This window comes from Actinoplanes sp. NPDC051513, from assembly GCF_044454685.1.
GTDB lineage: Bacteria > Actinomycetota > Actinomycetes > Mycobacteriales > Micromonosporaceae > Actinoplanes.
The window spans coordinates 769,033-825,085 of sequence record NZ_JBITDW010000002.1 but is presented as its reverse complement, the minus strand read 5'-3'; the positions used below and the strand labels follow the sequence as shown (position 1 = coordinate 825,085).

Below are 56,053 nucleotides of genomic sequence, written 5' to 3'. Positions count from 1 at the left end.
AGGTCCATGCCGGTTAGATTACTCATATCATCTAAGCCGGGCAAGGCAATAGATGACACACACCATCTATACTTGGCGGCATGGGACGGGTTTCGCAGGCGCAGGCGCAGGAGAACCGGAAAAGGATCATCGAAACCGCGGCCCGGCTGTTTCGCGAACGGGGCGTGGCCGGGGTCAGCGTGGCCGACGTGATGGCCGAGGTGGGGCTGACGCACGGCGGCTTCTATAAGCAGTTCGCCTCGAAGGAGGCCCTCGTGGCCGAGGCCGTCGGGCAGGCGTTCGGAGAGCTGACCGACCGGCTCGGCACCGTCGACCGCGAAAATTTCGTGCGGACCTACCTGTCGGCGGAGCATCGTGACCGGCCGGGCGACGGGTGCCCGGCGGCCGGATTCGGGGGCGATCTCTCGCACGAGCAGCCGGGGGCCGCCGTCGACGCGTACGCGAAAGGCCTTGATCTTTATGCCCGCGAGCTGGGCAGTCTCGCGGACGTCGCCACGCTCGTCGGCGCGATGGTGCTCGCCCGCGCGACCGCGGGGACGGAAGTTTCCGGCCGGGTCCTGCAAGCGGCGCGGGAGCGGCTGCTCAGCGAAGCCTGAACTGTTCCTCGAGGATGCCCAGCGCCGCCTCGACCTCGGCGAGATTGCTCGGCTCGAAGCCGCCGCCGTCGCGCCCGCCCGGGGGCGCGACGGCCAGCACCACGCCGACCATCGCCCCCGCGATCACCCGGTACGTGACGTCGTCGTGCGGCTTGCCGTCCCGGTCGGCGAGCGCGGCGGCCAGCATGTCGATCGCGAGCACCGTCTGGTTCATCGCCCGGACGCGCAGCTCGGGGACGGACTGGTAGATGGCCTGGCGGCGCATCTCGCTCGACCACTCCTCGGGGCTGAGGTTGAGGAAGACCTCACGCATCCCGTTGAGCAGGGCCCGGACCGGCGAGGTGCCCGGCGGCTGCGCCTTGATCGCATCGACGATCGCCGGGTCGTAGTCGTCGGTGAGGATCACGTCTTCCTTGGTCGGAAAGTATCGGAAGAACGTGCTCTGCGAGACCTCGGCCGCCTCCGCGATCTGGTCCACGGTGGTCGCCGCGTACCCCTGCTCCTCGAACAGACGCAACGCGTGATTGCGGATGGCGGCCCGGGTTCTCGCTTTCTTGCGTTCCCGTAACCCGGCCGGCAGGGACGAGGTCATAGGCCCGATTCTGCCAGCACGAGACGTTCGGGTTCCACCGGCGCGACGGGCGTGCGGCGCGGAAGCATCAGCAGCGCGAGGATCGCGCCGGCCGCCGCGACCGCGGCCGCGACCAGCAGCGACACGTCCATGCCGTGGGTGAAGGCATCGCGTACGGCGTCGAGCAGGCTCGCATCGTGCGCCTGGGTGGCCACCGCGACGCCGGAGGAGGCGCTCTCCCGCACCGGGCCCGACGAAACCGGCAGGCCGGAACGGTAGGCGCTGTTGAGCACCGTACCGAGCACCGCGACCCCGATCGCGCCGCCGACCTGCCGCATCGCCTGGAGCAGGCCGTTGCCGACGCCGCTGCGCTCGGCGGTGAGCGCCCCGAGCGCGGCGTCCATCGACGGCGGGAGCGTGAAGCCGAGCCCGATGCCGGCCGCGGTGATCCACGCGGCGACGAAACCGTAGCCGCTGGTCGCGTCGGTCAGGCTGCCGACCACCATCGCGGCGGTCATCAGCGCCAGGCCGCCGGCGATGACAACGCGGTTTCCGACCCGCGCGGCAACTTTCTCGGCGGTGCGCGCGCCGATCAGCAGGCCGCCGATGATCGGGAGCAGGCGCAGGCCGGAGCCGAACGCGTCCTGGCCGCCGACCGCCGAGAAGAACTGCGGCAGCGCGAAAAGCAGGCCGAGCATCGCGAAACTGGCGACGGTCGCGAGGACCGCGCCGCCGGTGAAGGCGCGGGAGCGGAACAGATCGAGGTCGACCAGCGCCGATTTCGCCTTTCGCTGCCAGACCACGAAACCCACGAGCAGAGCCACGCCGCCGATCATCGTGGCCAGCGAGCGGGCGTCACCCCAGCCGCGGTCGCCGGCCTCGATGATGCCGTAGGTGAGCGCGACCAGGCCGCCCGCGGAGAGCAGCACGCCGAGCAGGTCGAAGCGGCGGGTGCGGTCACCGTGCGACTCGGGCACCCAGAACGTGACCGCGACCAGCGCGATCGCGACCAGCGGGACGTTGATCAGGAAGACCGAGCCCCACCAGAAGTTGTCGAGCAGCCAGCCGCCCAGCAGCGGGCCGAGCGGGATGCCGAGGGCGCTCGCGGTGAGCCAGACCGACAGCGCCTTCGAGCGCTCCTTGTCGTCGAAGAGCACGGTCAGCACCGCGCCGGAGAGCGGCATGAGCACGGCGGCGCCCAGGCCGAGGACGGCGCGGGCGGCGATCAGCTGGCCGGTGCTGGCCGACCAGGCGCAGGCGGCCGAGGCGGCGCCGAAGACGAAAAGAGCGCCGAGCAACAGCTTCTTGCGGCCGAAGCGGTCGCCGAGCATGCCGGCCGGGAGCAGCACGGCCGCGAGGACCAGCAGGTAGGCGTTCGTGAACCACTGCAGGTCGCCGGTGGTGGCGTGCAGGTCACGGCTCAGCGTGGGCAGGGCAACGCTGAGGATCGTGGTGTCCAGCCCGATGGCGAGCGTGGACAGGGCCAGGGCGGCCAGCGCGTACCAGCGCGATTTGGAAGTAGCCATGTTTTGACAGTAACTCCCACTTGGTAGTGACCGTCAAGTCCTAGGATCGGAGTGTGATGAACGACGACGAGGTGCCGGGGTTCTGGGCCGGGCTGGGACTTCCGGGCGTGTTCGACGTGCACACGCACTTTCTGCCGCCCCGGATGGAGCGGCGCGTGTGGGCGCATTTCGACTCGGCGGGGCCGCTGATCGGGCGCGAATGGCCGATCCGGTACAAACTTTCGCTCCCGGAACGCATGGCGGTGCTGGGCAAGCTCGGCGTCCGGGGGTTCAGCGCCCTCGCGTACGCTCACCGGCCCGGCATGGCCGCCGACCTGAACCGGTGGTCGCTGGATTTCGCGGCGCGGACCCCCGGGTGTCTTCGCAGCGCGACGTTCTTTCCCGAGCCCGGCGTGCTCGAGCACACCCGCGCGGCGCTGGAGGCCGGCGCCCAGATCTTCAAGGTGCACCTTCAGGTGGGCGGCTTCGACCCGCGTGCCTCGTCGCTGGACCCGGTGTGGGGGCTGCTCGCCGACGCCGGCACGCCGATCGTCGTGCACGCGGGGTCGGGGCCGGTCGCGGCCGGCTTCACCGGGCCCGGGCCGCTCGGCGAGGTGCTCGCCCGGCATCCCCGCCTCGCCGTGGTCGTCGCCCATCTCGGGGCACCGGAGTACGCCGACTTTCTCTCGATGGCGGAAAGTTTCCCGCGGGTGCGGCTCGACACGACCATGGCCTTCACGGATTTCTTCCAGGACATGGCGCCCTTCCCGCCGGGCCTGCGGCCGCGGCTGCGCGATCTCGGGCTGAGCGGGAAAGTTCTGCTCGGCAGCGACTTTCCGAACATCCCGTACGCCTACGCGCACCAGCTCGAGTCGCTCGCGAACCTGGACCTCGGCGACACGTGGCTACGGGCGGTGTGCTGGGAGAACGCCCGTGACCTGTTCGGTATGACGCCGCGCGGGTGAAGGTCCGGCGTCCACGAGCGCGGACGTGTCACGATCATGTAAGGCAGCGCGTCCGGGTCGCGGAAGGGGCCGGCATGAAGAAGGCAATCGGCTGGATCGTGCTCATCCTCGTCATCTTCTACATCGGCACGAGCCCCGGCCCGGCCGCCGACATGGCTCAGAGCATCGGCAACGGCATCGCCGAGGCGTTCCGCGGGATCGGCACGTTCTTCCACGATCTCGCCACATGAGCCGGATCCTCTGCGCCGGTCTGGTCACGGTGGACCTGGTCCATCGCGTCGATCGCCTTCCCGGCGCGGACGAGAAGGCACAGGCGACCGCGGTCTCGATCGCGGCGGGCGGGCCGGCGGCCAACGCCGCCGTCACCGCCGCCGCGCTGGGCGCATCGGTGACTCTGGTCACGGCGGTCGGCTCGCATCCGCTGGGCTCGCTGATCAGGGCCGACCTTGCCGCGTACGGGGTGGAGCTGATCGATGCGACGCCGGGATCGCCCGCGCCCCCGCCGGTCTCGGCCATCACGGTCCTCGACGGAACCGGGCAGCGGACGATCGTCAGCCGCAACGCGGGGGACGCCGCTGTGGGCGTACCGGACGGGGGTCTGCCGGACGCGGACCTGACGCTGGTCGACGGACATCACCCCCGCCTGGCCGTGGCGGCGGCGCGAAGCGCTCGCCGGTTGCTGGTGGACGCCGGGACGTGGCGGCCGGTTTTCGCGGAAATCTTTCCGTTCGCGGAGGTGGTGGCGGCGTCGGCCGCTTTTCGTCATCCCGGCGCTTTTCGTCATCCCGGCGAAACCACGCCCACCGACACGGCCCTGGCCGCCGCCGTGGGCGCGCCCCACACGATCGTCACGCACGGCCCCGACCCGGTGCGGTGGTTCAGCGGCGCCCGCTCGGGGTCCGTTCCCGTGCCGCCGGTCGCGGCGGTCGACACGGCCGGCGCGGGCGACGCCTTCCACGGCGCCCTGGCCGTGGCGCTCACGGACGCCGACATCCCGCGACCCGCGAGCCTGCCGACGCCGCCACCCGCGGACGCCGCGCCCTACTCCGACCGATCAGACCTGTCCGACTGCATCGCGTTCGCGATCCGGGTGGCCGGCGTGCGGGTTGCCCACGCAGGGCCACGAGCCTGGCTCGCGGCCCTGCCGGGCTGATCAGACCGTGCGGGCGAGCCGGTCGGCGAGAAGTTTCGCGAACCGGGCCGGGTCCTCCAGGTCGCCGCCCTCGGCCAGCAGCGCCGTCCCGTACAGAAGCTCGGCCGTCTCCGGCAGCGCCGGGTCGTCCGCCGCGCGCTCGTGGGCCGCGCGCAGGCCGCCGACGAGGGGGTGGTTGGGGTTGAGCTCGAGGATCCGCTTGACCCGCGGCCCTTCCTGGCCCATCGCCCGGTACATCTTCTCCAGCGTCGGCGTGATGTCGTCGGTGTCGCTCACCAGGCAGGCCGCGCTCGTGGTGAGCCGGTGCGAAAGTCGCACCTCCTTGACGTTCTCGTCGAGCTTCTCCTTGAGGAAACCGAGCAGCGGGCCGAAGTCGCCCTCGGGCTCGGGCTCCTCCTTGTCCTTGGGCAGGTCGACATTGCCGCGCGCGATCGACTGGAGTTTCTTGCCGTCGTAGTCGGGCACGGCCTCGACCCAGATCTCGTCGACCGGGTCGGTGAGGATCAGCACCTCGTACCCCTGGGCCTCGAACGCCTCCATGTGGGGCGAGTTCTCCACCTGCGAGCGGGACTCCCCCGTCAGGTAGTAGATCTCCTCCTGGCCGTCCTTCATCCGCTCCACGTAGGCGGCAAGGGTCGTCGGCTCCTCTTTCGAAGCGGTCGACGAGAACGTCGCCACGTCGAGGATCGCCTTCTGGTTGTCCGGGTCGTTGAGCAGACCCTCCTTGAGCGCCCGGCCGAACTCCCGCCAGAAAGTCTCGTACTTCTCGCGGTTGTTGCTGAGCATGTCCTTGATCGTCGACAGGACCTTCTTGACCAGCCGCCGACGGATCATCTGGATGTGCCGGTCCTGCTGGAGAATCTCGCGCGAAATGTTCAGCGAAAGGTCGGCCGCGTCCACGACGCCCTTGACGAAGCGCAGGTAGTCGGGGATGAGCTCCTTGCTGTCGTCCATGATGAAGACGCGCTTGACGTAGAGCTGCAGGCCGCGCCGGGCGTCGCGCTGGAACAGGTCGTGCGGCGCGCGTGACGGAAGGAAGAGCAGCGCCTCGTACTCGAAGGTGCCCTCCGCCTTCATGTTGATGATCTCGAGCGGGTCGCTCCAGTCGTGGCTGATGTGCCGGTAGAACTGGTGGTACTCGTCGTCGGACACCTCGGAGCGCGGCCGCGCCCACAGCGCCTTCATCGAGTTGAGCGTCTCGTCGGCCTTGTCGGCCGAGACCATCCGGATCGGGAACGAGATGAAGTCGGAGTACCGCTTGACGATCTCCTTGATCTTCCAGTCGGCGGCGTAGTCGAAGAGGCGGTCCTCCTCGTCCTTGGGCCGCAGGTGGAGCGTCACGGTGGTGCCGACCGGCGCGTCCGGGGCGTCGTCGATCGTGTACGTGCCCTCGCCCGCCGACTCCCACATCGTGCCGTGCCCCTCGGTGCCCGCCTTTCGCGTCACCAGCGAAACTCTGTCGGCGACCATGAACGTCGAGTAGAACCCGACGCCGAACTGGCCGATCAGCTCGGTGTCCCGGGCCTCGGTGGCCTCCTTGAGTTTGGCGAGCAGGTCGGCCGTGCCCGATTTCGCGATCGTCCCGATGAGGTCGACCACTTCCTCGTGGGTCATGCCGATGCCGTTGTCGCGCACGGTGAGCGTGCGGGCCTCGGCATCCACCTCGATCTCGATGTGCAGGTCGGAAGTGTCGGCCTCGAGCCCGTCCTGAAGCGTCGCCAGCCGCAGCTTGTCCAACGCGTCGGAGGAGTTCGAGATCAGCTCCCGCAGGAAGATGTCCTTGTTCGAATAGATCGAATGGACCATCAGCTGCAGCAGCTGCCGAGCCTCGGCCTGAAACTCCAACGTCTCCATTCCCGCACCCCTGTTTTTCGCGCCCGACTTTCGCCCCCAGATCGTATGACCCGAGCGTCACCGCCCGGCGACCCAGGGCCTCTCGAGACCACTCACGGGTACGGGCAGCGCTCGGCCCCCGGCGCGTCGGGCCCTGTTCGCGCCGATCACCTGCGCCGCTTTCCGCGTGGCGAGCGAATCTGTCGTCGCAGTTTTCGCGGTCTCCGGCCCGCAAGCCGCCGGCGCGCCGATCCGCCGATCCGCCGATCCGCCGATCCGCCGATCCGCCGATGAGCGTCGAGAACAACCGGCCGGAACGGTTCCGGGTCGCGACGTCAGCCGACTGGCTGTCCGGCCACCGGCGCTCGATCCCTGAGGCGGCGCACCTCGGCCGCCAGTAGCAGCAAGGCCGCCAGCGCGAAGACGACATGGCTGACCACTACGAGCGCCGTGGACGCCTCGACCACCGGGTGCATCAGGAAGCTGTGCCAGGCGTAGGTGAGCAGCGCCCCACCGGCGGCCGCCAGTCGGTGCCGGCCGTCCCAGCCGCTCCTCGCCGACCAGCGGTAGATGGCGACCGCCGTGCCCGCGAGCACCACGACCAGCAGCGGCACGGCGAGCGCCGCAGGCAGCTCGTTTCCCATCGCGAGCACCGCCCCGGCACCGAGCGCCGTCACCAGCACGATCCACGGCGAAGGCGCGAGCCCAGGCGCAGGCACGGGGGTAGGCGCGGACGTCGGTGCGACGGCGGAGCGGTCTCGCGGCAGGAGGAAGGCGGCGGTGATCAGCCCGGCCACCACCACGACGGTGGTGACGAGCTGGGCCGGGCTCGCCATGAAGTGCCCGTCCGCGTAGGAGATGCCGAACGTGAACACGGCGCCGCCGACCGCGAGGACGGCGACCACCACCAGCCCCGGCACTCGCAGCCACGGTTGCGTGCGGCGGTCGGTCCATTCCTCGACCAGCGCGATCGGCACGCTGATGCTCCAGACGGTGTGGAGCGTGAGCACGAACAGCGTCCACGGGATCGAGATCCCCAGCGCCGGCACGAACCCGTGGTCGAGCAGGTGGGCGTCGAGATAGTCCGGGTTGAACAGCGACTGCGTCTCCAGCCCTTCCTCGAGCACGCCGTAGGCGAGGGCCAGCAGGATCATCGTGACCCAGCCACGCCCGGCCCGGCGGGTCACCTCCCGCACGAGCACCGCGGCGCCGCCGTACGCGGGGGCCAGCGCGACCAGGAACGGCAGCTGAGCAAGCGTGAAGTCGCCGAGCAGGAACTCGGCCACCACCGGGGACAGGAAGAAGAGGGCTATCGCGGGCGCCACCCGACGCATGGACATACCCCGATGCTCACGCCGGCCGGCCCGGATCATCCGGGCCGGATGTCACCCCTGTTCGGTGACATCCGGCTGCCGTGCGCCGGTCGGCGGCGGGAACTCGTGGGGCGTGGGCGGGCGGAAGCCGAGGAACGTGGTGACCGACGAGATCAGGGACTCGCCGAACTCGAAGAGCAGCAGGGCGAAGGGCTCGAACTCTCCCCCCGGCCCGGTCGGGCGTTCCTGCCACAGGGCCAGGCCACCGTTGGCGAGCTCGGGCACCAGGCGGGCGCCGTGGCACGAGCCGTCCGACGCCGCCATGACCTTGGCGACCGTGTCGCGGCCCTGGATCCACCAGGTGAAGGGCGGCATGGAGTTGATGACGTCTTCCTGCAGGAGGGCGACCAGGGCGGCGACGTCATCGCGGTGGAAGGCGTCGGCGTAGCGTTCGACCAGATCGCGCTTGGCGGCGTCGGAGAGCGGGCTCGGCGGCGGCAGGTCGGCCCTGCGCAGGGACGCGCGGGCTCGCTGGAGGGCGCTGGTGACCGACGGGACCGTGGTCTCGAGCAGGGCGGCGACCTCCCCGGCCGGCCAGCACAGCACGTCGCGCAGGATCAGCACCGCGCGCTGGCGGGGCGGCAGGTGTTGCAGGGCGGCGACGAAGGCCAGGCGGATCGTCTCGCGGCGGACGGCGATGTCGGCAGGGTCGGCGTAGGTGGGATCGGCGTAGGCGTAGGTGGGATCGGCGTAGGCGTAGGTGGGATCGGCGTAGGCGTAGGTGCGATCGGTATGAGCGCGATCGGCGTGAGCGCGATCGGCGTGAGCGCGATCGGCGTGAGCGCGATCGACTTGGGCGGGGACGGCGAGCGACCGGTCGAGGACCGGCAGCACCCAGGTCGACTCGGGCAGCGGCGCGCCCAGATCGCCGCCGGGCGCCGCGGTGGAGGCGAAGTCGACGGCCCGGGCGCGACGCCGGGCCGAGCGCAGCATGTCGAGGCAGACATTGGTCGCTATGCGGTAGACCCAGGTGCGCAGCGAGGCGCGGGCCGGGTCGTAGTCGTCGCCGTGTTTCCAGGCGCGCAGGAGGGTCTCCTGAGCGGCGTCCTCCGCCTCGGACGGTGAGCCGAGCATCCGGTACGCGAAGCCCACCAGCTCGCCGCGCATTGCCGTCAGCTGTGCTTCCATGCCCGGAAAGCTACCTGCCCCCTCCGACAAAAACATCGGACCAGGGTCTGACATACCCGGGTCGGATCCCGGAACAGGTCCTAGTCTCACCAGGCATGGATGAACTCGTCGTTCGTCATGCCGGCGTCGAGGACCGGGGCCGGATCACCGAGCTGCTCCTGCGGTCCTGGGGCAGCACGATCGTGGTCGCGCACGGGGTGCGGTACGACGCCGCGGACCTTCCGGCGTTGTTGGCGGAGCGCGCGAATCGGGTCGCCGGGCTCCTCACGTACGCGAGCGGGGTTGATGGTCTCGAGGTTGTCACGCTCGACGCGGTGGAACGGAATGCGGGCGTGGGGACGGCGCTGCTCGACGCCGCGGCGCAGGTGGCGTCCGGGAAGGGGATGGGGCGCGTCTGGCTGATCACGACCAACGACAATGTGGATGCGCTTCGCTTCTATCAGCGGCGCGGTATGCGAATTGTCGGGATAGAACCGGGAGCGGTCGATGAGTCGCGGAGGCTGAAGCCGTCGATTCCGGTCGTCGGGCACTACGGGATCGAAATCCATGACGAGATCATTTTGGAGAGGCGCCTGCCGCCGGGATGATCGGAGTCGCGGACGCCATTGCGCGCACCCGGCTGAGCGGCCGCGCCGCGCTCGGAAACCCGACAAATCGCGCGGCCGAAGTTCACGGAGAAGGCAGCGTTTGCCCGAGAACCTCGGATTAGGCACCGAGCGGGTTTTCCTCGCCGCAGACCCGACAGAAGTGTTGCGCTGACGGTTCTGTCGATGTGTGATACGTTCCGGTGCCTTCGTCATTCGAAGGCGCAACGACCGGCGTGGTCGTGGGTTGGTGACCGCCATCGCCCGCTCACGGCCGCGTCGCCTTTTCGCGCGGCCGCGTCACCCCCGTGCGCGGCCGCGTCCCCATCTGCCGTGTCCCGCGGCCCGGCCGGCTGCGCGCCCCGGGAAGGCCGCAAGTGGCTCTGGACTCTCCCCCAAGGGGAGGGTGCAAGATTTTCCCATGCCGACACAACCCCTCCCCTTCAGCCACCCGGCCCGTCATCTCCCGCCCGCAGGGCGTGGGCACGCGCTCGCAGAAATCGCCGTTCCGGTTCGTTGCCCGCCCCGGCGGCGGCCCGCTCATATGTCTCGGCCGCCTCCGTGACGCGGCCGAGACGGCGTAGCAGGTCGGCTCTGACGACGTCGCGCACGTGGTGGCGGTCGAGGCCGTCGAGGGTGTCGACGATCTCGAGGGCGAGCGCGGGGCCGTGCACCTCGGCGACCACCACCGCGCGGTGCAGGGCGACGATCGGGGTGGGGGTGAGGGCGAAGAGGTGGTCGTACAGATAGAGAATCTGCCGCCAATCGGTGGCCGCGGCGGTCCCGGCGTCCGCGTGCACGGCGTTCATGGCGGCCTGGAGCTGGTAGGGGCCGGGACGTTGGCGGCGCAGGCAATCGCGGAGCAGGGCCTGGCCCTCGGTGATCAGGGCGCGGTCCCAGAGAAGGCGGTTCTGGTCGGCGAGCAGGACCAGGTCGCCGACGGAAGAGGTCCGGGCGGGGCGGCGGGCCTCGATGAGGAGCATGAGCGCCAGCAGGCCGCGAGCCTCCGGCTCGTCGGGCATCAAAAGCATCAGGGTACGGGTCAGCCTGATCGCTTCCGCGGTGAGATCGGGCCGGGTGAGGCTCTCGCCGCCACTCGCCGCGTACCCCTCGTTGAAAACTAGATAGAGAACGGAGAGCACCCCGTCCAGCCGCGCCGGAAGGTCCGCGTCGCGGGGCACGCGATAGGGGATGCCGGCGTCGCGGATCTTGCCCTTGGCCCGGGAGATGCGCTGCGCCATGGTCGGCTCGGGCACGAGAAAGGCCCGGGCGATCTCCGCGGTGGTGAGCCCGCCGAGCAGCCGCAACGTGAGCGCGACCCGGGCGGCGGGCGCCAGCGCCGGATGGCAACAGGTGAAGATCAGCCGCAACATGTCGTCGCCCTCCTCATCGACAGCGAACGGATCGGCCGACACCGGAGCGGCAGCGACCTGATCGCCCTCGAGAGCCGCCGCCTCGACCGCCGCAGCCTCCAGCCCCGGGCGGGACGACTCCCGCCGCAGCCGGTCGATCGCCCTGTTCCGAGCGGTCGTGATGATCCAGCCGGCCGGGCTGGGTGGGATCCCCTGCTCCGGCCATCGGAGCACGGCCGTGGCAAACGCGTCCTGCACCGCCTCCTCGGCGACGTCGATGTCGCCGAAGTGGCGCGTCAGGACGGCGACGGCACGGCCGTACTCCTCGCGGAAGATCCGCTCGATCTGGCTCACACGACCGGCCGGACCTCGATCGCCAGCGGCGGCCGCAGGATCGCCGACATCCGGCGTCCCCACTCCAGCGCCGCGTCCAGGTCGGGCGCCTGGATCACGGTGAAGCCGCCCAGATGCTCCTTGCCCTCGGTGAAGGGCCCGTCCGTCAGCATCTCGTCGCGGATCACGGTGGCGGTGCTCGCCGGATGGAGCCCGAGCGCGAAGACCCAGGCCCCGGCGGCCTGCATCTCGGCGTTGAGCTTCCCCAGCTCCTCCATGATCGGGTCGAGGATCTCGGGCGGCGGCGGGTCGCCGTCGGGCTGGTAGACGCTGAGCAGATACTGCTTCATCGAATCGCTCCTCTCGCGTGTCTCACCCTCTACACGAACGGGCCACCGGCGTTCTCGACAAAGTCAGCCCATCATGTCCGCGATCGCGGCGTGGTTGTGGTAGTCGCGTGACTCCACGATCAGGCCGTCGCGGATCCTCAGCACCTGGATGTTGGCGAGACGCTCGCCGCCCGTCTCGTAGTCGAACTCGGCAACGATCAGCTCCGGGTCGCCGGTCTCGTAGACGCGCACGTTCCGCGGCGTGAGGCTGATCTGCCCGTCGAACCGCCCGAAATGCTCACGCACCTGGTCCCGTCCATGGATCCGGACGGGCCGCGGCCGCATGAACGGGATCTCGACCGACGCGTCCTCGGCATACAGGAGGTGCAGCCGCGACCAGTCGCCGCTGCCGATTCCCTCGCTGAGCCGCTCGAAGACGTCCTTGGGTGTGCTCATCGCTCTCCCTCGACTAAAGTAGAAGTCTCCACTCCGCTTCCGAATATACGGAGTACGCACTCCGTTTACCACCCGGGAACCGCATGACCCTGCGCGCCGACGCCCGCCGCAACCGCGCCCGCATCCTCGAGGCTGCCGAGAAGGTGCTGGTCGAGAAGGGCACGACCGTCCCCACCGAGGAGATCGCCCGCGCCGCCGGTGTCGGGATCGGCACCGTCTTCCGCCACTTCCCCACCAAGGAAGAGCTCATCCAGGGCGTCTTCGTCGCGCGCCTGCACCGGCTCGCCGACGACGCGACCCGGCTCGCCGAAGGCCCCGATCCGGGTGCGGCCCTCGCGTCGTTCCTGCGCCAGGCGGTCTCGCAGGGCGAGGTCAAGAACGCGCTGGCCGCCATGCTGACCTCGGCCGGCGTCGACCTGCACGAGGCAGCCGGGGAGGCGCAACAGGAGGTCCGGCGAGCGCTGGGCATGCTGCTACGCAGCGCTCAGGAGTCCGGCGCCGTGCGCCGGGACCTGCGGGTGGCCGATCTGATCGGCCTGCTCGCGGGCACGTCGAGGGCCATCGAGTACGCCGGGCAGGACGCGGCGGCGCGGGACCGGATCCTCTCCGTGATCCTGGACGGACTGCGCCCATGAGCCTGCACATCCACGTCGAGAAGAACCTCAACCGCAACGCCGCCGCGCGGGGAATGCTGGCCGCGACGTTCGGCCTGGTTGCCGACTCCCCAACGACGGTCACCACCGGGTGCGGGCTGACGGTGGCGTACGCGATGACCTCCGCCCAGCCGGAGAAGGTGACGTGCCTCCCCTGCCGCGACCATGCGGCGCGCTGGCATCTCGCGGCCGCCACGGACATGGGGCGGCTCGCGCCCGGGGAGGGCTTCACGTCGCGCGACCTGCACGCCGTGGCGATGCACCACCACGAGCAGGCGCGCAGGTTCGGCGGTTAACGAACCTCGAACTCCAGCAGGGAGTAGCCGTACTGGCTCGACCGCTGAGTGCCGTACACACGGACGTAGCGGGCCGGGGCCGGGTCGATCGGGATGTCGCGGAGGCCGTCGGTCCCCGACGAGGTCTGGTAGACGGTGGTCCACCGCTTGGCGTCGAGGGAGATGTCGACCCGGTATTTGATCGCGTACGCGTGCTCCCAGTTGAGCCGCACGCTGGTCACCTGCCAGACGGTGCCGAGGTCCACCCTGATCCACTGCGGATCGGCGAAGCCGCTGCTCCAGCGGGTGACGGGATTGCCGTCGACCGCGTCGGACGCGGGATAGGCAGAGGCCTCGTCGGCGGAGCTCTCCACGTTCTTGCGGAGGGCCAGGTTGGCCCTGGACTTGTTGAGCCTGCCGGCCGGTTTCGTGGCCGTGGGTCCGGCCGAGGTAGCGGCGATCCCGGTGGGGGCGGTCGCCGAAGACGCTGTCTCCGTGGGCTCGGCCGACGCGACCGGGACGCCGGCGACGCCGGCGGCGGTCGGGCGGAGGCCAGGGGTGGCGCTCGCGTCCTGGCCGACCGTCGAGGCGCGGTGGCTGACGCCGAACGGCGTGCCGCGAGTCGCCACGAAGGCCGCGCCTCCGCCGAGGGCGACCAGGGCGATGACCACCGGGACGAGCCAGAGCCGCAGCCGCTTGCGCCGCGTCGGAGCGACCGCGCCGGCGGCCGGCCGCACGGGACCGGGTGGTGGCGTGTGCCCGGCGGGTCGCGCCGGCCCGGCCGGGTTCGGGCGTCGGCCCGCGGTCGATTCGCCCGGTCTGCGGGGCGACGCGTCCGGGGACTGGCCGGGGCGGGGCGAGGACGCGAACACGGCTCGTAACGATGCGGCACGCTCGGAGGCGGCCCGCTCGGAGGCGGTGCGCTGGTTCGGTACGTCAGCCGGATCGGTCGGCGTGCCTTCCACCAAGCTCTCCTCAGCAGCGGCAGTATCGGACGGTTCGTAGCTTAGCGATCTTCGGACATTGATGTTCCTGCGCGGCTTGCCGCGTCGGAAATCGGTCACACCGGAACCGGCCACCGTCACTGTGAGTATCGGTGTCCCCATCACACCGAATCGGAAGGATTCCTGACCAGTGGATCATCGGACGAAGAGGAGGAACAGGCCCGCCCACGTGCAGAAGATCATGAAGAGAACGACCGGCAGCTCCTCAGCCAGCACGGCGAGCGGTGGGCTGCCGGGTCGGCGAGGGCCATGTCGTGGGCGGCCAGGACGCCGAGCACATGTCCGGCCAGGATCAAGGCCACCTGCAGGACCGAGACCACGTGCGGGTCGGGGACGACGGTCCGCTGGGGGCAACGCCCGGACTGATCACCGGACCTCCAGCTGCAGCAGCAGGGTGTCGGGGTGGGCCTCCACGTCGAACAGGCCGGCACGGTCGGCCACGAACGACACGCAACCCGGCGTGTCGGGGGCGGCGTCGTATTCCAGGTCGTATCCGTGGATGTGCACTTGGACGACCTGGTCCGAGGTGACCTGCACCTGGACGGTGCTGCCCTCCGGGATCAGCACGCGATGAGGCGCCGGGGTGGCCTGGCCGTTGCGCACGTCGGAGGTGACGAGCACCGAGCCGGGCACGGTCGAGGAGCAGTCGGAGACGGCCGGGGACTCGGTGTGGCCACAGCCCGCGACAAGCGCCACGGCGGCGATCAGCGCGAGCATGCCGGCCCGGACGAGCTCGGCTCGGCGCCCGCGGGTCACGCGGACCCGGGCGGAATCGGCGCGGCGCCCGCGGGTCACGCGGACCCGGACGGAATCGGCGCGGCGCCCGCGGGTCATGCGGGGTCTCCGCTAGGGGTCTGCTGGGCGGCGGCCAGGGTGCGCAGCACCGAGGCCCCGGCTACGGCTGCTCCGAGGCCGCCGGACAGGGCCAGGAGCGCGAGGGTGCCTGCCCACCAGAGGGCGAACGGGGGCGGCCGCCGGCCCTCCAGGACGCCGGTGACAGTGACGGGCACGCCGGCGACGTCCAGCACCAGCGACCAGGGCTGGGACTCGCCGGGGCCGATCTTTCTGCCGACGGGTGTGGTGCGGGTGTCGGGCCACATCGAGGTGTGGCCGGCGGGGACCACGGCGGGAGCGGCGGGGCCGCCGCCGGGGATGGCGACCGGTGTGGGGGTGCCGTTGACCAGGCGGAGCTTGGCGCCGTCCTCGATGGCGGTCACCGACAGCCCGGGGATCGGCGGGGACACCGACACCACCCGGCTGCGGGCGTCCGTGGCGACCAGGCCGCCGGCGTGGGCCGGCGCCGGCGACGCCCAGCCGGCCACCACGGCCCCGGCGAGCACGAGCAGCAGAGCGGAACGACGGAGCAGGGTCACGAAGCGGTGATCCCGGAGTTCGATGAGGCGCTGGGCGAAGCCGGCGAAGCGGAGGACGACGCGTCCGGCGAAACCGCGGGCGGGCGGACGTTGCGGGCCACCAGGACAGTCGCGGCGCCGGTCAGGGCTACGTAGGTGAGCAGGCCGCTGACCACGTGGACGTTCCAGCCGACGCCCACCTCGACGTCGGCCACCACGAACAGGGTGCCCCACACCAGCGGGGGCGCGATCAGGCCCAGGAGCAGCCACGCCATCGACGAAGGCGCCGGCACGAGCGGCGCGACCACGCGGATCACCAGCTCGGCGCCGGCGGCGGACGCGGCGATGGTGACCGACATCCACCATGGCTCGTCGGTGAGGAACATCAGGTGCATGGCGAGCGCGGGCACGGCGACCAGGACGGTGGGTACGCCGGGCGGGAGCGGCCAGCGGCGGCCGATCAGGATGATCGGCACGAGGAGCAGCGCCGTGGTGAAGACGTAGCCGTGGAAGATCTGGGCGTCCTCCGAATAGATGCGTACGGGGTTCTCGCCGTCGCCGAAATAGATGGTGCCCAGAACGTTGGCGTGCAGCGAGTAGATGTGCAGCGGCAGCACGGTCAGCAGCGCCGAGATCGTCACCAGTGTCCCGTCGGCGATGCTCAGGCGCGGCGCCGTGGTCATCAGGGCGGGGCCGGCGGCGACCAGCACCATGCCCAGGATGATGAACTCGTGGCTCGGGCTCACGAAGATCTCCAGGCCCTGCTCGATGCCGAAGACGTTGTGCCACAGCGTGTCGATGCCGCCGCCCACCAGCAGGAAAGCCATGCCCAGTATCGGCACCCGCAGCGCGTTCGGCAGGGCCAGCACGGTTTCGTACGTGGGAATGCGGGGCAACCGCGGCCGCAGCAGCCAGACCAGGGTCAGCCCGGACGCGGCGATGCCCGAGTACAGCACCGCGTGCCACGGCGTCCAGAAAGTTTCCAGCTCGGGGGTGGTCGCGTGCGCGTACGCGTCGAGCTGAAGACCGGTGACCAGCCAGGCGCTCGCCACCAGCATGATCCAGCGCTCGCGGACGGAGAACGCGGCTACGGCCGACGAAGAAGGCACGATGATCTCCTCGGGAACGGACGGCGGACCGACACAACTTACATTCCCGGGGATGGATGAATGGTCAACTCGCCTGGGCGATCAGCCACGGCAGGTGCGGCCGGCCGGCGCGCCCCTCCCCCATCAGGGTGACCACATAGGTCGTCTCGCCCCGCCGGAACGCTGCCCGGTCCCCCGCGACGAACGCCCCGCCGGGCAGCGCCTGACCGCGTTGATTGGCGCGCCACGCGACCTTTCCGGGCAGCCCCGACAGCGACTGCACGAGCATCATCGGCTTCCCGGTGTCGGCCGCGTTGTACTGGAGCCCCAGCGGCAGCGGCGACGAGACCACGGCGCGCCCGACAATCTGGGCGATGGTCTCGTCGGAGAACAGCGGGGGCTTGGCGACGGCGGGCATCATCGTCAGCGACAACGACCCGGTCTCCTCCTCAGTGACCGTGTCGGCGATCTCCCGCGATCGGCCGTGACCCACCGTTTCGATCTTGATGATCCGGCGGGACCAGGGACGTACGGTTATCGTCACCGTGTCGCCGTCGCGGCCCTGCGCGTCGAGCTCGGCGGGCAGTCCCCAGGCGGTGGTCCGGTCTCCCGAGCCGTCGTCGACGGCGAGGTGGTAGAGCCACACGACGGCCGAGTCGTCGGAGCTGTCCTGCTTCTTGGTCTTCCAGACCTCCCGCCACAGCACCTCGCCGGCGATCTCCCGCGTCAGCGCGAGGTCGAGCAGCGCCCGCACCAGCACATAGGCGCCCAGCACGAGCAGCAGGACGGCCGGCGCCGCGAGATAGTCCAGCGATCCGAACAACCGCAAGATCAAACCACCGACCAGCAGGTACGCGGCCGCGCGCGCCAGCAGATGCGGCAGCGGCCGCCCGTAGCGGGGCCAGAAGCTCGGGTACCGCACCCGCACCCGGTGCCAGGTCCCCCCGAACGACGACCAGACCAGCCGCTTGTCGCCCATCTCGAGGTCGAGCACCGCGCTCGCCAGCCGGGTGACGCCGACCGCCGCGCCGTACGCGAGGTATCGGTCCCAGACGGCCACCGCCGCCGGCGGCAGGGAGGCGAACTGCTCGTGCCCGCGCAGCCATTCGCGTACGCCCAGCCAGCGCGACGCCGCGGCCCGGCCGGCCGGCGTGTCCCGCTCCCCCAGCGACCGCGCCCCGAGCGCGCTCAGCGCCGCGAACGTGAAAAACCCGAACGCGAACGCGGGCGGCTGATCGTCCTCGGGCTTGCCGAACCCGTAGTGCAGCGCGGCGAACCCCACCACCACGCCGACCCCGGCGGCGAGGACCGACAGGAGGGTCGACACGGTCTTGCTGATCCGCCGCCGGGACAGCCCGGCCGCCCGCGCCTCGGCGATCACCGACTGCCGCAGCCGCTTGTTCCAGCGCGTCGACTCGGAGGCATCACGGAACGTGAGCGCGGTGATCGGCACGACCCCGTTGACGGCCAGCCCCCGGATTCTTTCGAGCACCTGGCTCTCGTACGGGGAAAGATTTGTCGAAGCCGGCGGCGAAGCACGCAGATGGACGGTCGTCTGCAGTGGGTCGTCGCCGGGCTGGCGCAGCTCGACGAAGCGGCGCGCGGCCAGGTCGAGCAGCGTCGACTCGGCGGCGTCCTCGGTCGGCGTCCACCGGTTGACCAGCAGGCTGACCAGCGCCGGCGACTCCGGGCCGAGGTCCATCGTGGCGGGCGCGGCACCCGGTGACGCCGGGCGGGTGAGCATCCGGCAGAACGCGTACACGAGCACCCAGAAACCGACGGCCGCGGCCGCCACCACCAGGTCGGTCATCGATTCAGAACTGCACCCGGACGGGGCCGCGCTCGTCGCCCGAGGCCTGGTAGAACTCGCGCGCCCGGAAGCCGGTGAGCCCCGCGACGATGTTGGTGGGCACCGTCTGGACGGCGTTGTTGTAGGACTGGACCGCGCTGTTGAAGAACTGCCGCGCGTACGCGATCTTGTCTTCGGTGTTGGAAAGTTCGCCCTGCAAGGCAGCGAAATTTTCGTTGGCCTTGAGCTGCGGATAGGCCTCGGCGACGGCGAAGAGCCGGCCGAGGGCCGAGGTCAGCTCGCCCTCGGCCACCGCCCGCGAGGCGGGGCCGGCGCCCTGTGCGGCCGTCATGGCGTTGCCGCGCGCGGCAACGACCGCGTCGAGCGTGCCCCGCTCGTGGGCCGCGTAGCCCCGGACGGTCTCGACGAGGTTGGGTATGAGGTCGTAGCGGCGCTTGAGCTGGACGTCGATCTGCGCCCAGGACGCGTCGGCCTGGTTGCGCAGCCGGACGAGACGGTTGTAGGCGGCCACCAGCAGGGCGACCACGACGATGAGCAGGGCGCAGACGATGCCGCCGACAACAGCGGTGACCGTGGTCATCTCGCTCCACAAGAGACGTGATGGATCTTGTCGCCCCCAAGGTAGGGGGTGTGCGCCAGCGGCGGGACCGGCCGTTCGGCCCGAACAAAGATCATGTCCGCGGCCGCGAAGGTCGGCGTTCTCGACCGCCATGAAGATCAATGTCCGATAGTGCTCTCTCGCGGGATCAGTTCGTGGGCGACCTTGAGCTCCACGCCCGGCACGGGTTCGGGGCTGCCGATCCGCATGATCAGGCGGTCCACCGCCAGCTGCGCGATCGCTTTCTTGTCGGGTGAGATGGTGCTGATCGTGGGCTGGCTGTACCGGCCGTCCTCGATGTCGTCGTAGCCGATGATCGCGACGTCCTCGGGCACCCGCAGCCCGCGGCCGAGGACGGTGTGGATCGCGCCGGAGGCGACCAGGTCGCTGTAGCAGAACACGGCGTCGGGCGGGTCGGCGCGGTCGAGCAGCGCGGCCATCGCGGTGGCGCCGTCGACCCGGTTGAAGCGGGCGGTGCCGATGATCAGCGACTCGTCGACCGGCAGGCCGGCGGTTTCGTGCGCGGCGCGGAAACCTTTCGTGCGCAGTTGGGCGGCCTCGCCGGTGGGGTATGGCTGGTCGCCAATGGCGGCGATGCGGCGGCGACCGATCTGGATCAGGTGGGACACCGCCTCGGTCGAGGCCGCCACGTCGTCGATCCCGACGTGGTCGAACGTTCCGTCCGAACGCCGCTCGCCCAGCACGACCAGGGGCAGGTCGGGATCGCGTACGGAAAGATCCTCCTGAGCGAGACCCAGCGGGCTGATGATCATGCCGTCGAAGAGGAAGCGGCGTGAGCCGCGGCCGATGAGCTCGCCCTCGTGCTCGCGGTCGCCGTCGGTCTGGTCGATGAGCACGTTGTAGCCGAGCTTCCGCGCGGCCGGGATGATCGCCTGCAGCAGCTCGGCGAAGTACGGCGTGTCCAGATAGGGCACCACCACGACGATCTGGCCCGACCGGCCGGTGGCGAGGTTGCGCGCGAGCACGTTCGGCCGGTAGCCGAGCTCGGCGATGGCGGCCTCGACCTTGGCGCGCGTGCTGTCGGTGACCTTGGCGTAACCGTTGACCACGTTGGAGACCGTGCGCGGGGAGACGCCGGCCAGGTCAGCGACATCACGCAGCGTGGTTTCTTTCAACGAAAGCCTCCCCGAATTTGTTGCCTGCGATGACGAAAGTATTTCCGCGACGTTGCCTCTTGCCAGAGCCGAACGGTCGAGGCATAGTCCTTTGCAGCGCTGCAATCGGAACTTAAATCACACATCACCGGCGAGTGGTGAGCTCCCCCTCCCCTCGGCATCCACCCCAGATAGCGCGTCCCCTCCGAGCTGGACATCACAGCCCGTCATTCGTGCTGCCCGAAATGTCCAAGGAGCTGGCGCGCCGCCTGATCCAGGAGGCCAGGAAATGCGCTTCAAAATAGGACTTTCCGCCACCATCCCCCTCGTCCTGACTCTCGGCCTGGCCGCGTGCGGTGGCGGCGACGACGACAGCGGCGGCGGCGGCACCGCGGCCAAGCCCACCAACTGCACCAACAAGATCGTGCACGAGGACGCCAAGCGGGTCCTGGTCTGGGCCTGGTACCCGAACATGGCCAAGGTCGTCGACAACTTCAACAACCAGAACACCGACGTGCAGGTGTGCTGGACCAACGCCGGACAGGGCCAGCCCGAGTACGCGAAGTTCCAGACCGCGATCTCGGCGAAGAAGGGCGCGCCCGACGTCATCATGCTCGAGGCCGACCAGCTCGTCGGCTTCGAGATCCAGGACGGCCTGGTCGACCTCGCCCCGTACGGCGCGAACGACGTCAAGAAGAACTTCAGCGAGGGCGCCTGGAAGGACGTCTCGCAGGGCGACAAGGTCTTCGCGGTCCCGGTCGACGGCGGCCCGATGGCGCTGATCTACCGCACCGACGTCTTCGAGAAGTACGGCATCAAGTCGCCGCCGAAGACCTGGGACGAATACGCCGCGGACGCCAGGAAGGTCAAGGACGCCGGCGGCCCGGTCTTCGGCGACTTCGGCAGCAACGTGCCGGCCGTGACCACCGCCTTGATGATCCAGAAGGGCGCGCAGCCGTTCGTCTACGACCTGTCGGACAAGCAGAACATCACCATCAAGCTCGACGACCAGGCCACCAAGGACGTGCTCGACTACTGGGGCAACCTGTCCAAGCAGGGCCTGGTCGGCAAGGAAGACCAGTTCACGACCGACTACATCGCCGGCATGGTGGGCGGCAAGTACGCCACCTACGTCTCGGCGGCGTGGGCGCCCGGCTACCTGACCGGCGCGGGCGTCGGCGCGGGCAAGGACAAGGGTAAGTTCGCGGTCGCGCCGCTGCCGCAGTGGGACGCGAACAGCCCCGTCTCGGTGAACTGGGGCGGGTCGGCCTTCGCGGTCACGACGCAAGCCTCGGACAAGGCCGCCGCCGCGAAGGTCGCGCTCGGGCTCTACGCGGACGACGCGTCGCTCACCGACGGCTGGAAGACGCAGACGATCTTCCCGCTCAACCAGAGCGTGCTGAAGTCCGACGATTTCGTCAACGCCAAGGTCGACTTCTTCAACGGGCAGACCGTGAACAAGGACATCTACGTGCCGGCCGAGAACGCGTACAAGGGCGCCGTCTACAGCCCGTTCACCGTCTACTACTACGCCCAGCTCCAGGCGCAGATCGCAAAGATCAACAACGGGCAGACGACGGGTACGCAGGCGGCCACCGACCTGCACAACCAGATCGTCCAGTACGCCAAGACGCAGGGCTTCACGGTGCATTGATCCTTCGGCCGGGCGGTGGCGACCCCGCCGCCCGGCTCTATTTCTTGGAGCGCACGAAAATGGCAGTCGAGACGCCGGTCAGCGCCGGCACAGCCTCGTCATCGGCCGCCCCGGCCACGAGAGCGCGAAAGCGCAAAGGCCTCGCGGGCTGGCTGTTCATCCTTCCGTTCCTGGTGGTGTTCGCCGCGTTCCTGGTGGCGCCGCTGGCGTACGCGGGCTATTTGAGTCTTTGGACCAAAGGCCTCGCCACGGGCACGACGTTCGCCGGGTTCGACAACTACACCCGCGCCTTCTTCGACCCCTCGTTCCGCAAGGGCCTGTGGTTCGTGCTGCGGTTCAGCGTCGTGGTGATCCCGCTGCAGATCATCGTGGCGCTCGTCGCGGCGCTGCTGCTCGACGAGCTCACCGGGCGTATCGCGCGCTTCTCACGGTTGGTGATCTTCCTTCCGTACGCGATCCCGGTCGTCCTCGGCGCGCTCATGTGGGGCTTCCTCTACAGCCCGACGTTCGGCCCGATCGAGCAGATCTCCTCGTTCTTCGACGTGCGGGCGCCGTTCCTGCTCAGCCAGGGCAACGTCTACTACGGCCTGCTCAACGTGGTGACCTGGCAGTGGGCCGGCTACTACATGATCATCATCTACGCGGCGCTCAAGGGCATCGACTCGACGATCTACGAGGCCGCGCGGATCGACGGCGCGTCGTCCGCGCAGATCGCCTGGCGGGTCAAGGTTCCGATGGTCCGGTCGGCGCTCGCGCTGATCCTGGTCTTCTCGCTGATCGGCACGCTGCAGTTCTTCTCCGAGCCGCAGATCCTGCGCCCGATCGCGAACGGCTCGATCACGCCGGACTTCACCCCGAACATCTACGCGTACGAGCTCGCCTTCAACTATGCGCAGTTCAACTACGCGTCGGCGATTTCTTTCGCGCTCGGTTTCGTGGTGTTCGTGGCCGTCGCGATCTTCATGTTCGTCACTCGTAAGAGAGGAAGCCTCTTCACATGAACAGGCCTCGTCATGTCTGGGCGAAACTCCTCTTGCTGGCCCTGTGCTGCTACTTCCTCATCCCGGCGTGGTGGCTCGTGGTGGCCAGCACGAAGAACGCCGAGGGCCTTTTCTCGGGCACCGGGGCGCTGTGGTTCCACGGGTTCCACCTCTTCGACAACCTGCACGACCTCTTCACCTTCAACAACGGCGAGTATCTGCGCTGGCTCGGGAACTCGGCGCTCTACGCTTTCGCCGGCGGCATCGGCTGCACGGTCATCTCGGTGCTGGCCGGCTACGGTTTCGCGAAATTCTCCTTCCGCGGCCGCAACATCGTCTTCGCGCTGGTGCTGGGCTCGGTGATGGTGCCGCTGACGGCGCTGGTCATCCCCACTTTCGTGATGATGTCGAAAGTCGGCCTGATCGACACCATCTGGGCGGTGATCCTGCCGTCACTGCTCAGCCCGTTCGCCGTCTATCTGATGCGGGTGTACGCCGGCGCATCCGTCCCCGACGAGCTGCTCGACGCGGCCCGCATCGACGGCGCCGGCGAGCTGCGCACGTTCTGGCGGGTGGCGCTGCCGCTCATGCGGCCCGGCGTGGTGACCGTGCTGCTGCTGTCGATCGTCGCCACCTGGAACAACTTCTTCCTGCCGCTGACCATGCTGTCCAGCTCGAAGCTCTACCCGCTGACCGTCGGCATCGGCCTGTGGTCGCAGCTGGCCAGCTCCAACAACGGCGGCGGGCAGTCGCTGTGGAACCTGATCATCATCGGCTCGCTGGTGTCGATCATCCCGCTGATCATCGCCTTCCTCACCCTGCAGAAGTACTGGCAGGGCGGCCTGTCGGTGGGCAGCCTCAAGTGATCCCGCCCGCCGCCCGCCGCCTCGCCGGCCGTCCGCCGCCGCGCCGTCCGCACGCCGCGCCGTCCGCACGCCGCGCCGCCCGCACGCCGCGCCGCCCGCACGCCGCGCTCGCCCTCCTGCCCTGCTCGCATCCTGGGAGTCCCGTGCTTTCCGCTTCGTTTCGCCTCGACCCCGCCTTCACCATCGCGCCGGTCTCCCGCCGCACCTTCGGCTCGTTCGTCGAGCACATGGGCCGCTGCGTCTACACCGGCATCTACGAGCCGTCCCACCCGACCGCCGACGCCGACGGTTTCCGGCAGGACGTGCTGGCGCTCACCCGCGAGCTGGGCGTGTCGATCGTGCGCTATCCCGGCGGAAATTTCGTGTCCGGCTATCGCTGGGAGGACGGCATCGGGCCGGTCGCCGACCGCCCGGTTCGGCGCGATCTCGCCTGGCATTCGCTGGAGACCAACGAGGTCGGCATCGACGAGTTCATGCGCTGGGCCGAGAAGGCGGACGTCGAGGTCATGTACGCCCTGAACCTCGGCACCCGCGGCGTCCAGGAGGCGCTCGACGTGCACGAATACCTCAACCACCCGTCCGGCACCCGCCTGTCCGACCTGCGCCGGAGTTTCGGTTCGGACAAGCCCTACGCGATCCGGATGTTCTGCCTCGGCAACGAGCTCGACGGGCCGTGGCAGACCGGGCACAAAACCGCTGTCGAGTACGGGCGATTGGCGGCGGAAACGGCGCGGGCGCTGAAGGCCGCCGAGCCGGGGCTCGAGCTAATCGCGTGCGGCAGCTCCAACTCATCGATGCCGACGTTCGCCGCGTGGGAGTCTCAGGTCCTCGAGCTTTCGTACGACGCGGTCGACTACATCTCGGCGCACGCGTATTACGAGCCGATCGGCGGGGACGTGGCAAGTTTCCTCGCTTCGGCGGTGGACATGGACCATTTCGTGAACAGCGTGGTCGCCACCGCGGACAGCGTCGGCGCGCGGCTGAAGAGCAAGAAGAAGCTGCAGATCTCGTTCGACGAGTGGAACGTCTGGGCCCAGTCGAAGTTCGAGGCGACCCGGCAGACGTCGGAGTGGCCGATCGCGCCGCGCGTCATCGAGGACCAGTACGACGTCGCCGACGCGGTGGTGGTCGGCAGCCTGCTGATCTCGCTGCTGCGGCACAGCGACCGGGTGACCGCCGCCTGCCAGGCGCAGCTGGTGAACGTGATCGCCCCGATCCGCTCCGAGCCGGGCGGCCCCGCGTGGCGGCAGACGATCTTCCACCCGTTCGCGCTGACGTCCCGGCTGGCCCGCGGCGAGGTGCTCCGCGTCGAGATGCGCGCGCCGCTGTACTCGACGGCCCGCTTCGGCGACGTGCCCACGCTCGACGCCGTCGCCACCCATGACGACGCCACGGGCGACGTGGCGGTTCTCGTGGTGAACCGCTCGCTCACCGAACCGGCCGACCTCGCCGTCGGGGTGGCCGGTTTCGGGCGGGCCTTCCGGGTGGCCGAGTCCTGGACCCTGTCCGACGACGACCTGGCCGCCGCCAACACCGAGCAGCAGCCGGACCGCGTCGTCCCCCATGCGAACGAGACGGCGTGGGTCGAGGACGGCGAACTGCACGCGTCGCTGCCCCCGGTTTCGTGGACCGCGATCCGCCTCACCCCGGCGTGACAGCCGGGCCGGCCCGTCTCGCTCGGCCGGCCCGCGCGCGCTCATGCCGTCGAGGGCGGGCCGTGGTGGGCGACCGCGTCGACCACGCCGGGGCTGCCGCGGGCCGCGGCCATGACCTGAAGCGAGATTCGGGCGCGTGTGCTCAGGCCGTACGGAATCGCGGTTTTCAGAATGTGATCGTCCAGCCCTCCCGGGTGGACTGGTCGGCGGTGTAGGCGACGCCATCGACCTTGAGGCCCCGGGCATCGAGCAGGGTGATCGTGCCGCCCCGGTTGCCCAGCTGGACCGGGGGCGCGACAGTCACCCGCGTGGTTTCGCCTGCGGCCAGGCGACCGGTGAGCGAAAGTTTGTTGCCGGCGCGATCGGCGAGCTGCCAGCCGGCCAGGTCGATCTCGGCCGGTGAGGTGTTGAGGAGTGTGACAGTTTCGTGCTCGGGCGCGGGACCGACCGGGTTGGCCAGCGCGCCGACGATGCGCACCAGGTGGTCGGGCTCGCCGGGGCTCGGCGTGGGCGCGGGGCCCGGCTCGGGCACGTCGGGGAGCGTGTGGCCGGTCGTGTCGTCGGTGTGGAACGACTGCGACTGGAACGCCAGGAAGATCGCCACCCATTCACCCGTCTCGCTGCCGGGGAAATTCAGCAGCAGGCCGCCATCCTGGAAAACGCCGTCGTCGTCGGCGAAACGCCCGCTGTTGCCCTGATTCATATGGACGTCGTGGACGCCGTTGCCGGGCGAGAAATGGAATACCTTGTCCGGAGTGGCCGGTTCCGGGCCCCACGCCTGGCCGAACACGAACGCCCGCGCCGCATCGTCGCCGAGAGCGCGCCGCACATAATGGTCGAGAAAATCGCCGAGGTCGTTCTCGGGGCCCGGCTCGGCCGTCGGTACCGGACGCATCTGCTGCCGCTGGAACAGATTTCCGCGAATGCAGTCGAGGGCAGCGCCCGTCCCGTCGCTGGTCAGCTCGGTGAAGCCGTCGGGCAGCCCACCCACCCGGTCGAGGATCGGATGCTTGAAGTCGTCGACCGCGACGTAAAGCAGTTCCGGCGGCCGCTGCTGCGACCGCACATTGACCGCGGCCCGGTAATCCACTCCGTCGGCCCGCAAATGAATTTGATAATGAGGCGTATCCGTGGTCTCGATCCGGCGGTCCACGACGGCCGCCCGGAGAACTCCGTACCGTTTGATCGGCATGGCGCAGAGTCAATCACTGAACGCATCCCGGGTCAGTCAAAAGATCTACATTCCCCGCTCGCACAAGTCGTCTGTTCTTAACCGCGCGGAAGACAGACGTTCGGCGGCGAGCCTTGACCCCGAACATCCGCTCGACTTGCGGGACGGCCGCGCCTGACTACTCCCAGACGAGCTCCCACCATTGCCAGCCCTCCGGAGCGGGCGGCCAGGACGGGTCGGGGGTCCAGCCGGGCGGCGGCGTCCATCCGTCCGGCGGCTGCGGCCAGCCGGGTGGCACCGCGAACCGCACACCGGTCGGCGGCGGCGGAACGGGCCGGTGCGGCGCGGCCACGGCCGCGATCACCGGGGCGGCCACGGCTGCGGCCGCGATCACCGGGGCGGCCACGGCTGCGGCTGCGATCACCGGGGCGGGCGCGGCCGGTCCCAGCCAGCTGTGCGGGAGCTCGTGCGCCCGCAGGGCGTACAGCGTCACCTCCGCCTTGATCCGGTTGCCCTTGACCAGGGCGCGCGCCACCGTGGCACGTTCCTGCCCGGCGAGATGCTGAACGGCCGGCAGCAGGTCGCCGCTCATCTTCGGGCTGAGCTTGCCCACCCGCGCCCCGTCGATGCGGACCTCCACCACCACCTTCGCGGTGCGGGCCGACTGCTCCACCACCTCGTGCAGGGGTCGCGTGTGCCCAGCACTCCCCCTCGGGTCGCAGGAACGGCAGCAACGCGTCCAGATGCTGCTCCTCGCCGGTCACCTGGATGGCGTGTCCCGGCGGCAGCAGGCGGTGCGCGCCGCTCGGGGGCAGATTCGCGGGCGCGAGCAGGTGCGGTTCGGCGAGATCGAGGCGTACCGAACCGCGAAAGTTTCCGTCCCACGACGCGCCCCACACCCGGCACGCCACCTGCGGCGACCAGCCCTGCGTCACCAGATGGAAGAGCGCCGGCGAGTACCGGGCGGCCTCGTCGCGGGGCAGGTAGCCGACGAGCTGACCGCCGATCCGCACGGCGACCGCGTTCTGGTCGTGCCGGTTGCCGGGCTCGGGCACGAGCTCGGCAACCGCCATGACCTCGCTGCCGTCCACCTTGAAGTCGTTGCCGAGGACGTCCCGGATCGCGCTGGCGTAGTGCGACTCGCCGACGACGTCGGCGTGCGGATACCCGCGTTGGCCCCACAGGTCGAAGGGGATTGCCACCGACCGAAGGTAAATCCTCGGCCGCGCCGCGTACCCCCGCCGGTCGGGCAGCCGGGATGGGCCGACCGGCCTACCGCGACGAGAGGACGGTGTGGACCCAGGCGGCGATGTTGTCGACGCGGGCGGCGTTCTCGGTGGCGGTATGCGGGCAACTCGGGCCGTTGCTCACCACGGCGACCAGCTCGGGCGCGTGTTTCTTGCGCTCGACGAAATAAGGACCACCCGAGTCGTACGGGCAGGGGGTCGTGTCGGCGGCGGGCGCGTAACCGTGCAGCCCGACCACGGCGTCGCTCACGGAGACCACCTGCAGCTGGCCGGTCCGCAGGTGGGTCACCGGCGTGGGGTTGACGCTCGTGGTCGAGCCGTAGCCGGTGACACGGAGGATGTCGCCGATGCCGGGCGCCTTTGCGGACAGCCGGATCGGACGGACATGCCAGGCGGGAGTGTCGATCTCGGCCAGGGCGACGTCGGCCGTCGGGGACTGCCGGACGGCGATGACCGTCGCCTCGATGCCGTGATCGGTGTCGGTCAGGTCGGTGCGGCCGACTGTGGCGGTGGTCAGGTCGGCCACCGGGTGATCGACGCGCACGTTGTTCGCATCGCGGAAGCAATGACCGGCGGTGATCACCCAGCGCGGCGAGACCAGCGCGCCGGAGCAGGCGCTGTTCCGCTTGCCGCCGTCCGCGGTCGGGATGCCGGTCATGGTCAGCTTTACCGAGAACGTGTAGTGCCCGTCGGGAACCGGATCGCCGTCGGCGATGGCGTTTGCCGGGGTGGCGGCGCCCAGGACGAGCCCGAGAGCGGCGACGGCGGCGAGAGCGAAAGAGCGCGACATGCGGCCCAAGCTATCGACCGCCGGCAATCACCGCATCCCGGCCGGCGGCAGCAGAGCATCGATCAGCTTGCGCAGATGGCCCTCCAGCTGGGCTTCGGACGCCGACGCGATCGGTTCCATGCGGATCGACGAGCGCAACAGCGAGATGCCGATGGCGGCCGCGAAAACCATCTGGGCGCCGAGCAGCGATTGCTCGCCGCCGGCCAGGGCGGCCAGGCGTTCGGCGGACCCGCGCAGCACGTCGAGCCGGATCTCGTCGGCGCGCTCGTCGCCCGAGGATCGCAGCATCAGCGCGAGCTGGCCGGCCATGGCGCCGGACGACGAGCCCGCGATGTGGGCGGCCATCGTCGACGCGATGCGGTCGAGGCCGATTTCGCCGGTGCTGCGCCGCAGGTCTTCGCCCGCGTTGCGCAGGCACGCCTCGAACAGCCCCTCCTTGGACGCGAAGTAGCGGCTGATCAACGCCACGTTGACCCCGGCGTCGTCGGCGATGTCGCGGACCGTCGTGGCCGCGTACCCGTCCTCCGCGAACCGCCGGCGGGCCGCGTCGAGAAGGAGCTGTCGGGTTTTCGCCGCGTCGCGGCGGCGGGGCGGTGCGTCGGTCACGCCGAAAGCGTAACCGGCCGGACACCTGAAGTAAACGCGCGTTGACTTATCCGGGGCGCGGGTCTACCGTCGCCAAGTCAGCAGACGTTTACTTTCGTGTCCCGGGGGACATCCATGAAACAAGCACGCACCGGACGCGTCGTGCTCTTCCTCTCGCTCGGCGGCCTCGCCTTCGCCGTGCTCCAGTCGCTCGTCGCGCCGGCGCTGCCGGTGATCGCGCACGACCTCGGCGCCTCGACCGAGGACATCAGCTGGGTGCTCACCGCGTACCTGCTCGCCGCCTCGGTGCTCACGCCGATCCTCGGCCGGCTCGGCGACATGGTCGGCAAGCGGCGGGTCATGCTCGCCGTGCTGGTGATCCTCGCCGCCGGCACGCTGCTCGCCGCCCTCGCGCCCAGCCTGCCGGTGCTGATCGCCGCCCGCGCGCTGCAGGGCGCCGCCGGCGCGATCCTGCCGCTGTCGATCGGGATCGTCCGCGACGAGTTGCCCCGCGAGAAGGTCGGCGTCGTGGTCGGCCTGCTCTCGGCGATCTTCGGCATCGGCGCGGGGCTGGGCATCGTGGCCGCCGGCCCGATCGTCGACCACCTCTCCTGGCACTGGCTGTTCTGGCTGCCGCTGGTGCTGATCGGCATCGCGCTGGCCGGCGTGGCCTTCGGCGTGCCCGAGTCGCCGGTGCGCGCGCCCGGCAAACTCGACGTGCTCGGCGCCGGGATCCTCTCGGTGTCGCTGGTCGGCCTGCTGCTGGCGATCAGCAAGGGCCGCGAGTGGGGGTGGGCCGACACCAGGACCGTGACGCTGCTGATCGTCGGGGCCATCGCGCTCGTGGTTTTCGTGCTGGTGGAGCTGCGGGTCAAGGAGCCGCTCATCAACATGCGGCTGATGGCGCTGCGGGGCGTCTGGACGACCAACATCGTCGGCCTGACCTTCGGCTTCGCGATGTTCGGCACTTTCCTGCTGATCCCGACGCTGCTCGAGCTGCCGGCCATCACCGGGTACGGCTTCGGCAAGAGCGTCTCGCAGGCGGGCCTGTTCCTGCTGCCGACCACGCTGATGATGCTGGTCTTCGGCCCGCTTTCCGGCCTGCTCGAGCGAAAGTACGGCCCGAAACTGCCGCTGTTCCTCGGCTCGGTCGCGGTGGTCGCGGCCTTCGCCCTGCCCGCGATCGTCCACGACCAGGTGTGGCACCTGCTGATCTCCGGCTTCCTGACCGGCGCCGGCATCGGACTCGTCTTCGCGGCCATGTCCAACGCCATCATCGAGACCGTGCCGGCGACCCACACCGGCGAGGCGACCGGCGTCAACGCGATCGTCCGCACGGTCGGCGGCAGCGTCGGCAGCGCGGTGGTCGCCGCGATCGTCGCCTCGGACACGACGCCCCAGGGCATCCCCACCGACCAGGCGTTCACGACCGGTTTCTGGGCCTGCGCGGCGGTCGCGGTGATCGCCGTGATCGCGTCGCTCGCGCTGCCGCCGGCCCGCAAGCGCCACGACGAGGCGGTCGAGGTGGGTGTCGAGGACCTGCCGCCGGAGCCGGCCGAGCTGCATCTGCACCGATAAGACGGGCCGGGTTTGTCCTCACTTCCGGGTGATCGGCAGGCAGATCTCCGACTCAGCTCTTCTCCCCCGGGCCTGGCGGGCGCCTCATCGTGGGATGGACGAGAAGCAGTTCCGGCAGATGCTCGAGGACCGGGCGATCGTGGTGGCCGACGTGCCGTCCGGGATCGCCCGGGACCTCGCGGCCGCGGCGAACCGTCCGGCCGGGCCCGGCGACGCGACACTGCGGACGAAAGTGGAGTTCGAGGCGCTCTTCGCCGCCATCCAGGGAACGGCCGGCCCGGGACCCGAAGCGGAACGGCTGGCCGGCACGTACGCGAAAAGCTCCATCGGAAAGGAGGAGTTCTTCGCCCGGACGATGTACCAGGTCGCGATCACCGACTGGCCGGCCGCCGAGATGAAGCCGGAGGAGCCGGTGGTGGCCACCGGCGACGCGCGGATCGGCGTGTGGCGCGCGGATCCGGCGGACCAGCGGCGGGTTCCGCCGCCCGACGACGCCGGGGTGCTCTTCACGACGACGACATTTTCGCTGGTGAACAGCGGCAACAAGACGAAATTCGCGCCGAAGCGGTCGTGGAAGGTCGACGTCGAGCCGGGCGAGGACGACGACAAGATCGTCGGGATGCCGCGGCTCAACCTCAAGTCGATGTACAACGACCCGTCCCAGATGCGCGAGGGGATCGCCTGGCCGCTGCTGCGCCGCGCGGGCGTGCCGGCGGCGCGGCACACCTACGCCCGGGTCGCGATCAACGGTGGCTACCAGGGGCTGTACTCGCTGATCGAGCAGGTCGACAAGGGCTTCCTGCGCGACAATTTCGGCGCCAACTTTCGCGGCAACCTGTACAAGGCCTACTGCGGCGACATCGGCTGCGCGACCCTCGAGCACCGCGTGGGACCCGGCGGCGACGACAGCGGCCGGCAGTACTTCACCCGGCACGACCACCCCGACCTGACCTACCGGCTCAAGACCAACGAGGACGATCAGGACCTCAACGGGTACGACGACCTGGCGCGCCTCATCCGGGTCATCAACGACCGGCCGCTGGACGCCGATGCCGTCGAGGAAATTTTCGACGTCCGCGCTTTCCTGCGCTGGGCGGGCCTCAACGTGCTTCTCGGCAGCTGGGACAACTACTTCGCGACCCCGGCGAACTACTACCTCTACAACTCGGGCCGGGCCGGCGGGGCGAAAGATTTCCTCGACCGGCCGTACTTCACGTTCATCCCGTGGGACTACGACAACTGCCTGGGGATCGACTACTTCGCCACGGCGTGGCAGTACACCGACCTGCTCGACTGGCCCGCCAGCACGAAGGCGTACCACGAGGGCAAGGGCCTGTCCCGGATCCCGCTCGTGCAGAACCTCCTCGCCAACCACGTTTTCGCCCAGTACTACCTCGACCACCTCGATTTCCTGCTGGAAACGGACTTCACCCCGCAGGCGCTGACCGGCCGGATGGACGGGCTCTGGCCGCGGGTCGTCCCCTCCGCGTACCTCGAGGCGGACTTCCCGCACTCGGCGCCGTTCACCGGGCGGCAGTTCAGCAACGACGAGGTCTACCGGGCGGGGCACGAACAGCAGGAGTTGCGGCACGACAAGCAGTTCGTGCTCGGCGTGCGCCACTACGCACGGATGCGGTGCGACAGTGCCCGCGAGCAGCTCACCGCGCTGCGATCGCGGTATCCGGCCGGGGCCAGCGGCGCGCACTTTCCCGCCGTACACGAAAACCCTCCGGCGTGATCCGCGGAGCTCGGCTGCGAGATCTGCTGCCGGCCGGCTCGCCGAGCCGGCTCGAGGCCAGCGGGGTGATCGCCGCCGACGGCCGCTACCTGGTCGTGTGCGACAACCTGCGCGCGATCGCCGTGATCGACGCCGATCTGGACCGGGCGGCGGCCAACGTGCTGACGGCGACCGGGCCCGGACCGGGAAACGGCTACGAGGACATCGCCCGCGACCCGGTCACCGGCCACCTCTTCCTGCTGGTCGAGTCGGCCGAGCGGGACGGCGGCCATCAGGCGCGGGTCGAGGAGTACGACGAAAGTTTCCACCTCGTCGCGACGGGCTGGCTCGAGTACCCCATCCCCCGCCCCAACAAGGGCATCGAGGGCCTCGAGTTCGTCCGCCGCGACGACGGCGTGTACCTGCTCGGCCTGCACGAAAGCGGCGGCCTGCTGGTATTTCGGCCCGGCCGGCGAAACTGGCGGCACGTCGCCACCGTCGACCTGCCCGCGGGCCTGCCGCTTGCCGACTTCGCCGGCCTCTCGCTGGCCGGCGCCCGCCTCGCCCTGCTCTCCCAGGAATCCGCCGCGCTGTGGGTCGGCGAGCTCGCCCCGGACAAGTGGACGGCCACCGGCCCGGGCCGCGTCCACCGCTTCCCCAGCGGCCACTGCACGGTCGAGGGCGTGTGCTGGCTCGGCCCGCAGCGCGTCGTCATGGTCTCCGACCGCGCCAAACGCGACTCCCAGCCCGCCCACTGCCGCGAGAAGGAGGAGTCGCTGCACGTCGTCGACCTCGACGACCTCACGAATTGACCCAAGGCGCGGGAACGGGACCAGCATCGCCACGACCGCGGGGGCGTGCCGTGAAGCCTTCCGGTTCTCTGCCGCGAAAATGGCGGTGCGCCGGCGACCCGGGACCGGGCCGCCGGCGCACATCGGCAACGGCGTCGAATCGCTCGCCGCACACGCTCCGGCCGGGCCGGAACGTGCGCGGCGCTGCCGTCAGACGCAGCGCTGGAGCAGGTTGTCCCAGCTGGTGCTGCCGGGGCAGGTGATCGCCTCGGCGTGGCCGGGAGCCGCGGAGGGCGCCACCAGGGCGATGGCGATCGCGGCGATGAGCGTGACCAGGAAGTGTCGGTGACGAGCGCGCATGACCATTCCTTTCGGGAAGGGTTGCGAAATCTGCCGGTTGATGGGCCCGCGCGTTGTCGCCCCGCCCGGCCGAGCGGAAGCGGTGGAGGCCGGCCGGCCTCCCCGCGCGTGCCCTGCGCGCAATCGACGGCAAGTTCGCCGCTCCGGCCCGGTCGTACGCCACGTCCCGGAAGCCGCAACCTTACTGTCACTAGGACACTAAACGGTTTCCAGTGTTTGTGTCAAGGAGACATCAATAGATCAGGCGTGCCTGCGGTCCGGCGTGGGCACGCCGGTGGCGTCGTAGACCTCGCCGACCTGCCGCCGGGCCGAGGCCGCGGCTTCCGGCAAACCCCGTGACGCGTACGCCTCGGCCAGCGTCACCAGGGCTTCGACCTCCAGGTGGATCGCCCCACAGGAGCGGAACGCGGCCTGGGCTCTCAGCAGGGCGGCCGTCCGATCGTCCGCACGTGACACGGGCGAGGGGGCCGGGGCGAGCGCGGCCAGCGAAAGCCAGATCCGCCCGACGAGCCCGGCGTCCGCGCCCTCGGCGGCCAGGGCGCCCGCGAGGTCGAGCCGTTCCCGGGCCGAGTCGAGATCCCCGGCCGCGAGCGCGAGCGCGCCGAGCCCGTGCAGCGCATACGCCTGCCCCAGCGGCGGCGCGCCGTCGAGGACCTCCTCGAACGCCTCCCCCGCCGCGCCGAGGTCGCCGCGCGCGAGGTGGGCGCACCCGATCCAGTAGAGCGTCGGCTTGAGCACCCGTGCGTTGCCCTGCTCGCGCGCCACCCGTTCGGCCTCGCGCAGCGTCCGCACCGCGGCGTCGGCGTCGCCGCGGTCGAGCTGGGTCTGGCCGATGAAGCGCAGCGTCTGCTGGACGCCCACGTCGTCGCCGCTGCGCCGGTACCCGTCGAGGGCCTCGGTGAACAGCTTGAGGGGCCGGGCGAGCTCACCGCGGCGGCGCAGCGCGTTGGCGAGGGTGCGCAGCGCGATCGCCCGGCCGTGCCGCTCCCCCGCCTCGGTGAGCAGCCGCGACGCGGTCTCGAGCTCGGGCACGCCGGAGACGCCGGGGCTGCCGCTGGCGACCAGCGGAGGCTGGCCCAGCGCGGTCAGCACCAGGGCCTCGCCGCGCCGGTCCCCCGCCGCGCGGCAGGCGGCCAGGGCGATCTCGTGGGTGACCCGCCAGTCGTCGAAGTAGCCGCGCTGCGCGTAGAACTCGTGTGCCGAGACGGCCAGGTCCCAGCACAGCTCGGTGAGCCCGAGCGTGGCGGCCTGCTCGATCGTGGCGCGCAGGTTGAGCCGTTCCCGATCGAGCCATTCGAGGGGTTTCGCGGTCGCGGCGGAAAGTTCCGCCGGTGGCACGGTGACGTCGGGCAGGTCGCTGTGCACCACGTCGAACGGTCCGCCGTAGATCGCCTCGTGCGCCCGGCGGGTCAGGGTGAGCAGCGCGCGGCAAACGCGAGCCGGCACGTCGGCCGAATCCGGGGCGTGGGCCCGGGCGTAGTCGCGGGTCAGGTCGTGGAAGCGGTAGCGCGGACCGGCGGCGGCCGGCTCGATCAGGCCGACGGCGGCCAGCTGGGACAGCGCCCGGCCGGCCGCCGGGCCCGGCTCGTCCAGCACGGCGGCCGCCGCCCACTCGCCGAAGGTGGGCAGGCCGAGCAGGCCCAGGCCGAGGAAGAGTGTCCGGGCACGCTCGTCGAGCGGCGCCAGGCCGGCCCCCAGCGTGCGGGCGAGGCTCTGCTGCCCGTACTCGAAGGCGGCGGGACCCTGATCGCTCAGCCGGCGCAGCAGCTCGGCCGTCGGCTGGTGGAAATCTTCCACCCGCAGCATCGCGGCGATGCGCAACGCCAGCGGCAGCCCGCCGCAGAGCCCTACCACCGCCGCGACCGCGTCGTCCTCGCCGGCGAGGTCGACGTTGCCGGCCCCCACGATCTTACGAAAGAGCGCGGAGGCGGTTTCGTCATCGAGCGCGCCGAGCGGCGCGACCTGGTGGGTGGCCGCCTCGATGCCGGGCAGCCGGCGCCGCGCGGTGACCAGCACGACGCAGTCGCCACCGCCGGGGATGATGTCGCGGATCTGCGCGCTGTCGGCGGCGTCGTCGAGCACCACGAGCATCCGGCGGTCGGCGGCGAGCGAGCGGAACAGCGCGGCCCGTTCGCGCAGCGTCTCCGGCACGGCCGGCTCGCCCAGCCCGCGCAGGAACTCGGCGAGCACCTCGGCCGGATCGGACGGCTGGCCCGTGGTGCCGCGCAGGTCGGCCCAGAGCTGGCCGCCCGGGTACGCGTCGGCGGCGGCGTGCGCGGCGGTCAGCGCGAGCGCGGTCTTGCCCATCCCGCCCGCGCCCGAGATGACCAGCACCCTCATCCGGGGCTCGCGCAGCAGCCAGGTGAGCTCGGCGAGCAGGCCCTCGCGGCCGACGAAATGGGCCGGGCCGGCCGGCAGCTGGCGGGGCAGAGGCGGCGGCTTCACCGCCACCGCGGGCGGCGCCGGGCGGGCCTCGGCGCCGATCGTCTTGGCGACCTCGTCGTCGTTGCGGATCGCCATGGCGTACGCGAGGCGGCGCAGTGTCCGGTCGGCACCGCCGCCCGCCTCCTCGAAACTCTCGTACGCGGCGGTCGCGTCGTCGGCGTGCCCGCCCCGGTAGAGCGCGATCATCCGCAGCCGGCAGAGCTGGGCGTCCTCGGGGTACTCCGCGGCGAACTGCTCGAGATCGTCCAGGACGGTCGCGTGCTCGCCCCGTTCGATCTCCAGCGTGAAGAGACGGATCGCGCAGCGCTTGCGGCGGGCGCGCAACGCCTCGATCTCCCGGCCGAACGCGCCGAGCGGGACGTTCGAAAGGGGACGCGGGCCGCGCCACAGGCCGAGCGCGTCGCGAAGGTGGTCGATCTCCTCGCCGGCCTCGCCCTTGGCCCGATCCGCGTCGGCGCACTCCACGAGGTGCTGGAAGGCGAGAAGGTCCAACTCGTCGTCGGTGGCCTGCAACCCGTACCCGAAACGATTGTAGGTTTTGATCGCGTCGGGCCGGCCGGCCTCGGCGAAAAGCTTGCGCAGCGCCGAGACCGCCTTGTGCAGTTGCGCGGGGCGCACGTCGGTCTCGCCCCACGCGGCCTCGATCAGGTCCGGAGTGGACAGTTGCCGGTTCGCCCGGATGAGCAGCGCGGCGAGCACCGCCAGCGCATGGCCGCGGGGCAGCTCGACGGGCGCGCCGCTCGAGGCGCGAACCTCGAGTTCGCCCAGCACCCCATAGATCACTCCGCCGCCTCCTCACGCCGCCACGATCCGGAGCCACGCCGTCACGGTAAGAGCATTTCGCCCGCTCGCACCATCGCCGGGAGGGGTAGTCGGGATGTTCGGAACCGAAACGGAAGCGCTCCGGTAGCTCACTGTGGCCGAATCGCGGTGTGATTCCGCCTCATCAAGCCAACGCGACGGGGGTGCGCGATGACCCATCGCCTGTACGGCAGCATCGACCGGCTGACCGACTGCGAGCAACGCCCGCTGCGGCCGATCGGGATGAGCGTTCAGGAGGTGGCGGCGCGCACACGAGATCTACTGGCGCGGCTCGGTGAGGCGCCGGGGGTGCGGGTGATCGCGGGACTGCGGCTCAGCACGGGCGTGCCGCCGATAGCTTTCGCGGTCAGCGCCGGTCACCGTGTCGTGCTGGTCGAGCCGGTGGCCTGGCCGGCGGGCGCCTACTCGACGACGCCGCAGGGTGGGGTGCTGTGCGACGGCACCTACATCGGCCAGTCGGTGCACCCGCTGCTCGGCGCGGTCCGTCACCTGCGGCGCAGGCTGCACAAGCGCGAGGTGGCGGCGATCGTCGTGGTGCATCCGTCGGGGGCGGGGACGCCGGCGCTGCCTCCGACGGCGCCGGCCGGGCTGTCCTGGCTGCCGCCGGAGGAGGTGTGCCGGCATCTCGTCGGCCGTCTGCGCTCCCGGGTGAGCGTCCGGCGGAAACTTTCCATCGGCCGCATGGCGGTGGAAGGCAAACGGAAGGACGCCACGACAGCCTGAAGGGGCCGCTCGCGGGTGGGCGGACCCGCGGGCGGCCCCTTCAGGTGTTTCTGTTTCTTTCAGGCGGCGGTTCCGACCAGCTCTTTCTCCTCGGGCGTGGCGGCTTCGGCGGCCAGTTGCTTGGTCAGGCCCTCGCCCTCGACGTCCACGTTGGGCAGGATCTTGTCGAGCCACCGGGGCAGCCACCAGCCGGCCTTGCCGAACAGCGACAGAACCGCCGGGACGATCGTCATGCGGACCAGGAAAGCGTCCACCGCCACGCCGAACGCGAGCGCGAAACCGAGCGTCTTGATGATGGTGTCGTCGGCCAGGATGAAGCCGGCGAAGACGCTCATCATGATGAGCGCGGCGGCGGTGACGACGCGGGCGCCGTGCCGCATGCCGCTGACCACCGCGTCGTTCGGGCTCGCGCCGTGCACGTACTCCTCGCGGGTGCGGGTGACCAGGAAGACCTCGTAGTCCATGGCCAGGCCGAACAGGATGCCGATCAGGAAGATCGGCATGAGGCTGATGATCGGGCCGGTCGAGTCGACGCCGAGCAGGCTCGCCAGGTGGCCCTGCTGGAAGACGAACACCACGGCGCCGAAGGTCGCGCCGACCGAGAGCAGGAAACCGAGCGTCGCCTTGAGCGGCACCAGAATGCTGCGGAACACGAGCATGAGCAGGATGAACGCGAGGCCAACCACGATCGCCAGGTACGGCACCAGCGCGTTGGTGATCTTGTCGGTTACGTCGATGTTGATCGCGGTGGTGCCGGTGACGGCAAGTTCCGCGCCGTCGCCGGGCAGGTCGCGGATGGCCGAGACCAGGTTCTTGGTGGCCTCGTCGGTGGCGCCGCTACCCGGGATGACGGTGAGCATCGCGGTGTCGCCGGCCTTGTTGAAGACCGGGGCGGTGACCATGACCACGTCGCTCAGCCCGGAGATGGTCGTCCGGGCGGCGGCCGCAGTCGTCGCGGTGGCGTTCTCGACGACCACGATCAGCGGGCCGTTGAAGCCGGCCCCGAAGCCCTCGGCGAGCTGGTCGTAGGCCTTGCGCTGGGTGGAGGCGGGCGAGGCGGTGCTGTCGTCCGGCAGGGCCAGGCGCAGGTCCAGGGCGGGCAGGGCGATCGCCCCGACCACCCCGAGAGCAAGAACAAGAGCGACAACCCGGTTCTTGAGTACGAGGCGCGCCCAGCGCTCGCCGAACGGAACTTTCGCGGCGCCCGCGCGGCGGCCGGCCCGATCCTTCTTCGCCAGAACCTTGCGACCCGCGAAACCGAGCAGCGCCGGGGTCAGCGTCAGCGTGATGATCACGGCCATCGCCACGGTGAACGCGGCGGCCAGACCCATGGCGGACAGGAACGGGATACCGGTGACGCTCAGCGCCGCCAGCGCGATGATCACGGTGAGGCCGGCGAACACCACGGCCGAGCCGGCGGTGCCCGTCGCGCGGCCCGCGGCCTCCTCGCCGTCGTGCCCCTCGGCAAGCTCGTGCCGGTAGCGGGAGACGATGAACAGCGCGTAGTCGATGCCGACGGCGAGGCCCAGCATGGTGGCGAGGGCGCTCGTCGACGAGGACAGGTCGAAGAAGCCGGTGGCGATCTGGATGCCGGTCATGCCCAGGGCGACGCCGATGATCGCGGTGAGCAGCGGCAGGCCGGCCGCGACGAGCGCGCCGAACGTGACGACCAGGACGAACGCGGCGATGATGATGCCGAGCGCCTCGCTGGAGTGGCCGCCCTGCTGGGTGGCGAGCATCTCGCCGGAGTACTCGACGCCGAGTCCGGCGGTCTTGGCGGTGTCGCCGGCGGCGACCAGAGCGTCGCGGGCGGCGTCGGTGACGCCGGTGACGCCGACCGCGTAGGTGACGGTCGCGTACGCGGTCTGCCCGTCCTGCGAGACCGTCCTGGCCTCGAACGGGTCGGCGACGCTCGTCACCTGCGGCGCCTTCTCCAGCGCGGCGACGGCCTTCTCGATGGCGGCCTTCTGGGTCGTGCCGGTGAGCTTGGCGTCGCCGGTGACGGTGAAGACGACCTTGGCGGACGCGCCGTCGGCGCCGCCGCCGAACTTCTCCTCGAGGATGGCAAGAGCCCGGGAGGACTCGGTGCCCGGGATCGAGAACGCGTCGCTGGTCGGGCCGGACAGGGTCGCCGCGCCCACCCCGAACAGGACGAGCACCGCCACCCACAGCAGTCCCACCAGCTTGCGTCGGCGGAACGAGAACCGGCCGAGCCGGTACAGCAAGGTCGCCACGAAATCCCTCCCCAGGCAGAAGTCCGTCTTACGTTTCGGCACCGCCACCGTAGAGCTGAGACTTACCGATCGGCTAGAAATTAACTAGCCGATCGGTAAGCGTCACACTTGCTGGTCGGCTAGTTTTTTCGCACATGTGTCGATACGATGACGGCGTGACGCAGAGTGCTGGGGTGCGGCCGCGCGGCGCGGGCCGGGCGCAGTTGCACGAGACCGCGCTGCGGCTGTTCGCCCGCGACGGGGTCGAGGGGACGTCGCTGCAGGCGATCGCCGACGACATGGGCGTCACGAAGGCGGCGGTGTACTACCACTACCGCAGCAAGGACGACCTGGTGCTGGGGGTGCTCGCGCCCCTGTTCACGTCGCTGGACGTCATCCTCGACCGGGCCGCGGAGCACCGGTCGCGGGCCGCCCGGCTCGACGAGTTCCTGGTCGGCATGGTCGATCTGATCGTCGGCAACCATGCGCGGTTCGCGGTGCTGGTCGGGGATCCGTACGTGAGCCGGCTGATGGAGGACCACCACGATCTGGTCGGGTGGTGGAACCGGATCGTCGACGAGATCATCGGCGACAAGTCCGACCCGATCATCCCGACCGCCCTGATCATCTTCCTGAGCGGGATGACGGCGCCGCTGACCACGCCGCCGGTCGCGGACATCGGCGCGGACGAACAGCGGGAGCAGCTGGTCGAGTGCGGGCGCCGCATCCTGGGGATCCGCCGCCGCTCGGCCTGAGCAGGCGGCGGCGCCGCGCCGGCGTTCACGAGTTGCCACGCCGCGGAACGCGAACGTTGACGAGTTGCCACGCCGCGGAACGCGAACGTTGACGAGTTGGCGCGCGCGGAACGTCGGCGTTGACGAGTTGCGGGGCGCAAGCATCGGCGTCGATGAGTTGGCGTGCGCAGTGCACGGCAGATCATCAAGATCCGGGCGGCCGGCCGGCGCAACGTCCTGACCTGCACCGTGTTAGCGATAACAATTGCTCCCGCCGAGCAGCGTTGACACCTGTGTTGTTAGCGATAACAATGCTGAAACGCCCCCTCAACGTGGAGGTATCCCCCCATGCCCGTTGACCCCACCGTGGCCTGTGTGGTCGGTGTCGATTACGGCACCCTCTCCGGCCGCGCGGTCGTCGTCCGTGTCTCGGACGGCGCGGAGCTCGGCTCCGCGGTGCACGACTACTCCCACGCCGTCCTCACCGAGTCGCTGCCCGACGGCACCCCGCTGGGCCACGACTGGGCCCTCCAGGTGCCTTCCGACTACATCGACGTGCTCAAGACGGCCGTGCCCGCCGCGGTCGCCGCCGCCGGCATCGACCCGGGACACGTCATCGGGATCGGCACCGACTTCACGGCCTGCACGATGGTGCCGACCCTCGCCGACGGGACGCCTCTGAACGAGCTCCCCGAATGGAGCAGCTGCCCCCACGCGTACGTGAAGCTCTGGAAACATCACGCCGGGCAGCCGCAAGCGGATCGCATCAACGAGCTCGCCGCGAAGCGTGGCGAGCCGTGGCTCGCCCGCTACGGCGGGCTGATCTCCTCGGAGTGGGAGTTCGCCAAGGGGCTGCAGCTGCTGGAGGAGGACCCCGCCGCGTACGCGGCGATGGACCGCTGGGTCGAGGCGGCCGACTGGATCGTCTGGCAGCTCACCGGGCGTTACGTCCGGAACGCCTGCACCGCGGGGTACAAGGGCATCCGCCAGGACGGGGCGTATCCGTCCCCCACTTTCCTCGCCGAGTTGAACCCGGCGTTCGAAAGTTTTGTCGCGGACAAGCTGGAGCAGCCGATCGGGCAGCTGGGCGACGCGGCCGGCGCGCTCACCGCGCAGGCCGCGCAGTGGACCGGGCTTCCCGAGGGCATCGCGGTCGCGGTCGGCAACGTCGACGCGCACGTCACCAGCGCCGCCGCGAAAGCGCTCGATCCCGGCCAGATGGTCGCGATCATGGGCACCTCCACCTGCCACGTGATGAACAGCGACGAACTGCACGAGGTCCCCGGCATGTGCGGGGTCGTCGACGGCGGGATCGTGGCCGGTCTCTGGGGATACGAGGCTGGGCAGAGCGGGGTCGGCGACATTTTCGGCCACTATGTCGACAGTCTGGGCGGTTCCGCGACACACGAGCAGCTCACCGAGCTGGCCGCCGGGCAGAAGCCGGGTGAGCACGGGCTGATCGCGCTCGACTGGCACAACGGCAACCGGTCGGTGCTGGTCGACCACGAGCTGTCGGGCGTGCTGATCGGGGAGACCCTGGCGACCCGGCCCGAGGACGTCTACCGCGCGCTGATCGAGGCGACCGCGTTCGGCACCCGCAAGATCGTGGAAACTTTCGCAGCCGCGGGCGTGCCGGTGCGCGAGTTCATCGCCGCCGGCGGGTTGCTGAAGAACCGGCTGCTCATGCAGATCTACGCGGACGTGCTGAACATGCCACTGTCGGCAATCGGGTCGGAGCAGGGGCCGGCGCTCGGCTCGGCCATCCATGCGGCCGCGGCGGCCGGCGCCTATCCGTCCGTGCGTGACGCGGCGGCCGCGATGGGCAGCGTCTCGGCCAACGCCTACGTTCCCGACCCGGACGCCGCGGCGATCTACGACGAGCTGTACGCCGAGTACTCGACGCTGCACGACTATTTCGGCCGCGGGGCGAACAAAGTGATGCGCAAGTTGCGGGCGATCCAGCGAAAGGTTTCGGCATGAGTCTGCTGAAAGAGATCAAGCAGACGGTCGCCGAGCTGCACGCCGAGCTGCCGCGCAACGACCTCGTGGTCTGGACCGCCGGGAACGTGTCGGCGCGGGTGCCCGGCGAGGACCTGCTGGTGATCAAGCCGTCGGGCATCTCCTACGACGAGATCAGCGCGGACAACATGGTCGTCACGGATCTCGACGGCAACCTCGTCGAGGGGGCGCACAAGCCGTCGTCCGACACGGCCGCCCACGCGTACGTGTACAAGCACATGCCGCACGTGAACGGCGTGGTGCACACGCACTCCACGTACGCGACGGCGTGGGCCGCCCGCGGCGAGGCGATCCCCTGCGTCCTCACGATGATCGCCGACGAGTTCGGCGGCGAGATTCCCGTGGGCCCGTTCGCGCTGATCGGCGACGACTCGATCGGCCGCGGGATCGTCGAGACGCTGCGCACCCACCGCTCCCCCGCCGTGCTCATGCGAAACCACGGCGTCTTCACCATCGGCCGTTCCGCGAAAGACGCCGTCAAGGCCGCCGTCATGTGCGAGGACGTCGCGCGCACGGTGCACATCTCCCGGCAGATCGGCGCGCCGATCCCGATCGGCCAGGCCGACATCGACTCCCTCTACGCCCGCTACCAGAACGTCTACGGACAGGAGCCCGCCGCATGAAGCCTCAGATCTGGTTCCTGACCGGAAGTCAGCATCTCTACGGCCCCGAAACCATCGACCAGGTCGCCGCGCAGTCCGCGGAAATTCAGCAGATGCTGGTCTCGGCCGGCCTGAGCGCCGAGATCGTCGGCAAGCCGGTGCTCACCGACTCGGGCGCGATCCGCCAGATGATGCTCGACGCCAACGCCGACCCGTCGGTCATCGGCGTGATCGCCTGGATGCACACGTTCTCGCCGGCCAAGATGTGGATCACCGGCCTGGACACGCTGCGCAAGCCGCTGCTGCACCTGCACACCCAGCACAACCGGTCGTTGCCGTGGGCCACGATCGACATGGACTTCATGAACCTCAACCAGGCCGCGCACGGTGACCGGGAGTTCGGGTTCATCCAGTCACGGCTCGGGGTGCCGCGCAAGACGGTGGCCGGTCACGCGGCCGATCCCGTGGTGGCGCGGCGGGTCGACGCGTGGGTCCGGGCCGCGGCGGGCTTCGCCCACCTGCGAGGTTTGCGCCTGGCCCGGTTCGGCGACAACATGCGCGACGTCGCGGTCACCGAGGGCGACAAGGTCGAGGCCGAGTTGCGTTTCGGCGTTTCCGTCAACACGTACGGGGTGAACGACCTCGTCGCCGTGGTGGACGCCGTCTCGCCGGCCGAGGTCGACGCGCTGGTGGCCGAGTACTCCGACGTCTACGACCTGGCGCCGTCGCTTCGCAAGGACGGGGATCAGCACGATTCGCTGCGGTACGCGGCGCAGATCGAGGCCGGGCTGCGGCAGTTCCTGACCGCGGGCGGTTTCGGGGCGTTCACCACGAACTTCGAGGACCTGGGCGGGCTGCGGCAGCTGCCGGGGCTCGCCGTCCAGCGGCTCATGGCGGACGGCTACGGCTTCGGCGGCGAGGGCGACTGGAAGACGTCGGCGCTGCTCGCCTCGGTGAAGGCGATGGGCGCCGGCACCGGGCGCGGCACGTCGTTCATGGAGGACTACACCTACCACTTCGGCCCCGGCGAGCCGAAGATTCTCGGCGCGCACATGCTCGAGGTCTGCCCCACGATCGCCGCGGAACGCCCGCGCTGCGAAATTCACCCGCTCGGCATCGGCGGCCGCGAGGACCCCGTGCGCCTGGTCTTCGACGCCGCCCCCGGCCCCGGCGTGGTGATCGGCATGGCCGACATGGGCGATCGTTTCCGCCTGGTGGCCAACGCCATCGAGGTGGTCCCGCCGGACGAGCCCCTGCCCAGCCTGCCGGTGGCCCGCGCGGTCTGGAAGCCCGAGCCGTCGCTGTCGACCTCGGCCGAGTGCTGGCTGACGGCAGGCGGCCCGCACCACACGGTGATGACACAGGCGGTCGGCGCCGAAACGCTGCGCGATTTCGCGGACATGGAGCGCACCGAGCTCCTGCTCATCGACGAGAAGACGACGCCCTACGATTTCGCCGACCGGGTTCGCTGGAACCAGGCGTACTACCGCCTGTCGCGCCCGATGTGATCGCCCGGCGCCGCTCCCTTCCTGCGGGGAGCGGCGCCGGCTCGTGCAGCCATCAGACGTAGCAGGCCGCGGCTGCCCACGATCCGACGCAGGTTTCGCGGGTCGAAGAAGTCCCGGACGGGCATGGTCCCGGTCAGCACTCCCAGGAATCTGGTCACCTGGGCCGGGTCCTTGGCCAGGGCCGGAAAGAGGATCTCGCCGGCCAGGTCGGGGCGGAACGCGGCGATGCGGGCGGTGAGGTCGTAGATCGGGCGGCGGGCGGCGTCGCGGGCGCGGTGGTAGTCGTGGAAAGCTTTCCGGTTGCCGTCGAAAGCGGCCAGGATCGCGGCCGCGAGGGCGTCGGCGTCGCGCAGGGCGTTGCCGATTCCCTGGCCGGTGATCGGGTCCATGACCAGGCCCGCGTCGCCCGCGAGGGCCCAGCCGGGCCCGTACGGCCTGCGGATCAGGCCGGGGACGTCGGTGGTGGCGCGGACGTGCTCGACCAGCGTCGCGGCGGCCACGCGATCACGCAGGTCGGCGGGCTCGGACACCGCTGCCCGGAAACTTTCGGGATGACGTACCGCCGGAAAGCGCGAAACCGGAACGCCCAGATAGACGATCGTCAGGTCGTCGTTGGTCGGCCACAGGCCGACCATGCGGTCGGGGCGGGTGTAGACCTCGCCGCCCTTGAGCGGGAGATCGGCGAAGTAGCCGTAGCAGGCGGCCGAGATCGGCGGGCGGTGGCGGTAGGCGCGGGCCCGCACGGCTTTCGCGACCGTCGAGTGCTTGCCGTCGGCCCCCACGACCAGGCGGGCCGTGATGGTGCGGGCAGTGGTGGCGCCCTTGAGTTTCCCGCGGATACCGGTGATGCGGGCGTCGCCGGTCAGGCCCTCGACGACGAAACTTTCCTCGACGGTGGCGCCGGCCGCGCGGGCCTCGGCGATCAGGAGAGCGTCCAGCAGGGTGCGGCGAGGGCTGTAGACGGCGTCGACTCCATCGAAGGCGGCGTAGTCGCCGCGCAGGACGGCCGGGCCGGCGTCGAAGTGGACGTTGCGGGCGGCGGGCGTGCCGTTCTCGATCAGCTTGTCGAGGATGCCCCAGCGGCGCAGCAGCGCGCCGCCCGGAAGCTGGATCTGGTGGGTGGAGAGGGTGTCGCTGGGAAAGCGGGCCCGGTCGACGGCCAGCACGCGCAGTCCCGCGCGGGCCAGCAGCATGGCCGTCGCGGCGCCGGCCGGGCGGGCCCCGGCCACGATCACGTCGAAATCCATCGGGAACCTCCGGTTTCGTTACGGCGTAACGTAACAGCGTCCCGGTATTGTCGGGAACCATGGGACGTCCGAAGGAGCACGGAGCGCAAACCCGGGCCGCTCTGCTCGCCGCCGCCGCGGAGTTGCTGCACGCCGAGGGGCCGTCCGCGGTCTCGGTGCGCCGGGTCGCGGCCGCGGTGGGTACTTCGACGCGAGCGGTGTACAGCCTCTTCGACGACAAGGACGGGCTGTTGCGGGCGCTCTCGGTCGACGTCGCCGAAACCATGCGCCGGCATCACGAGTCGGTCCCGGCGCAGGACGATCCGATCGCCGAGATACTTTCGCTGGCGCTCGCGTACCGGGCAGCGGCCCGGGAGAAGCCGAAACTTTACGACCTGTTCTTCGGCACCGTCCGGCCCGGGGCATCGCAGGCGGATCCGCTGTTCGCGCTGGCGTACCGCAGCTTCGAGCGGGTGTTGCAGGTGGTGCGGCGCGGCATCGCGTCGGGGGTCTTCCCGGGGCGGAGCGAATTCGACATCGGGCGGAATCTTTTCGCGCTGGTCCACGGCCTCGCGTCGCTGGAGTTGCGCGGCGTGCTGGGCGACGAAGCGACGGCGGTGGGCGTCTGGCGCCAATCGGTCACGGCAACGCTCACGGGGCTCCAGCAGCGGACGGCCGGCGAATGAGGCGGCCGGGCGCCGTGACATTTCGCGCCGGCCTTCCCGGATTTGCGGTTCCGACGGGGGCCGGCTGAGCCGGCAAAGTAAGTCAAGACTTACTTTGCGGCTAAATCTCCTGACAATGGGAGCGGTGAGTGAGCAGGCGCTGGTGACGCGCATATACGAGCTGGTGGACGCCGAGACGGCCGCAGTGCTCGAGGAGCTTCGCGGCCGGCGGGACGGTGACCGGGCGGCGGCGCGGGCCGGCCAACCGGACGGCGAGTGGGCGACCGCGCGGGCCGGCCAACCGGACGGCGAGTGGGCGACCGCGCGGGCCGGCCAACCGGACCACGAGCGGGCGGCGCTGCTGCGGCGGAGGCTGACGGCGCTGCGGACGGTCGAGCAGCGGCTCGTGTTCGGGCGGATCGACCACACCGACGGGACCTGGCTGCACATCGGGCGGCGCGGGATCCGGGTGGACGGGGAGCCGCTGCTGGTGGACTGGCGGGCGCCGGCCGCGGCGCCGTTCTATGCCGCCACGCCGGCCCGCCCGCTGGGCCTGCGACGGCGGCGCCACCTGCGGCTCGACGGGCGCCGGGTGGTGAGCGTCGCCGACGAGATCCTGGACGGATCGGCGCCCGGCGCGGACGACGTGATCGGTGACGGGCCGCTCGCCGAGGCGCTCGCGGCGCCGCGCACCGGGCGGATGACGGACGTGGTGACGACGCTCCAGGCCGAGCAGGATGCGATCGTCCGGTCGCCGCATCGGGGAATCACGGTCGTGCAGGGCGGGCCGGGCACGGGGAAGACCGTGGTGGCGCTGCACCGCGCCGCGTACGTGTTGTTCGCGTTCCCGGCGACGGCCGAGCGCGGCGTGCTCGTCGTCGGGCCGGACCCGCGGTTTCTCGACTACATCTCGCAGGTGTTGCCGTCGCTGGGCGAGAACGACGTGCGGCTGGCCGCCCGAACCCGCATCACCGGCGCTGCGGCCGACGGCCACGAGCCGGCCGGCGGCAACGAGTCAGCCGGCGGCAGTGAGCCAGCCGGCGGCAGTGAGCCAGCCGGCGGCAGTGAGCCGCCCAGCGGCAGTGAGCCGCCCAGCAGCAGTGAGCCGCCCAGCAGCAGTGAGCCGGCCGGCGTGGCGCGGCTGAAGGGGCGGGCGGACATGGCCGGGCTCCTGGCCGCGTACGTCTCGGCGCGGCGCCCGGATGCCGCGGCGATCCGCTTGCCGCTGGGAACGGAGATCGTCGAGGTCGATGCGAGCGCGGTGGCCGAGGCCCTGGCCGCCGCCGGCGGGAAGCCGCACAACGCCGGGCGGGAGGCATTCCGGGAGTACCTCGTCGCCGAATTGGCGCGGCTGCGCGCCCGGCACACCGCCGCGACGCTGGAACGGATCGACGCGGAGACCGCGGCGCTCACCGGGATCGACCTCGACGCGGCCGTCGCGGCCGACCTGCGATCACTGGGCCTCGCCGCCGACGCGCCGCCCAGGCCTGGCGATGTGCTCGCGACCGATGGGCCGGTGGACTGGGAGAGGATCGCGTCGGATGAGCCGGCGGGCCGGCAGAGGATCGCGACCGATGGGCCGGCCGACCGGGACAGGATCGCGACCGACGGGCCGGCGGACCCGGAAAGGATCGCGACTGACGGGCCGGCGGACCGGGCGGCGATCGCGGCGGATCCGCGGCTCGACGAGGCGATCGGCCGTCTCTGGCCGCGGTTGACCGCGGGCGAGGTGGTGGCGGGGCTGCTCGCCGAGCCGCCGCCGGAATGGGAGCCGTTGCGCCGCGCGCCCGGTGCGGCGTGGACGGCAGCCGATCTCGCGCTGCTCGACGAAGCGGCCGAGCTGGTCGACGGACCTCCGGCCGACGTGTACGGGCACATCGTGGTCGACGAGGCGCAGGAGCTCACCGAGATGGACTGGCGGGTGGTCCTCCGGCGATGCCCGTCGCGGTCGATGACCGTGGTCGGCGACTTCGCGCAGGCCGGGCCGGGCTCGACCGTCACGGGCTGGCGGGAGGCGGTCGGCGAGCGGTTCGAGCTGCACACGCTGACGGTCAACTACCGGACCACGGCGGAGATCCTCGATTACAGCCGCGACCTGCTCGCCGAGATTGCGCCCGGGCAACGGGCCAGCCGGTCGCTGCGGCATGGGGAAAAGCCTTGCGTGGCACCGGAAGAGCTGACGATCGCGCCCGGAGAGCTGGTGGCCGTGATCTGCCCGGACGACCTGGTCCTGGACGGCGCGATCCCGGTGTCGAAATGCCGCGGGCTCGAGTTCGACACCGTGATCGTCGTGGCGCCGGACCGATTCGCGAAACGGGACCTCTACGTGGCGCTCACCCGGGCCACCCGGCGGCTGGTCATCGCGCCCGGCGCGCTTCCCCGCCTGCGATGAGCACGTGGTGGCCTCGAGGACGGTCGACGTCGGCGCTTCTCTACCGGCTCAACCCGCGGCGCTCGGCCGCCCTGATCGCCGGCAAGATGCAGGCCCTGCTCAATCGCCGAGGCGCCGGCGCACGGCCGCGGCGTCCGGGAGCTCCAAGGCCCAGGCCGCGGTCCCGGACCCGATCGCGGTCCCGGACCCGATCGCGCGCACGGCCGCCTTGACCAAAGGCACGGCGGCCGGGGTCACGCTCAGCTCGTGCACGCCGAGGGCGGTCAGCAACGGCACGGCCGTCTCGTCGGCCGCGAGCTCGCCGCACACCGCCACCGGCACGCCCGCTTTCCGGCACACCGCGTCGATCAGGCGCAGCACCGCGGGGTCGAGGCCGTCCGCGGGCACCGACGGATTGCCGCGCTCCGCGGCCAGCGTGTACTGGGTCAGGTCATTGGTGCCGATGCTGACGAAATCGACGTACGGCCGGAATGTTTCCACCTTCAGCGCGGCCGCCGGCACCTCGACCATGATGCCCACCTCGAGGCCGTCCGGCGGCCGGCGGTCGTCGAGCATGCGTCGCGCGGCGATCAGCTCGTGGACACTGGTGACCATCGGGAACATGACGCTCACCGGGGTGTCCCGGGCCACCCGGACGATCGCGTCGAGCTGAGCGCCGAACAGGTCCGGATTTTCCAGGGAATGACGCAAGCCGCGTACGCCGAGGAACGGATTCTGCTCCGGGCGGCCCGGCGCGTACCGGAGCGGCTTGTCCCCACCCACGTCGAGGGTGCGCAGCGTGATGCGGCGCCCGCGCATCGCCTCGGCGATCTCTGCGTAGACGGCGACCTGCTCGTCGGCGCCGGGCGCCTCGTCACGATCGAGGAAGAGGAACTCGGTGCGCACCAGGCCGGCCTGGTCGGCGCCGTTCTCCGCCGCCTCGCGCGCGTCCGCGACCGACCCGATGTTGGCCGCCACCAGGATCGTGACGCCGCCGCCGGTCACCGCGGGCTCGTGCGCCCGCTCGGCGGCCCGCCGCTGACGCACGCTCCGGGCCGTGGCGCGCGAGCGAAAGTCTTCGACGACACTTTCGGGTGGCGCGACCACGAATTCCCCGGCGCCGCCGTCGAGCGCGATCGTCGTGCCGGTCGCGATGCCGAGCACGCCCTTTCCGGCCCCGACCACCATCGGAATGTTTCGCGCCCGCGCGATGATGGCCGCGTGGGCGGTGGGGCTTCCGCCCGCCAGCAGGACACCGGCCACCCGGCGCCGGTCGAGGCCTGCGGCCTCGGCCGGCGCGAGGTCGTCGCCGATCAGCACGCCGTCCCCGTCGAGGGGTGCGGTCGTCAGGCCGAGCAGACGCCGGACGACCTGCTCGCCGACCGCGCGGACGTCGGCGGCGCGTGCCTTGAGGTACGGGTCGGGCAGCGCCTCGAACTCCGCCGCCACCCGCCCGGCGGCGTCGCGGAACGCGCGGGGCGCGGCGTCACCGCGCTGAATCCGGGCCGACACATCGGACAGCAGGTCGGCGTCGTCGAGCAGCAACAGGTGCGCCCCGAAGATGTCGGCCGCGGCCTCGTCGTCGGCGGCCGCCGCCCGCGTCTCGGCGATGTCCCGCCGGACCGCCGCTATCGCGTCGTCGAGGCGGCGAGCCTCCGCTTCGGCACCTCGAGATGATATTTCGGAGATATCCGGCTGAAGAGGGCCGGCGCTGGGTCGCCAGACCGGCCCGATACCGACTCCCGCCGACGCGGCCTGCCCACGCCCGCGGGCCACGACATCTCCGTCAGCAGGTTCGACCCCGGCACGGGCTTCGACCATCGAGAAGGCAACGTCGCCGGCTGTGGCGGACGGCACCCTCTCCCCCGTCCCTGGTTCGGAGGACGCGACCGGCGCGACGGGCGCCCCGGACACAGCGGACGCGGCGGGCATCCCGTATGCAGTGGGCGCTTCGTCGAACGCGCGGGCGGCCAGCCCCACCAGCTCATCGACCGCTTCCCGAGCCTGCGGCCCCGACGCCCGCACCTCGATCTCGTGCCCCCGCATCACCCCCAGCGTCGCCACTCGCGACAGGCTCCCCGCCCGCACCCACGCCGATCCCGTGGTGCGGTTGCGAATCTCCACGTGGGCGTCGAACCGGGCGGCCGAGGTGACGAGCCGCGCCGCCGGCCGGGCGTGCAGCCCATGCGGATTGGTGATCGTGACAGCCCGGGACAGCGAGTCCGGCGCTTCCAAGGACGCGGGCGATTCGCTTGTGGACACCGGCGCGCCGAGATGTGACTGCTTCGCCTCCAGCGCGCCGACCGCCTCGGCCGCCACCTCCGCCCGCCCCGCACCGCCGGCGGCCGAGACGACGGCCGCCACCAGCCCCTCGACCAGCGGCGCCGGGCAGAGCACGGCACGCTCGCGCACCGCGTCGTCGACCATCTCCAGCGCCATCTCGGCCGAGAGGACCGCGCTGCCCAGATCCATCAGGACCACGACGCCGTCGCCCTGGTCGGCGGCCGTCACCGCCGACGAGATGGCCACCGCGTCGGTGCCCAGCGTGGACTCGTCCAGCCCGGCGGCCACCTCGATCGGAACCTGCTGGTCGTGCAGCATCGACGAGGCCAGGGCCACCGCCGCCGCGGCCAGCGCCCGGCTGTGGCTGACTACGACGAGGCCGACCATGCCCGTACGGGAAATCAGGCCAGAGCCGTCGCGGCGGCAGCCAGCAGAAGCGTCACCGAGGTGGCGCCCGGATCTTGATGGCCGGCGCTGCGCTCGCCGAGATAGCTGGCCCTGCCCTTGCGGGCCACCATCGGGATCGTGGCCGCCCGGCCCTCCTCCGCGGCGCGGACCGCGGCGTCGAGGGCCTCCCCCAGCGGCTGGCCGGACGCCACCGCCTCCTCGAGGGCTTCTACGGCCGGCGAGAGCGCGTCGATCATGGTCTTGTCGCCGGGGACGGCCTTGCCCCGCGCGGCCACCCCCTCGAGGGCCGCGCGGAAAAGTTTCGCCACGTCGGCGCCGTCGAGTTGCTCGGCGTCGCCGGCGGTAGCGGACATGCGCAGGAAAGCGGTGCCGTACAGGGGGCCGCTGGCGCCGCCGACGGTGCTGACCAGCGTCATCCCCGTACGTTTGAAAATCTCTGACGGACGGCTCGGGCCCTCGTTCTGCAGCACCGTGACCACCGCGGTCATGCCCCGGTCCATGTTGGCGCCGTGATCGGCATCGCCGATCGCCGAATCCAGCTCGGTGAGCATCTGCTTGTGCTCGCCGACGAGGCGGGCGAACTCGCGGATCCAGGCGACCAGCGCCGCGGTGTCGACGGTGTCGGCCATCGTGGTCAGACTCCCCACCGCAGCCCGGGCGTGCGCACGGGCGCGTCCCACAGCCGCAGGATCTCGTCGTCGGCCTTGAGCAGGGTGACCGAGCAGCCGGCCATGTCGAGGCTGGTGATGTACGGGCCGACCAGCGACCGCGCGATCGAGACGCCGGCCTTCTCGAGGATCGCGGAAATTTCGGCGTACATGACGTAGAGCTCGATGAGCGGCGTCGCGCCCATGCCGTTGACGAAGGCGATCACGCCGTCGCCGCCGGTGAAGTCGAGGTCGGCGAGGACCGGGGTCACCAGCATCTCGGCCACCTCGGCCGCCGTGCCGATGGGCACACGGCGGCGGCCGGGCTCGCCGTGGATGCCGATGCCGAGCTCCATCTGACCGTCCGGCAGGTCGAACGTGGGCTTTCCGGCGGCGGGAACCGTGCAGGAGCTGAGCGCGACACCCATGCTGCGGCCGTTCGCGTTGACCCGGCGCGCGACCTCGGCGACCTCGGCGAGCGGGCGTCCCTGCTCGGCGGCGGCGCCCGCGATCTTCTCGACCAGGACGGTGACGCCGACGCCGCGGCGGCCGGCCGTGTACAGGCTGTCCTGCACGGCCACGTCGTCGTCGGTGACGACCGCGACGACCTCGGACTCGACAATTTCCGCGGCCATCTCGAAATTCATGATGTCGCCGGTGTAGTTCTTGACGATGTGCAGCACCCCGGCGCCGCCGTCGACGCCCTGGGTGGCGGCGACCATCTGATCGGGCACGGGCGAGGTGAAGACCTCGCCGGCGCAGGCCGCGTCGAGCATTCCCATGCCGACGAAACCGCCGTGCAGCGGCTCGTGGCCGGAGCCGCCGCCGGAGACCAGGCCGACCTTGCCGCGCACGGGCGCGTCGCCCCGGAAGACGACCCGCTGATCGTGGTCGACCCGCAACTCGGGATGAGCCGCCGCCATGCCTCGCAGGGCATCGGCGACCACGCGCCCCGGATCGTTGATGAGCTTGTTCATCGACACCTCCCGGTCAGCGACGATCTGCTACGAACAACCTACGCCGCGTGCGTTGGCCGCCGCTGGACGAAAGTTCGCCACTCGACGAAAGTTCGCCACCGGACGAAAGCCCGCCGGTCGAGCGCCGCCGGACGAAATACGCGACAGCCACCCCGGCGATCGCGCCGAGCGTCGCGATCGCCATGTCCCTGTGCGCATCCCACATGTCGCCCTGCTGGCCGTTGTAGGCCTCGGCGTCCGCGGGCGCGAGCGTCATCGCGATCGCCCACTCGAAAAGCTCGTAGAGCGCGCTGGTCGACACCACGATCTCGACGGCGAGCAGGGCCGCCCATCGCGTCCGCCCGGCGAGCGCCCGGAAGATCACCGGGCCGAAGCAGAGGCCGTAGCTCAGGTGCACGAGCCGGTCGAAGTTGTTGCGCTGCCACCCGAAAGTTTCCGAAATCCGCACCCCGAACAACGCCGATGTCCAGTCGTCGTAGGGCACGAACGAATAGATCCAGCGCGCCGCCACCGAATGCAGTGCGAGAAATATCAAAATCAACAGAAATGACGCGTACGGGAGGGGACGCGCCCGTTGCACCAGGAGCAACGCCACCAACCCGATCAGCGTCAGCGAATGATGCAACGCCTGTTCCGCCGGATGGATCGGACGCCACCAGGTCGCCGTGACCACGACGAAGAAGACGACGAGCGTCCACCGGTAAGAAGTGCGCGCCCCAGCGATCCGTGCCGTTCCCCCGCGACCGGTCATACCTGAAGCCAACCGACCTCGATCGGCAGCCCGATCTCGGTAGTGGCACGAACCGGTATCACACCGCCGTCCAGCCGCCGAACGTGCCGGCCGGATCCGGTCCGGTCGTCCGGCAGACGTGCAATCTGCCGTCCTGGCCGATCACGGCGAGAACCGCGTGCCCGGCCTGATCGATGGCCAGCGCCGGGCCGCCGCAGATCGGCCCCGGGAGCCGCCGCCACCGCGATCCCTCGGCCGGCGCGGGATGGATGGACACGCTGGCCGTCGCGAAGCGGTTCCGCTGGGCCATCACCAGGTCGCCGGCGCCCCGGCCGGGGTTGTCGAGCGCGGCGATCGGGCCGAGGCCGTCGTGGCCGCCGAACTCCGTCGGCTTGCCCGGCCACGTGCCCGGCTCCCCGTGTTCCCGGTACGCCAGCACCGTCCCGGTCCCGGCCTGCCGGAAGAGCAGGCAGGCGCGGTCCCCGGCGGTCCGTACCGCGCGCAGGCCGCCGGTGGCCACCGGGGTGGTCCGCAGCGTGTGGTGCGCGACGAGCGGGCCGCCCTTCTCCACCTGCCGCCAGTGCGCGACGGTGCGCTTCGACGCCACGTACACCTGCACCAGTCCGGCGCCGCTCACGGTGGCCACCGGCACGTCCTGCAGGGGGCCGCCGCCGAGCGGCTCCCACGGTTGCCACCCCTCGGCCGTCTGCCGGCGGAAACTCAGCCCGCCGGTGAAGTCCCGCGCGAAGACCCACAGAAAGCCGTCGGGGTCGACGGTGGCGGCCGGCACGCCGATCTCGCGTTGCTTGCGGCGGTCCGGGTCGGCCGCGTCCGGACCGCCCAGCGACTGCCAGCCGGAAAGCCGGCCACGATCGTCGACGGTGAAGTGCCCGGCGTCGACCTCGATCGTGCCGCGCACGTCGGTGCGGCGCAGGGCCACCACGTGCGCCGGGCCGGAGCCGCCGGACGCCACCGCCAGGGTCGGCATCAGCCCGTGCCCGATCAACTCGGGGCCCTGCCAGGCGCCGGAGCCGGGATTGCGCTCCGACCAGACCGCGAGCCGGTCGCCGAGCACCGCGAAGGCCGCCAGGGCGCCGGACGAGAGCCGGCTGAGCCAGGTGGAGGTGGCGACGTACCGCTGCCCGGTGGTGAGGATGCGGGTGCTGACGTGCGCGTTCTCCCCGAGCTGATAGTCGCCGTGCCCGTACGCGTAGCCGGGGTTTTTGGCATCCGCACCGGCGTACGTGCTCACGTAGCCGGCTTTTTCCTGGTGTATCCGCTTGCTGAGGTTGTAGGGCCAGTACCGGCTGGGGTACGCCCGGTAGTACTCGACCACCGGCGGGCTCGGGTTGTTGTTGCTCACCCGGTGAACGGCCTCGATCGTCAGGCGGGCCGTCGCGGCGTGCTCCGGGTGATCCGCGGCCACGAAGTCGGTACGGCCCCAGTCGTGCTCGGGGTCCGGGTCCAGGGTGCGGATCACCGTCGGGCGATGCCGCTGGATGAGCTCCACCACCGCGGCGACCAGCGTCTCCCGCGAGACCTGCTGTGCCGGTGTGTCGAGGTCCCGCGCCGGCAGCGTGGGAGCGTGCTCGATCTCGCCGTCGAGCAGGGGCGGGAAGGTGTAGAAGGCGCGGGTCTCGCCCTGCCGGTGGGCGAGGTTGACGAAGTAGAGCATCACGTGCGGCGCGGCTTCGAGGGTGTCCCGCTCGACGACGAGGCCGGCCGCCAGCGTGACGGCCTCCTGCCGCCACGGGCCGTCCGCGGGCAGGTCGGCCATCCGGGCGTACGCGCGTCGCAGCCCCACGTGCCGGGCGGTCGAATAACCGGCGTGGTCGGGCGGCGTGCGGCCCCGGTCGGGATCGCGGGTGTCGACGTTGCGGCCGTCGCCCTCGGCCGCCGTGAGCACGACGCCGATCGTCGGCGCCATCGAGGTGATCGCCAGGCGGACACCGGGATTGATGAAGAACAGGTCGTCGTCCGGGTGCGCCACGATGGTCATCGCCGGCCCCGGCCGCCACGGCGCGGGCGCCGGCCCCGAGCGGTCGGGCCCGCCGAGCAACGAGCGCAACCAGGCCTTCACCATCATCCGGTCCTCTCCTGCACCCGCCGCGCGCTCAGATGTGGCGGTCGGTGACGACGAACGACAATCCACTCTGGATGGTCAGGTACGGTGCGATCCGCACCTCGGTGACCGGGCTCTCCTCGTACAGCTC

51 protein-coding genes and 1 pseudogene (2 of these 52 running past the window's edge) are annotated in these 56,053 nt (G+C 70.8%); 21 read left to right on the top strand and 31 right to left on the bottom strand.

All coding sequences use genetic code 11. From position 1 onward, the window contains the following. Positions 1-8: the beginning of an SDR family oxidoreductase gene (locus ACIA5D_RS09095; protein ID WP_396029322.1), read on the bottom strand. Its footprint begins 664 nt before the window's first position; only the first 8 of its 672 coding nucleotides appear in the window; the start codon lies at positions 6-8; its stop codon lies beyond the left edge, outside the window. Between the two features lie 72 nt (positions 9-80). On the opposite strand from ACIA5D_RS09095, the gene ACIA5D_RS09090 reads away from it, so the two are divergent. Next, entirely contained in the window at positions 81-596 is a 516-nt protein-coding gene (locus tag ACIA5D_RS09090; RefSeq protein ID WP_396029321.1) for a TetR/AcrR family transcriptional regulator, read from the top strand. On the opposite strand, the gene ACIA5D_RS09085 is transcribed toward ACIA5D_RS09090, so the two are convergent. Both ACIA5D_RS09085 and ACIA5D_RS09080 read right to left on the bottom strand, forming a co-directional pair. Continuing rightward, the gene (locus tag ACIA5D_RS09085) at positions 583-1,188 is read right to left on the bottom strand and encodes a TetR family transcriptional regulator (RefSeq protein WP_396029320.1); all 606 of its coding nucleotides are present in this window, start codon (positions 1,186-1,188) and stop codon (positions 583-585) included. The two genes, ACIA5D_RS09090 and ACIA5D_RS09085, sit on opposite strands and share 14 nt — an antisense overlap. After that, entirely contained in the window at positions 1,185-2,693 is a 1,509-nt protein-coding gene (locus ACIA5D_RS09080; RefSeq protein ID WP_396029319.1) for an MFS transporter, read from the bottom strand. Before ACIA5D_RS09080 ends, ACIA5D_RS09085 begins: the two co-directional genes overlap by 4 nt. A gap of 56 nt (positions 2,694-2,749) precedes the next feature. Between ACIA5D_RS09080 and ACIA5D_RS09075 the strand changes: the two genes are divergently transcribed. The 3 genes from ACIA5D_RS09075 (at position 2,750) to ACIA5D_RS09065 (ending at position 4,790) form a co-directional block, all read left to right on the top strand. After that, positions 2,750-3,637, top strand: a complete 888-nt coding sequence (locus ACIA5D_RS09075; RefSeq protein ID WP_396029505.1) for an amidohydrolase family protein — start codon at positions 2,750-2,752, stop codon at positions 3,635-3,637. Between the two features lie 74 nt (positions 3,638-3,711). Next, positions 3,712-3,867, top strand: coding sequence for a hypothetical protein (locus tag ACIA5D_RS09070; RefSeq protein WP_396029318.1), 156 nt, complete (start codon positions 3,712-3,714; stop codon positions 3,865-3,867). Further along, positions 3,864-4,790, top strand: a complete 927-nt coding sequence (locus ACIA5D_RS09065; protein WP_396029317.1) for a PfkB family carbohydrate kinase — start codon at positions 3,864-3,866, stop codon at positions 4,788-4,790. The genes ACIA5D_RS09070 and ACIA5D_RS09065 overlap by 4 nt, the downstream gene beginning before the upstream one ends. Here ACIA5D_RS09065 and htpG read toward each other — a convergent pair whose 3' ends face one another. From htpG to ACIA5D_RS09050, 3 genes are all read right to left on the bottom strand, one after another. Beyond that, the gene (gene htpG, locus ACIA5D_RS09060; protein WP_396029316.1) at positions 4,791-6,644 is read right to left on the bottom strand and encodes a molecular chaperone HtpG; all 1,854 of its coding nucleotides are present in this window, start codon (positions 6,642-6,644) and stop codon (positions 4,791-4,793) included. Positions 6,645-6,958: 314 nt separating this feature from the next. Then, the gene (locus ACIA5D_RS09055; protein WP_396029315.1) at positions 6,959-7,963 is read right to left on the bottom strand and encodes a hypothetical protein; all 1,005 of its coding nucleotides are present in this window, start codon (positions 7,961-7,963) and stop codon (positions 6,959-6,961) included. Between the two features lie 45 nt (positions 7,964-8,008). Beyond that, a complete protein-coding gene (locus ACIA5D_RS09050; protein WP_396029314.1) occupies positions 8,009-9,124 on the bottom strand; it encodes a sigma-70 family RNA polymerase sigma factor in 1,116 nt (371 codons plus the stop codon). 95 nt (positions 9,125-9,219) lie between these two features. On the opposite strand from ACIA5D_RS09050, the gene ACIA5D_RS09045 reads away from it, so the two are divergent. Continuing rightward, positions 9,220-9,711, top strand: coding sequence for a GNAT family N-acetyltransferase (locus tag ACIA5D_RS09045; protein ID WP_396029313.1), 492 nt, complete (start codon positions 9,220-9,222; stop codon positions 9,709-9,711). Between the two features lie 440 nt (positions 9,712-10,151). Here the strand turns inward: ACIA5D_RS09045 and ACIA5D_RS09040 are convergent, their stop codons facing one another. The 3 genes from ACIA5D_RS09040 to ACIA5D_RS09030 all read right to left on the bottom strand — a co-directional run bounded on the left by ACIA5D_RS09040 (position 10,152) and on the right by ACIA5D_RS09030 (position 12,178). Then, positions 10,152-11,414: an RNA polymerase sigma factor gene (locus ACIA5D_RS09040; protein WP_396029312.1), complete on the bottom strand. Its 1,263-nt coding sequence runs from the start codon at positions 11,412-11,414 to the stop codon at positions 10,152-10,154. Continuing rightward, positions 11,411-11,743, bottom strand: a complete 333-nt coding sequence (locus ACIA5D_RS09035) for a YciI family protein (protein WP_396029311.1) — start codon at positions 11,741-11,743, stop codon at positions 11,411-11,413. Before ACIA5D_RS09035 ends, ACIA5D_RS09040 begins: the two co-directional genes overlap by 4 nt. Before the next feature lie 63 nt (positions 11,744-11,806). Continuing rightward, positions 11,807-12,178, bottom strand: coding sequence for a nuclear transport factor 2 family protein (locus ACIA5D_RS09030; RefSeq protein ID WP_396029310.1), 372 nt, complete (start codon positions 12,176-12,178; stop codon positions 11,807-11,809). Positions 12,179-12,261: 83 nt separating this feature from the next. Between ACIA5D_RS09030 and ACIA5D_RS09025 the strand changes: the two genes are divergently transcribed. Then, a complete protein-coding gene (locus ACIA5D_RS09025; RefSeq protein WP_396029309.1) occupies positions 12,262-12,813 on the top strand; it encodes a TetR/AcrR family transcriptional regulator in 552 nt (183 codons plus the stop codon). After that, positions 12,810-13,127, top strand: a complete 318-nt coding sequence (locus ACIA5D_RS09020; protein WP_396029308.1) for a hypothetical protein — start codon at positions 12,810-12,812, stop codon at positions 13,125-13,127. The genes ACIA5D_RS09025 and ACIA5D_RS09020 overlap by 4 nt, the downstream gene beginning before the upstream one ends. On the opposite strand, the gene ACIA5D_RS09015 is transcribed toward ACIA5D_RS09020, so the two are convergent. From ACIA5D_RS09015 to ACIA5D_RS08985, 7 genes are all read right to left on the bottom strand, one after another. Continuing rightward, a complete protein-coding gene (locus ACIA5D_RS09015) occupies positions 13,124-14,071 on the bottom strand; it encodes a discoidin domain-containing protein (protein WP_396029307.1) in 948 nt (315 codons plus the stop codon). The genes ACIA5D_RS09020 and ACIA5D_RS09015 overlap by 4 nt on opposite strands. A 405-nt stretch (positions 14,072-14,476) precedes the next feature. After that, positions 14,477-14,944 (bottom strand): hypothetical protein, encoded by a 468-nt coding sequence (locus tag ACIA5D_RS09010; RefSeq protein ID WP_396029306.1) that lies wholly within the window; start codon positions 14,942-14,944, stop codon positions 14,477-14,479. Further along, positions 14,941-15,483, bottom strand: a complete 543-nt coding sequence (locus ACIA5D_RS09005; protein ID WP_396029305.1) for a hypothetical protein — start codon at positions 15,481-15,483, stop codon at positions 14,941-14,943. The genes ACIA5D_RS09010 and ACIA5D_RS09005 overlap by 4 nt, the downstream gene beginning before the upstream one ends. Beyond that, on the bottom strand, positions 15,480-16,571 hold the full coding sequence (locus tag ACIA5D_RS09000; protein WP_396029304.1) for a hypothetical protein: 1,092 nt from the start codon (positions 16,569-16,571) through the stop codon (positions 15,480-15,482). Before ACIA5D_RS09000 ends, ACIA5D_RS09005 begins: the two co-directional genes overlap by 4 nt. 64 nt (positions 16,572-16,635) lie before the next feature. After that, positions 16,636-18,360, bottom strand: a complete 1,725-nt coding sequence (locus ACIA5D_RS08995) for a DUF2207 family protein (RefSeq protein ID WP_396029303.1) — start codon at positions 18,358-18,360, stop codon at positions 16,636-16,638. 4 nt (positions 18,361-18,364) lie between these two features. Continuing rightward, positions 18,365-18,940: a LemA family protein gene (locus tag ACIA5D_RS08990; RefSeq protein ID WP_396029302.1), complete on the bottom strand. Its 576-nt coding sequence runs from the start codon at positions 18,938-18,940 to the stop codon at positions 18,365-18,367. A gap of 137 nt (positions 18,941-19,077) precedes the next feature. After that, positions 19,078-20,094, bottom strand: coding sequence for a LacI family DNA-binding transcriptional regulator (locus ACIA5D_RS08985; RefSeq protein ID WP_396029301.1), 1,017 nt, complete (start codon positions 20,092-20,094; stop codon positions 19,078-19,080). 268 nt (positions 20,095-20,362) lie between these two features. Between ACIA5D_RS08985 and ACIA5D_RS08980 the strand changes: the two genes are divergently transcribed. The 4 genes from ACIA5D_RS08980 (at position 20,363) to ACIA5D_RS08965 (ending at position 25,228) form a co-directional block, all read left to right on the top strand. Continuing rightward, positions 20,363-21,727 carry an extracellular solute-binding protein gene (locus ACIA5D_RS08980; protein WP_396029300.1) on the top strand — a complete coding sequence of 455 codons (1,365 nt, stop codon included), beginning with the start codon at positions 20,363-20,365 and terminating at the stop codon, positions 21,725-21,727. Between the two features lie 59 nt (positions 21,728-21,786). Continuing rightward, positions 21,787-22,728, top strand: a complete 942-nt coding sequence (locus ACIA5D_RS08975) for a carbohydrate ABC transporter permease (RefSeq protein WP_396029299.1) — start codon at positions 21,787-21,789, stop codon at positions 22,726-22,728. After that, the gene (locus ACIA5D_RS08970) at positions 22,725-23,573 is read left to right on the top strand and encodes a carbohydrate ABC transporter permease (RefSeq protein ID WP_396029298.1); all 849 of its coding nucleotides are present in this window, start codon (positions 22,725-22,727) and stop codon (positions 23,571-23,573) included. Before ACIA5D_RS08975 ends, ACIA5D_RS08970 begins: the two co-directional genes overlap by 4 nt. A 143-nt stretch (positions 23,574-23,716) precedes the next feature. Next, the gene (locus ACIA5D_RS08965; protein WP_396029504.1) at positions 23,717-25,228 is read left to right on the top strand and encodes an alpha-N-arabinofuranosidase; all 1,512 of its coding nucleotides are present in this window, start codon (positions 23,717-23,719) and stop codon (positions 25,226-25,228) included. Between the two features lie 166 nt (positions 25,229-25,394). Here the strand turns inward: ACIA5D_RS08965 and ACIA5D_RS08960 are convergent, their stop codons facing one another. The 5 genes and pseudogenes from ACIA5D_RS08960 to ACIA5D_RS08940 form a co-directional block, all read right to left on the bottom strand. After that, complete coding sequence (locus tag ACIA5D_RS08960; protein ID WP_396029297.1) at positions 25,395-26,420, bottom strand: DUF2278 family protein; 1,026 nt, start codon at positions 26,418-26,420, stop codon at positions 25,395-25,397. Between the two features lie 157 nt (positions 26,421-26,577). Beyond that, positions 26,578-27,075 (bottom strand): hypothetical protein, encoded by a 498-nt coding sequence (locus ACIA5D_RS08955; protein WP_396029509.1) that lies wholly within the window; start codon positions 27,073-27,075, stop codon positions 26,578-26,580. Positions 27,076-27,355: 280 nt separating this feature from the next. Next, positions 27,356-27,472: pseudogene (locus tag ACIA5D_RS08950) on the bottom strand (HIRAN domain-containing protein); the annotation flags it as partial. A gap of 199 nt (positions 27,473-27,671) precedes the next feature. After that, positions 27,672-28,436: a S1 family peptidase gene (locus ACIA5D_RS08945; protein ID WP_396029296.1), complete on the bottom strand. Its 765-nt coding sequence runs from the start codon at positions 28,434-28,436 to the stop codon at positions 27,672-27,674. 27 nt (positions 28,437-28,463) lie between these two features. Then, the gene (locus ACIA5D_RS08940; RefSeq protein WP_396029295.1) at positions 28,464-29,042 is read right to left on the bottom strand and encodes a TetR family transcriptional regulator; all 579 of its coding nucleotides are present in this window, start codon (positions 29,040-29,042) and stop codon (positions 28,464-28,466) included. Between the two features lie 114 nt (positions 29,043-29,156). Between ACIA5D_RS08940 and ACIA5D_RS08935 the strand changes: the two genes are divergently transcribed. The 3 genes from ACIA5D_RS08935 to ACIA5D_RS08925 all read left to right on the top strand — a co-directional run bounded on the left by ACIA5D_RS08935 (position 29,157) and on the right by ACIA5D_RS08925 (position 33,128). Then, on the top strand, positions 29,157-30,599 hold the full coding sequence (locus tag ACIA5D_RS08935; protein ID WP_396029294.1) for an MFS transporter: 1,443 nt from the start codon (positions 29,157-29,159) through the stop codon (positions 30,597-30,599). A 94-nt stretch (positions 30,600-30,693) separates the two neighbouring features. Beyond that, positions 30,694-32,337, top strand: coding sequence for a CotH kinase family protein (locus tag ACIA5D_RS08930; RefSeq protein WP_396029293.1), 1,644 nt, complete (start codon positions 30,694-30,696; stop codon positions 32,335-32,337). Further along, positions 32,334-33,128, top strand: coding sequence for a hypothetical protein (locus ACIA5D_RS08925; RefSeq protein ID WP_396029292.1), 795 nt, complete (start codon positions 32,334-32,336; stop codon positions 33,126-33,128). Before ACIA5D_RS08930 ends, ACIA5D_RS08925 begins: the two co-directional genes overlap by 4 nt. A 189-nt stretch (positions 33,129-33,317) precedes the next feature. On the opposite strand, the gene ACIA5D_RS08920 is transcribed toward ACIA5D_RS08925, so the two are convergent. Next, complete coding sequence (locus ACIA5D_RS08920; protein ID WP_396029291.1) at positions 33,318-33,467, bottom strand: hypothetical protein; 150 nt, start codon at positions 33,465-33,467, stop codon at positions 33,318-33,320. A 240-nt stretch (positions 33,468-33,707) separates the two neighbouring features. Next, complete coding sequence (locus ACIA5D_RS08915) at positions 33,708-36,695, bottom strand: AfsR/SARP family transcriptional regulator (protein WP_396029290.1); 2,988 nt, start codon at positions 36,693-36,695, stop codon at positions 33,708-33,710. 189 nt (positions 36,696-36,884) lie between these two features. On the opposite strand from ACIA5D_RS08915, the gene ACIA5D_RS08910 reads away from it, so the two are divergent. Next, positions 36,885-37,457 (top strand): hypothetical protein, encoded by a 573-nt coding sequence (locus ACIA5D_RS08910; protein WP_396029289.1) that lies wholly within the window; start codon positions 36,885-36,887, stop codon positions 37,455-37,457. Positions 37,458-37,516: 59 nt separating this feature from the next. On the opposite strand, the gene ACIA5D_RS08905 is transcribed toward ACIA5D_RS08910, so the two are convergent. Beyond that, positions 37,517-39,691 (bottom strand): MMPL family transporter, encoded by a 2,175-nt coding sequence (locus ACIA5D_RS08905; protein WP_396029288.1) that lies wholly within the window; start codon positions 39,689-39,691, stop codon positions 37,517-37,519. Positions 39,692-39,846: 155 nt separating this feature from the next. Here ACIA5D_RS08905 and ACIA5D_RS08900 point away from each other — a divergent pair, with 155 nt between their 5' ends. The 4 genes from ACIA5D_RS08900 to araA all read left to right on the top strand — a co-directional run bounded on the left by ACIA5D_RS08900 (position 39,847) and on the right by araA (position 44,533). After that, positions 39,847-40,425, top strand: coding sequence for a TetR/AcrR family transcriptional regulator (locus tag ACIA5D_RS08900; RefSeq protein ID WP_396029287.1), 579 nt, complete (start codon positions 39,847-39,849; stop codon positions 40,423-40,425). A 327-nt stretch (positions 40,426-40,752) separates the two neighbouring features. Further along, positions 40,753-42,384 (top strand): ribulokinase, encoded by a 1,632-nt coding sequence (gene araB / locus ACIA5D_RS08895; protein WP_396029286.1) that lies wholly within the window; start codon positions 40,753-40,755, stop codon positions 42,382-42,384. Next, the gene (locus ACIA5D_RS08890; RefSeq protein ID WP_396029285.1) at positions 42,381-43,046 is read left to right on the top strand and encodes an L-ribulose-5-phosphate 4-epimerase; all 666 of its coding nucleotides are present in this window, start codon (positions 42,381-42,383) and stop codon (positions 43,044-43,046) included. The genes araB and ACIA5D_RS08890 overlap by 4 nt, the downstream gene beginning before the upstream one ends. Further along, positions 43,043-44,533 (top strand): L-arabinose isomerase, encoded by a 1,491-nt coding sequence (gene araA / locus ACIA5D_RS08885; protein WP_396029284.1) that lies wholly within the window; start codon positions 43,043-43,045, stop codon positions 44,531-44,533. The genes ACIA5D_RS08890 and araA overlap by 4 nt, the downstream gene beginning before the upstream one ends. Here araA and ACIA5D_RS08880 read toward each other — a convergent pair. After that, entirely contained in the window at positions 44,509-45,780 is a 1,272-nt protein-coding gene (locus ACIA5D_RS08880; RefSeq protein ID WP_396029283.1) for an NAD(P)/FAD-dependent oxidoreductase, read from the bottom strand. The two genes, araA and ACIA5D_RS08880, sit on opposite strands and share 25 nt — an antisense overlap. A 59-nt stretch (positions 45,781-45,839) precedes the next feature. Here ACIA5D_RS08880 and ACIA5D_RS08875 point away from each other — a divergent pair, with 59 nt between their 5' ends. Both ACIA5D_RS08875 and ACIA5D_RS08870 read left to right on the top strand, forming a co-directional pair. Beyond that, positions 45,840-46,445 carry a TetR/AcrR family transcriptional regulator gene (locus ACIA5D_RS08875; protein WP_396029282.1) on the top strand — a complete coding sequence of 202 codons (606 nt, stop codon included), beginning with the start codon at positions 45,840-45,842 and terminating at the stop codon, positions 46,443-46,445. A 124-nt stretch (positions 46,446-46,569) separates the two neighbouring features. After that, positions 46,570-48,816, top strand: coding sequence for a HelD family protein (locus tag ACIA5D_RS08870; protein WP_396029281.1), 2,247 nt, complete (start codon positions 46,570-46,572; stop codon positions 48,814-48,816). Between the two features lie 99 nt (positions 48,817-48,915). On the opposite strand, the gene ptsP is transcribed toward ACIA5D_RS08870, so the two are convergent. The 6 genes in view from ptsP to ACIA5D_RS08840 are tightly spaced (at most 58 nt apart) and all read right to left on the bottom strand, a layout consistent with a single transcriptional unit that may run on beyond the window. Continuing rightward, positions 48,916-51,465 carry a phosphoenolpyruvate--protein phosphotransferase gene (gene ptsP / locus ACIA5D_RS08865; protein WP_396029280.1) on the bottom strand — a complete coding sequence of 850 codons (2,550 nt, stop codon included), beginning with the start codon at positions 51,463-51,465 and terminating at the stop codon, positions 48,916-48,918. Between the two features lie 14 nt (positions 51,466-51,479). Next, a complete protein-coding gene (gene dhaL, locus ACIA5D_RS08860; protein ID WP_396029279.1) occupies positions 51,480-52,115 on the bottom strand; it encodes a dihydroxyacetone kinase subunit DhaL in 636 nt (211 codons plus the stop codon). A gap of 5 nt (positions 52,116-52,120) precedes the next feature. Continuing rightward, positions 52,121-53,110 (bottom strand): dihydroxyacetone kinase subunit DhaK, encoded by a 990-nt coding sequence (gene dhaK / locus ACIA5D_RS08855; RefSeq protein WP_396029278.1) that lies wholly within the window; start codon positions 53,108-53,110, stop codon positions 52,121-52,123. A 13-nt stretch (positions 53,111-53,123) separates the two neighbouring features. Then, positions 53,124-53,861 carry a DUF2238 domain-containing protein gene (locus tag ACIA5D_RS08850; protein WP_396029277.1) on the bottom strand — a complete coding sequence of 246 codons (738 nt, stop codon included), beginning with the start codon at positions 53,859-53,861 and terminating at the stop codon, positions 53,124-53,126. A gap of 58 nt (positions 53,862-53,919) precedes the next feature. Next, positions 53,920-55,926: a PIG-L family deacetylase gene (locus tag ACIA5D_RS08845; RefSeq protein WP_396029276.1), complete on the bottom strand. Its 2,007-nt coding sequence runs from the start codon at positions 55,924-55,926 to the stop codon at positions 53,920-53,922. A gap of 28 nt (positions 55,927-55,954) precedes the next feature. Beyond that, positions 55,955-56,053, bottom strand: partial view of a glycosyltransferase family 4 protein gene (locus tag ACIA5D_RS08840; RefSeq protein WP_396029275.1) — the final stretch only. The gene runs 1,977 nt beyond the window's last position; the window shows 99 of its 2,076 coding nt (coding positions 1,978-2,076); its start codon lies beyond the right edge, outside the window; it ends in the stop codon at positions 55,955-55,957.

Excerpts from the sequence above, each read along its gene's own strand:
- ACIA5D_RS08920 (WP_396029291.1), bottom strand. The coding sequence starts at position 33,467 with ATGCGCGCTCGTCACCGACACTTCCTGGTCACGCTCATCGCCGCGATC.
- araB (WP_396029286.1), top strand. The coding sequence starts at position 40,753 with ATGCCCGTTGACCCCACCGTGGCCTGTGTGGTCGGTGTCGATTACGGC.
- ACIA5D_RS08980 (WP_396029300.1), top strand. The coding sequence starts at position 20,363 with ATGCGCTTCAAAATAGGACTTTCCGCCACCATCCCCCTCGTCCTGACT.
- ACIA5D_RS09090 (WP_396029321.1), top strand. The coding sequence starts at position 81 with ATGGGACGGGTTTCGCAGGCGCAGGCGCAGGAGAACCGGAAAAGGATC.
- ACIA5D_RS09055 (WP_396029315.1), bottom strand. The coding sequence starts at position 7,963 with ATGTCCATGCGTCGGGTGGCGCCCGCGATAGCCCTCTTCTTCCTGTCC.
- ACIA5D_RS08910 (WP_396029289.1), top strand. The coding sequence starts at position 36,885 with ATGACCCATCGCCTGTACGGCAGCATCGACCGGCTGACCGACTGCGAG.
- ACIA5D_RS08930 (WP_396029293.1), top strand. The coding sequence starts at position 30,694 with ATGGACGAGAAGCAGTTCCGGCAGATGCTCGAGGACCGGGCGATCGTG.
- ACIA5D_RS09045 (WP_396029313.1), top strand. The coding sequence starts at position 9,220 with ATGGATGAACTCGTCGTTCGTCATGCCGGCGTCGAGGACCGGGGCCGG.
- ACIA5D_RS08890 (WP_396029285.1), top strand. The coding sequence starts at position 42,381 with ATGAGTCTGCTGAAAGAGATCAAGCAGACGGTCGCCGAGCTGCACGCC.
- ACIA5D_RS09020 (WP_396029308.1), top strand. The coding sequence starts at position 12,810 with ATGAGCCTGCACATCCACGTCGAGAAGAACCTCAACCGCAACGCCGCC.
- ACIA5D_RS09080 (WP_396029319.1), bottom strand. The coding sequence starts at position 2,693 with ATGGCTACTTCCAAATCGCGCTGGTACGCGCTGGCCGCCCTGGCCCTG.
- ACIA5D_RS09050 (WP_396029314.1), bottom strand. The coding sequence starts at position 9,124 with ATGGAAGCACAGCTGACGGCAATGCGCGGCGAGCTGGTGGGCTTCGCG.
- ACIA5D_RS08995 (WP_396029303.1), bottom strand. The coding sequence starts at position 18,360 with ATGACCGACCTGGTGGTGGCGGCCGCGGCCGTCGGTTTCTGGGTGCTC.
- ACIA5D_RS08970 (WP_396029298.1), top strand. The coding sequence starts at position 22,725 with ATGAACAGGCCTCGTCATGTCTGGGCGAAACTCCTCTTGCTGGCCCTG.
- ACIA5D_RS09075 (WP_396029505.1), top strand. The coding sequence starts at position 2,750 with ATGAACGACGACGAGGTGCCGGGGTTCTGGGCCGGGCTGGGACTTCCG.
- ACIA5D_RS09030 (WP_396029310.1), bottom strand. The coding sequence starts at position 12,178 with ATGAGCACACCCAAGGACGTCTTCGAGCGGCTCAGCGAGGGAATCGGC.
- ACIA5D_RS09065 (WP_396029317.1), top strand. The coding sequence starts at position 3,864 with ATGAGCCGGATCCTCTGCGCCGGTCTGGTCACGGTGGACCTGGTCCAT.
- ACIA5D_RS08850 (WP_396029277.1), bottom strand. The coding sequence starts at position 53,861 with ATGACCGGTCGCGGGGGAACGGCACGGATCGCTGGGGCGCGCACTTCT.
- ACIA5D_RS09035 (WP_396029311.1), bottom strand. The coding sequence starts at position 11,743 with ATGAAGCAGTATCTGCTCAGCGTCTACCAGCCCGACGGCGACCCGCCG.
- ACIA5D_RS08875 (WP_396029282.1), top strand. The coding sequence starts at position 45,840 with ATGGGACGTCCGAAGGAGCACGGAGCGCAAACCCGGGCCGCTCTGCTC.
- ACIA5D_RS08975 (WP_396029299.1), top strand. The coding sequence starts at position 21,787 with ATGGCAGTCGAGACGCCGGTCAGCGCCGGCACAGCCTCGTCATCGGCC.
- ACIA5D_RS09010 (WP_396029306.1), bottom strand. The coding sequence starts at position 14,944 with ATGACCCGCGGGCGCCGCGCCGATTCCGTCCGGGTCCGCGTGACCCGC.
- ACIA5D_RS09085 (WP_396029320.1), bottom strand. The coding sequence starts at position 1,188 with ATGACCTCGTCCCTGCCGGCCGGGTTACGGGAACGCAAGAAAGCGAGA.
- ACIA5D_RS08990 (WP_396029302.1), bottom strand. The coding sequence starts at position 18,940 with ATGACCACGGTCACCGCTGTTGTCGGCGGCATCGTCTGCGCCCTGCTC.
- ACIA5D_RS08945 (WP_396029296.1), bottom strand. The coding sequence starts at position 28,436 with ATGTCGCGCTCTTTCGCTCTCGCCGCCGTCGCCGCTCTCGGGCTCGTC.
- ACIA5D_RS08880 (WP_396029283.1), bottom strand. The coding sequence starts at position 45,780 with ATGGATTTCGACGTGATCGTGGCCGGGGCCCGCCCGGCCGGCGCCGCG.
- ACIA5D_RS08935 (WP_396029294.1), top strand. The coding sequence starts at position 29,157 with ATGAAACAAGCACGCACCGGACGCGTCGTGCTCTTCCTCTCGCTCGGC.
- dhaL (WP_396029279.1), bottom strand. The coding sequence starts at position 52,115 with ATGGCCGACACCGTCGACACCGCGGCGCTGGTCGCCTGGATCCGCGAG.
- htpG (WP_396029316.1), bottom strand. The coding sequence starts at position 6,644 with ATGGAGACGTTGGAGTTTCAGGCCGAGGCTCGGCAGCTGCTGCAGCTG.
- araA (WP_396029284.1), top strand. The coding sequence starts at position 43,043 with ATGAAGCCTCAGATCTGGTTCCTGACCGGAAGTCAGCATCTCTACGGC.
- dhaK (WP_396029278.1), bottom strand. The coding sequence starts at position 53,110 with ATGAACAAGCTCATCAACGATCCGGGGCGCGTGGTCGCCGATGCCCTG.
- ptsP (WP_396029280.1), bottom strand. The coding sequence starts at position 51,465 with ATGGTCGGCCTCGTCGTAGTCAGCCACAGCCGGGCGCTGGCCGCGGCG.
- ACIA5D_RS08960 (WP_396029297.1), bottom strand. The coding sequence starts at position 26,420 with ATGCCGATCAAACGGTACGGAGTTCTCCGGGCGGCCGTCGTGGACCGC.
- ACIA5D_RS09025 (WP_396029309.1), top strand. The coding sequence starts at position 12,262 with ATGACCCTGCGCGCCGACGCCCGCCGCAACCGCGCCCGCATCCTCGAG.
- ACIA5D_RS08845 (WP_396029276.1), bottom strand. The coding sequence starts at position 55,926 with ATGATGGTGAAGGCCTGGTTGCGCTCGTTGCTCGGCGGGCCCGACCGC.
- ACIA5D_RS09070 (WP_396029318.1), top strand. The coding sequence starts at position 3,712 with ATGAAGAAGGCAATCGGCTGGATCGTGCTCATCCTCGTCATCTTCTAC.